The 56,095-nt window shown below is 62.5% G+C and carries 44 protein-coding genes; 23 read left to right on the forward strand and 21 right to left on the reverse strand.

Translation table 11 applies throughout. The features are described 5' to 3' along the window. Nucleotides 1–172: 172 nt before the first annotated feature. The 6 genes from GJ700_RS32805 to GJ700_RS32830 form a co-directional block, all read right to left on the reverse strand. Nucleotides 173–2,161: an ATP-binding cassette domain-containing protein gene (locus GJ700_RS32805; RefSeq protein WP_154382073.1), complete on the reverse strand. Its 1,989-nt coding sequence runs from the start codon at nucleotides 2,159–2,161 to the stop codon at nucleotides 173–175. 9 nt (nucleotides 2,162–2,170) lie between these two features. After that, nucleotides 2,171–3,058 (reverse strand): 50S ribosomal protein L3 N(5)-glutamine methyltransferase, encoded by an 888-nt coding sequence (gene prmB / locus GJ700_RS32810; protein WP_154382075.1) that lies wholly within the window; start codon nucleotides 3,056–3,058, stop codon nucleotides 2,171–2,173. Between the two features lie 24 nt (nucleotides 3,059–3,082). Continuing rightward, nucleotides 3,083–4,216 (reverse strand): succinyl-diaminopimelate desuccinylase, encoded by a 1,134-nt coding sequence (dapE, locus tag GJ700_RS32815; RefSeq protein WP_154382077.1) that lies wholly within the window; start codon nucleotides 4,214–4,216, stop codon nucleotides 3,083–3,085. A 16-nt stretch (nucleotides 4,217–4,232) separates the two neighbouring features. Beyond that, on the reverse strand, nucleotides 4,233–4,583 hold the full coding sequence (locus GJ700_RS32820) for an ArsC family reductase (RefSeq protein ID WP_154382078.1): 351 nt from the start codon (nucleotides 4,581–4,583) through the stop codon (nucleotides 4,233–4,235). Between the two features lie 121 nt (nucleotides 4,584–4,704). Continuing rightward, nucleotides 4,705–5,835 (reverse strand): MFS transporter, encoded by a 1,131-nt coding sequence (locus GJ700_RS32825; RefSeq protein WP_154382080.1) that lies wholly within the window; start codon nucleotides 5,833–5,835, stop codon nucleotides 4,705–4,707. A 127-nt stretch (nucleotides 5,836–5,962) separates the two neighbouring features. Beyond that, complete coding sequence (locus GJ700_RS32830; protein ID WP_154382082.1) at nucleotides 5,963–7,003, reverse strand: GGDEF domain-containing response regulator; 1,041 nt, start codon at nucleotides 7,001–7,003, stop codon at nucleotides 5,963–5,965. 164 nt (nucleotides 7,004–7,167) lie between these two features. Between GJ700_RS32830 and GJ700_RS36365 the strand changes: the two genes are divergently transcribed. After that, entirely contained in the window at nucleotides 7,168–8,520 is a 1,353-nt protein-coding gene (locus tag GJ700_RS36365; protein ID WP_154382084.1) for a hybrid sensor histidine kinase/response regulator, read from the forward strand. Here GJ700_RS36365 and GJ700_RS32840 read toward each other — a convergent pair. The 3 genes from GJ700_RS32840 to dapC all read right to left on the reverse strand — a co-directional run bounded on the left by GJ700_RS32840 (nucleotide 8,507) and on the right by dapC (nucleotide 11,838). Then, on the reverse strand, nucleotides 8,507–9,646 hold the full coding sequence (locus GJ700_RS32840) for a PilT/PilU family type 4a pilus ATPase (protein WP_154382086.1): 1,140 nt from the start codon (nucleotides 9,644–9,646) through the stop codon (nucleotides 8,507–8,509). The genes GJ700_RS36365 and GJ700_RS32840 overlap by 14 nt on opposite strands. 113 nt (nucleotides 9,647–9,759) lie before the next feature. Continuing rightward, entirely contained in the window at nucleotides 9,760–10,587 is an 828-nt protein-coding gene (gene dapD, locus GJ700_RS32845; RefSeq protein ID WP_154382088.1) for a 2,3,4,5-tetrahydropyridine-2,6-dicarboxylate N-succinyltransferase, read from the reverse strand. A gap of 27 nt (nucleotides 10,588–10,614) precedes the next feature. Further along, the gene (gene dapC, locus GJ700_RS32850) at nucleotides 10,615–11,838 is read right to left on the reverse strand and encodes a succinyldiaminopimelate transaminase (protein ID WP_371868236.1); all 1,224 of its coding nucleotides are present in this window, start codon (nucleotides 11,836–11,838) and stop codon (nucleotides 10,615–10,617) included. A gap of 297 nt (nucleotides 11,839–12,135) precedes the next feature. Here dapC and rdrA point away from each other — a divergent pair, with 297 nt between their 5' ends. Genes rdrA through GJ700_RS32865 form a run of 3 tightly spaced genes read left to right on the forward strand, consistent with a single transcriptional unit; the run spans nucleotide 12,136 to nucleotide 17,962 of the window. Next, complete coding sequence (rdrA, locus tag GJ700_RS32855; RefSeq protein ID WP_154382091.1) at nucleotides 12,136–14,754, forward strand: antiviral RADAR system adenosine triphosphatase RdrA; 2,619 nt, start codon at nucleotides 12,136–12,138, stop codon at nucleotides 14,752–14,754. A gap of 3 nt (nucleotides 14,755–14,757) precedes the next feature. Beyond that, nucleotides 14,758–17,322 (forward strand): antiviral RADAR system adenosine deaminase RdrB, encoded by a 2,565-nt coding sequence (gene rdrB / locus GJ700_RS32860; protein WP_154382094.1) that lies wholly within the window; start codon nucleotides 14,758–14,760, stop codon nucleotides 17,320–17,322. Next, a complete protein-coding gene (locus tag GJ700_RS32865) occupies nucleotides 17,312–17,962 on the forward strand; it encodes a hypothetical protein (RefSeq protein WP_154382096.1) in 651 nt (216 codons plus the stop codon). Before rdrB ends, GJ700_RS32865 begins: the two co-directional genes overlap by 11 nt. Here the strand turns inward: GJ700_RS32865 and GJ700_RS32870 are convergent. Next, nucleotides 17,948–18,340, reverse strand: a complete 393-nt coding sequence (locus GJ700_RS32870; RefSeq protein WP_154382098.1) for a MerR family transcriptional regulator — start codon at nucleotides 18,338–18,340, stop codon at nucleotides 17,948–17,950. The two genes, GJ700_RS32865 and GJ700_RS32870, sit on opposite strands and share 15 nt — an antisense overlap. An 82-nt stretch (nucleotides 18,341–18,422) precedes the next feature. On the opposite strand from GJ700_RS32870, the gene GJ700_RS32875 reads away from it, so the two are divergent. The 3 genes from GJ700_RS32875 to GJ700_RS32885 all read left to right on the forward strand — a co-directional run bounded on the left by GJ700_RS32875 (nucleotide 18,423) and on the right by GJ700_RS32885 (nucleotide 19,886). Further along, complete coding sequence (locus tag GJ700_RS32875) at nucleotides 18,423–18,854, forward strand: hypothetical protein (RefSeq protein ID WP_154382100.1); 432 nt, start codon at nucleotides 18,423–18,425, stop codon at nucleotides 18,852–18,854. A 102-nt stretch (nucleotides 18,855–18,956) separates the two neighbouring features. Then, the gene (locus GJ700_RS32880; protein ID WP_154382102.1) at nucleotides 18,957–19,454 is read left to right on the forward strand and encodes a VOC family protein; all 498 of its coding nucleotides are present in this window, start codon (nucleotides 18,957–18,959) and stop codon (nucleotides 19,452–19,454) included. Between the two features lie 42 nt (nucleotides 19,455–19,496). Next, nucleotides 19,497–19,886: a VOC family protein gene (locus GJ700_RS32885; RefSeq protein WP_154382104.1), complete on the forward strand. Its 390-nt coding sequence runs from the start codon at nucleotides 19,497–19,499 to the stop codon at nucleotides 19,884–19,886. A 135-nt stretch (nucleotides 19,887–20,021) separates the two neighbouring features. Here the strand turns inward: GJ700_RS32885 and GJ700_RS32890 are convergent, their stop codons facing one another. Further along, complete coding sequence (locus GJ700_RS32890) at nucleotides 20,022–20,987, reverse strand: dipeptidase (protein ID WP_154382106.1); 966 nt, start codon at nucleotides 20,985–20,987, stop codon at nucleotides 20,022–20,024. A gap of 110 nt (nucleotides 20,988–21,097) precedes the next feature. On the opposite strand from GJ700_RS32890, the gene GJ700_RS32895 reads away from it, so the two are divergent. Then, the gene (locus GJ700_RS32895; RefSeq protein WP_154382108.1) at nucleotides 21,098–22,363 is read left to right on the forward strand and encodes a DEAD/DEAH box helicase; all 1,266 of its coding nucleotides are present in this window, start codon (nucleotides 21,098–21,100) and stop codon (nucleotides 22,361–22,363) included. 54 nt (nucleotides 22,364–22,417) lie between these two features. Here the strand turns inward: GJ700_RS32895 and GJ700_RS32900 are convergent, their stop codons facing one another. From GJ700_RS32900 to GJ700_RS32915, 4 genes are read right to left on the reverse strand one after another with little or no spacing between them, the layout of a single operon-like run. Beyond that, on the reverse strand, nucleotides 22,418–23,128 hold the full coding sequence (locus GJ700_RS32900) for a hypothetical protein (RefSeq protein WP_154382110.1): 711 nt from the start codon (nucleotides 23,126–23,128) through the stop codon (nucleotides 22,418–22,420). Then, complete coding sequence (locus GJ700_RS32905) at nucleotides 23,125–24,069, reverse strand: MlaD family protein (protein WP_154382112.1); 945 nt, start codon at nucleotides 24,067–24,069, stop codon at nucleotides 23,125–23,127. The genes GJ700_RS32900 and GJ700_RS32905 overlap by 4 nt, the downstream gene beginning before the upstream one ends. Nucleotides 24,070–24,085: 16 nt before the next feature. Further along, nucleotides 24,086–25,063 (reverse strand): MlaE family ABC transporter permease, encoded by a 978-nt coding sequence (locus GJ700_RS32910; RefSeq protein ID WP_229507385.1) that lies wholly within the window; start codon nucleotides 25,061–25,063, stop codon nucleotides 24,086–24,088. Between the two features lie 23 nt (nucleotides 25,064–25,086). After that, complete coding sequence (locus GJ700_RS32915; RefSeq protein WP_154382114.1) at nucleotides 25,087–25,962, reverse strand: LysR family transcriptional regulator; 876 nt, start codon at nucleotides 25,960–25,962, stop codon at nucleotides 25,087–25,089. A gap of 124 nt (nucleotides 25,963–26,086) precedes the next feature. On the opposite strand from GJ700_RS32915, the gene GJ700_RS32920 reads away from it, so the two are divergent. From GJ700_RS32920 to GJ700_RS32930, 3 genes are all read left to right on the forward strand, one after another. Then, complete coding sequence (locus GJ700_RS32920; RefSeq protein WP_154382115.1) at nucleotides 26,087–27,475, forward strand: MFS transporter; 1,389 nt, start codon at nucleotides 26,087–26,089, stop codon at nucleotides 27,473–27,475. Between the two features lie 96 nt (nucleotides 27,476–27,571). Further along, nucleotides 27,572–30,418: a M16 family metallopeptidase gene (locus tag GJ700_RS32925; RefSeq protein ID WP_154382117.1), complete on the forward strand. Its 2,847-nt coding sequence runs from the start codon at nucleotides 27,572–27,574 to the stop codon at nucleotides 30,416–30,418. A gap of 82 nt (nucleotides 30,419–30,500) precedes the next feature. Further along, on the forward strand, nucleotides 30,501–33,329 hold the full coding sequence (locus GJ700_RS32930; protein WP_154382119.1) for a M16 family metallopeptidase: 2,829 nt from the start codon (nucleotides 30,501–30,503) through the stop codon (nucleotides 33,327–33,329). 141 nt (nucleotides 33,330–33,470) lie between these two features. Here GJ700_RS32930 and GJ700_RS32935 read toward each other — a convergent pair whose 3' ends face one another. Further along, nucleotides 33,471–33,863: a VOC family protein gene (locus tag GJ700_RS32935; RefSeq protein ID WP_154382121.1), complete on the reverse strand. Its 393-nt coding sequence runs from the start codon at nucleotides 33,861–33,863 to the stop codon at nucleotides 33,471–33,473. Between the two features lie 59 nt (nucleotides 33,864–33,922). Here GJ700_RS32935 and GJ700_RS32940 point away from each other — a divergent pair, with 59 nt between their 5' ends. The 3 genes from GJ700_RS32940 to GJ700_RS32950 all read left to right on the forward strand — a co-directional run bounded on the left by GJ700_RS32940 (nucleotide 33,923) and on the right by GJ700_RS32950 (nucleotide 36,562). Next, nucleotides 33,923–35,398, forward strand: coding sequence for a cytochrome P450 (locus GJ700_RS32940; protein ID WP_154382123.1), 1,476 nt, complete (start codon nucleotides 33,923–33,925; stop codon nucleotides 35,396–35,398). 119 nt (nucleotides 35,399–35,517) lie between these two features. Then, a complete protein-coding gene (locus GJ700_RS32945; protein ID WP_154382125.1) occupies nucleotides 35,518–36,045 on the forward strand; it encodes an SRPBCC family protein in 528 nt (175 codons plus the stop codon). Nucleotides 36,046–36,130: 85 nt separating this feature from the next. Then, nucleotides 36,131–36,562, forward strand: a complete 432-nt coding sequence (locus GJ700_RS32950) for a hypothetical protein (RefSeq protein ID WP_154382127.1) — start codon at nucleotides 36,131–36,133, stop codon at nucleotides 36,560–36,562. 1 nt (nucleotide 36,563) lies between these two features. Here GJ700_RS32950 and GJ700_RS32955 read toward each other — a convergent pair whose 3' ends face one another. Then, nucleotides 36,564–37,598 carry an AraC family transcriptional regulator gene (locus GJ700_RS32955; RefSeq protein WP_154382128.1) on the reverse strand — a complete coding sequence of 345 codons (1,035 nt, stop codon included), beginning with the start codon at nucleotides 37,596–37,598 and terminating at the stop codon, nucleotides 36,564–36,566. Nucleotides 37,599–37,691: 93 nt separating this feature from the next. Between GJ700_RS32955 and GJ700_RS32960 the strand changes: the two genes are divergently transcribed. Genes GJ700_RS32960 through GJ700_RS32970 form a run of 3 tightly spaced genes read left to right on the forward strand, consistent with a single transcriptional unit; the run spans nucleotide 37,692 to nucleotide 42,619 of the window. Then, nucleotides 37,692–39,335, forward strand: a complete 1,644-nt coding sequence (locus GJ700_RS32960; protein WP_154382130.1) for an FAD-binding oxidoreductase — start codon at nucleotides 37,692–37,694, stop codon at nucleotides 39,333–39,335. Further along, nucleotides 39,332–41,017 (forward strand): glycerol-3-phosphate dehydrogenase/oxidase, encoded by a 1,686-nt coding sequence (locus GJ700_RS32965; RefSeq protein WP_371868237.1) that lies wholly within the window; start codon nucleotides 39,332–39,334, stop codon nucleotides 41,015–41,017. The genes GJ700_RS32960 and GJ700_RS32965 overlap by 4 nt, the downstream gene beginning before the upstream one ends. Before the next feature lie 39 nt (nucleotides 41,018–41,056). Then, nucleotides 41,057–42,619, forward strand: a complete 1,563-nt coding sequence (locus GJ700_RS32970; protein WP_154382132.1) for an FGGY-family carbohydrate kinase — start codon at nucleotides 41,057–41,059, stop codon at nucleotides 42,617–42,619. 274 nt (nucleotides 42,620–42,893) lie between these two features. Here GJ700_RS32970 and GJ700_RS32975 read toward each other — a convergent pair whose 3' ends face one another. The 4 genes from GJ700_RS32975 to GJ700_RS32990 form a co-directional block, all read right to left on the reverse strand. Beyond that, nucleotides 42,894–44,252 carry a diguanylate cyclase gene (locus GJ700_RS32975; protein ID WP_154382134.1) on the reverse strand — a complete coding sequence of 453 codons (1,359 nt, stop codon included), beginning with the start codon at nucleotides 44,250–44,252 and terminating at the stop codon, nucleotides 42,894–42,896. A gap of 269 nt (nucleotides 44,253–44,521) precedes the next feature. Next, nucleotides 44,522–45,715: an aminotransferase-like domain-containing protein gene (locus tag GJ700_RS32980; RefSeq protein WP_154382136.1), complete on the reverse strand. Its 1,194-nt coding sequence runs from the start codon at nucleotides 45,713–45,715 to the stop codon at nucleotides 44,522–44,524. A 128-nt stretch (nucleotides 45,716–45,843) separates the two neighbouring features. After that, the gene (locus GJ700_RS32985; protein ID WP_154382138.1) at nucleotides 45,844–46,305 is read right to left on the reverse strand and encodes a RidA family protein; all 462 of its coding nucleotides are present in this window, start codon (nucleotides 46,303–46,305) and stop codon (nucleotides 45,844–45,846) included. Between the two features lie 50 nt (nucleotides 46,306–46,355). Next, nucleotides 46,356–47,276 carry a DMT family transporter gene (locus tag GJ700_RS32990; RefSeq protein ID WP_229507386.1) on the reverse strand — a complete coding sequence of 307 codons (921 nt, stop codon included), beginning with the start codon at nucleotides 47,274–47,276 and terminating at the stop codon, nucleotides 46,356–46,358. Nucleotides 47,277–47,398: 122 nt separating this feature from the next. On the opposite strand from GJ700_RS32990, the gene GJ700_RS32995 reads away from it, so the two are divergent. From GJ700_RS32995 to htpG, 6 genes are all read left to right on the forward strand, one after another. Further along, on the forward strand, nucleotides 47,399–48,880 hold the full coding sequence (locus tag GJ700_RS32995; RefSeq protein ID WP_154382140.1) for an aminotransferase-like domain-containing protein: 1,482 nt from the start codon (nucleotides 47,399–47,401) through the stop codon (nucleotides 48,878–48,880). Nucleotides 48,881–48,990: 110 nt separating this feature from the next. After that, the gene (locus GJ700_RS33000; protein ID WP_154382142.1) at nucleotides 48,991–50,688 is read left to right on the forward strand and encodes an SH3 domain-containing protein; all 1,698 of its coding nucleotides are present in this window, start codon (nucleotides 48,991–48,993) and stop codon (nucleotides 50,686–50,688) included. Continuing rightward, a complete protein-coding gene (locus tag GJ700_RS33005) occupies nucleotides 50,689–50,919 on the forward strand; it encodes a hypothetical protein (protein ID WP_154382144.1) in 231 nt (76 codons plus the stop codon). Between the two features lie 109 nt (nucleotides 50,920–51,028). Further along, complete coding sequence (locus GJ700_RS33010) at nucleotides 51,029–52,231, forward strand: GGDEF domain-containing protein (protein WP_154382146.1); 1,203 nt, start codon at nucleotides 51,029–51,031, stop codon at nucleotides 52,229–52,231. Between the two features lie 129 nt (nucleotides 52,232–52,360). Then, the gene (locus GJ700_RS33015; RefSeq protein WP_154382148.1) at nucleotides 52,361–53,458 is read left to right on the forward strand and encodes an HAF repeat-containing PEP-CTERM protein; all 1,098 of its coding nucleotides are present in this window, start codon (nucleotides 52,361–52,363) and stop codon (nucleotides 53,456–53,458) included. A gap of 111 nt (nucleotides 53,459–53,569) precedes the next feature. Further along, entirely contained in the window at nucleotides 53,570–55,483 is a 1,914-nt protein-coding gene (gene htpG / locus GJ700_RS33020) for a molecular chaperone HtpG (RefSeq protein WP_154382150.1), read from the forward strand. Nucleotides 55,484–56,095: the final 612 nt, after the last annotated feature.

Genomic DNA, 56,095 nt, shown 5'->3' on the forward strand with positions numbered 1-56,095 from the left:
TCAATTCAATCGACGTAAAATGAGTTTGAGCCGTTTGCATGATGATCCCCTTATTTGGATTGGTTAGCACCTCCAGTTTAGGAAATCGTTATGCCGACGGCTCTTTCTTTTACATCATAGGTTCTACACGGTCAGCAACGTGGCTTAAAACAGCGACGAAGGGCCGCATCCGTCAAGCGGCCAGCGCCTCCAGCTGTTCCTGCAACTCCAGCCATTCCCCTTCCAGCTGCTCCAGCTCTTTGGTGCAGTACGCCTGGTCGGTCAGCATGGTCTTCAGCTTGTCCTTGTTGGCCGCTTCATAAATGTCGCTGCCGCCCAGTTCCGCATCGATGCCGGATTTCCGGGTGTTGAGCTTGGCCATCTGTTCTTCCAGCCGCTTGATGCGGTTTTCAATCGGCTTGCGCTGGGCCGACAGACGCTGGCGCTGTTCCGCGTCCAGCCGCTTTTGCTCCTTGCGGTCCACGTCCGACACGGGCGCGGCGGCGGCCTGCTTGACGGGCTGCGATTGCGGGAAATCCGTCTTGTTGGCCTTGCCGGCGGCCGGCAGCATGTCCGTGCCTTTGCCCAGCTTGGTCTGGAACAGCCAGTCCTTGTAATCGTCCAGGTCGCCGTCGAACGGTTGCAAACGGCCGTCGGCCACGATGATGAACTGGTCGGTGGTGGCGCGCAGCAGGTGCCGGTCGTGGGATACCACCACCAGCGTGCCTTCGAATTGCGCCAGCGCTTCCGTCAGCGCTTCGCGGGTTTCCAGGTCGAGGTGATTGGTGGGTTCGTCCAGCAGCAGCAGGTTCGGGCGTTGCCACACGATCAGCGCCAGCGCCAGGCGCGCCTTTTCACCGCCGGAAAACGGTTTGATGGGGCTGGTCACCATATCGCCCGGGAAGTTGAAGCTGCCCAGGAAGTTGCGCAATTCCTGCTCGCGCACGGTCGGCGCGATCTTTTGCAAGTGCCACAGCGGCGATTCGTCGTGGCGCAGCATTTCCACCTGGTGCTGGGCGAAGTAGCCGACCACCAAGCCCTTGCCGGTGGTGGAGGTGCCGTCCAGCGGCTGCAGTTCGCCGGCAATGGTCTTGATCAGCGTGGATTTGCCGGCGCCATTCACGCCCAGCAAGCCGATGCGCTGTTCGCTTTGCAGCGAGAAATTGATGCCACGGACAATGACCTTGTCGCCATCTTCCAGGTGGTAGCCGGCGTTGACGTCTTCCATCACCAGCAGTGGATTCGGGGCGCTGACCGGTTCGCGGAATTCGAACGTGAATTCCGCCGCCGCCCGCAGCGGCGCCAGTTCTTCCATTTTCGCCAGTTGCTTCATGCGGCTTTGCGCCTGGCGCGCCTTGGTGGCCTTGGCCTTGAAGCGGTCGATGAACGATTGCAGGTGGGCGCGCTGGCGCTGCTGCTTTTCAATCGACGATGCCTGCAGCACCAGTTGCGCGGCGCGCTGGCGTTCGAACGCCGAGTAATTGCCGGAGTAGCGCTTGAGCCTGCGCTCGTCGATGTGCACGATCACGTTGACGATGGCGTCGAGGAAATCGCGGTCGTGGGAAATGATGATCAACGTGCCGGTGTAGCGTTTCAGCCAGTCTTCCAGCCAGATGATCGCGTCCAGGTCCAGGTGGTTGGTCGGTTCGTCCAGCAGCAGCAAGTCGGAAGGGCACATCAGCGCCTGCGCCAGGTTCAGGCGCATGCGCCAGCCGCCGGAAAAACTGGCGACCGGCTGTTTCATCTGGTCCAGCGTGAAACCCAGGCCGATCAGCAACTGTTCGGCGCGCGATTGCACCGTGTACGCATCGGCATCGGCCAGCGCGCTGTAGACCTCGCCCATGGCCAGGCCGTTATCGGCCGTTTCCGGCGCCGCCTGCAGGCGCTCCAGTTCCGCTTCCAGCTTGCGCAAATTGACGTCGCCATCGATGGCGTAATCGATCGCGGCACGCTCCAACGGCGGGGTTTCCTGCGCCACGTACGCCATGCGCCACTTGGCGGGGAAATCGATATCGCCCTGGTCCGGATGCAGCTCGCTGCGCAGCATGGCAAACAGGCTGGATTTACCGGCGCCGTTGGCGCCGATGAGACCGATTTTATCGCCCGGGTTCAGCGTCAGGTCGGCCTGTTCCAGCAGCGGCTTGACGCCGCGCATCAGGCTGACGTTGTTCAAACGGATCATAGTTATGCTTTACAGTTTCAGCTGGTCGGCGGTCAGCAGGAATACCATGTCGTCGCCGGCGCTGGTGGTCAGCCACGTCAGGCCCATGTCGCCAAAGGCTTTTTCCGCATATTCGCGCTCGTTGCCGATTTCCACGATCAGCAAGCCGTCGTCCGTCAACAGGTCGGCGGCGCCCTTGACGATGCGGCGCACCAGGTCCATGCCGTCGACGCCGCCGGCCAGCGCCAGCTGCGGTTCGGCCAGGTATTCCGGCGGCAGCTTGCCCATCGACGCGGAATTCACGTATGGCGGATTGGTGACGATGATGTCGTATTTTTTCTTCGGCACGTTCTGGTACAGGTCCGACTCGATCAGGGTCACGCGGTCCTGCAATTCGTAGGTGTCGACGTTGCGGCGCGCCACATCGAGCGCATCGCGCGAAATATCGACGGCGTCGACGTGGGCGTTCGGGAACGCGTCCGCCATCATGATGGCCAGGCAGCCGGAACCCGTGCACAGTTCCAGCACTTCGGTGACTTCGTCCGGGTCGGCGACCCACGGCGAGAAGTATTGCGGGATCAGTTCCGCGATGAACGAACGGGGCACCAGTGCGCGTTCGTCGACGTAGAAGTTATAAGTGCCCAGCCACGCTTCCTTCGTGATGTAGGCGGCGGGAACGCGTTGCACGGTGCGGCGCTCGATCACGTCCAGCACGGCTTGCACTTCGTCCGGCAACAGGCGCGCGTCGAGGAACGGGTCCAGCTTGTCCAGCGGCAGGCGCAACGTGTGCAGGATCAGGTAAGCCGCTTCATCGATGGCTTCCACGCTGCCGTGGCCGAAGAACAGCTTGGCGGTATTGAAGCGGGTAACGGCGTAGCGCAGCAAGTCGCGCGGAGTGGTAAACAGGGTATTGGGCATGGTATCTCCTGGCCTTTCAGATATTCAGGTCAACAGGTTTTCTAGTGTACGGCGGTAGATGTTTTTCAGCGGATCGATGAAACGCAGCTCGATGTGCTCGTCGATCTTGTGGATGCTGGCGTTGGGAGGGCCGAATTCTATCACCTGGGGGCAGATCTGCGCGATGAAGCGGCCGTCCGACGTGCCGCCCGTGGTCGACAGTTCCGTCTCGACACCGGTTTCCGCCTTGATGGCGTCGGCAACGGCGGTGCTCAGCGTGCCGCGCGGCGTCAGGAACGGCAGGCCGGACAAGGTCCACTGCAGATCGTATTCGAGGCTGTGCTTGTCGAGGATCGCGTGCACGCGGCGCTTCAATTCCTCGTGCGTGCTGGCGGTGGAAAAGCGGAAATTAAAATCGATCACGACGTCGCCTGGAATCACGTTGTTGGCGCCCGTGCCGCCCTTGATGTTCGACATTTGCCACGACGTCGGCAGGTAGTATTCGTTGCCGTGGTCCCAGACTTCGGCCACCAGGTCGGCCAGCGCCGGCGCGGCCTGGTGGATCGGGTTGCGCGCCAGTTGCGGGTAGGCGATGTGGCCCTGGATACCCTTGATGGTGAGCTTGCCGGACAGCGAACCGCGGCGGCCATTCTTGATCATGTCGCCCAGCGTCTTGTCGGACGTGGGTTCGCCCACGATGCAGTAATCGAGCTGTTCCCCGCGCGCTTTCAGCATGTTGCACACCACCACGGTGCCATCCGTGGCCGGGCCTTCTTCATCGCTGGTGATGAGGAAGGCAATCGACCCCTTGTGATCCGGGTGGGCCGCAATGAATTCCTCGCACGCCACCACCATGGCGGCAATCGACGTCTTCATGTCGGCGGCGCCACGGCCATACAGCTTGCCGTCGCGGTGGGTTGGATAAAACGGTTCGGACGACCATTGTTCGACGGGGCCGGTCGGCACCACGTCCGTGTGGCCGGCGAAGACCAGCACCGGGCCCTCGGCGCCACGGCGCGCCCACAGGTTGGTGACATCGCCGGAGACAATGGTTTCGCATTCGAAGCCCAGCGGTTCCAGCAAGTGGATCAACTGGTCCTGGCAACCTTTGTCTTCCGGCGTGACGGACGAACGGCCGATGAGTTTTTCCGTCAGCGCAAGGGTACGGGAAGCTGTCATGCTGATTGACTCGTTGTTAAGCGAAGATCTGGCTGTACTGGGCGGCCGAGAAGCCCACATGACAGGCGTCGCCCACGCCTTGCAGCACGGGACGCTTGATCACGGACGGGAATTCCAGCATCAGTTCACGCGCGCTGGCGGCATCGACGATGGCGGCCTTGCGCTCATCGGGCAAGCCGCGCCACGTGGTGCCTTTCTTGTTGACCAGCACTTCCCAATCCAGGCTGGCCAGCCAGCCGTTGACGGTGTCGGCGCTCAAGCCTTGTTTCTTGAAGTCGTGGAACGTGAAGTCGCGCTGCTGGTCCGCCAGCCACACGCGGGCTTTTTTCACGGTGTCGCAGTTAGGGATGCCGTAGAGAGTGATCATGGAATGGAGGTGAAATGCCTCGCCGCCGGGGTGGCGGCGTAAATGCGCATTATAGCGGTTGGCGGGGCTGCCATGGCCTCCGGCGGAGATCAACCGCGCCGCGCGCGGCGGCGCCCGCCGCTCAGGCCGGGCCAGCGACAGCCCGAATGCGCGCGCCGGCCGCCACCACCAGCATGGCGCAGCCCAGCCCGGCGAACGCCAGTTGCAGGCTGGCGGCATGGGCAATAAAACCGATCAGCGCCGGTCCGGTCAGGATGCCGGTATAGCCGATTGCGGTGATCGCGCCGACGGCCAGGCTGGCCGGCATGTCGGGTTGGCGCCCGGCCGCCGTGAACAGGATCGGCACGATATTCGATGCGCCCAGTCCGACCAGCGCAAATCCGGCCAGCACCACGGCGGCATGCGGCGCCAGCACCGCCGTGAAAAAGCCCGCCGCCGCGCAGATCCCGCCGCATAGCAGCACCCGCACGTTGCCCCAGCGGCGCACGATACGGTCGCCGCCAAAGCGCCCGGTGGTCATGGCAATGGCGAACGCCGCATAACCCAGTCCCGCTTCGCTGGTGGCGAAGCCCGGCATGCCGGCCAGCAGCAGGGCGCTCCAGTCCAGCACCGCGCCTTCCGCCATGAAGACGGCAAAGCACAGCAAACCAATCACGATGACGCGGCCACGGGGCATGACGAACAGCGCGTGTCCGTTGCCGCCCGTGGCAGCCAGCATGCCGCTGCGGGCGGCCAGCAGCAGCGATGCGGCCAGCATGGCCACCGCAATGCAGGCGGCGGCCGGCGTGACGCCATTGGCCAGCAGCAACGTGACGCCAGCGGCGCCGGCGAAGCCGCCCACGCTGTACATGCCGTGAAAACCCGACATCAGGGGTATGCCCCGGTGTTTCTCCACCTCCACCGCTTGCACATTCATCGCGACGTCCATGGTGCCGATACTGGCGCCAAACAGGAACAACGCCAGGGCCAACTGCAACGGCGAGCTTGCTAGCGCTAACATCGGCAAGATGGCGCACACCAGCGAACCGGATGCCGTCATCACCTTGCGGCAGCCAAACCGGGCCGTCAGCGCCCCGGTGGCGGGCATGGCCAGCATGGAGCCGATGCCCAGGCACAGCAGGATCATGCCGAGGTGGGCCGGCTCCAGCTGCAACCGGGTTTTCGCATAGGGGACCAGCGGCGCCCAGGCGGACATGGCGATACCGTTGGCAAAAAAGGCGAGGCGGGTGGAACGGCTGGAAGTAACGTGCATGTCTTGCAAAAAGAGAGGCCGCAGGTGCAGCAAACGGGCCAGACTATAAAGCAATGGTGTGAAATGCGCAGGAGTTACGGTGCAAAAAGGTGGCGCCGGCGTCATCGCGTTTCGCCATGCGGGACATTCAGGCGGCCGCCGTCACCACCTGGTTCCTGCCGCCATGCTTGGCCTGGTACAGCGCTTCATCGGCGCGCACCAGCGCCCCGTCCAGCGAGGTTTCCGATACCAGCGTGACGCCGAAGCTGGACGTGACGGGCACGGAAACCGCCTGCGCGCAGATGGGGCTGCAAGCGAGCGCGGCGCGGATGCGCTCCGCGATGTGCGCGGCGCCCGCCAGTCCATCCCCCGGCACCAGGATGACGAATTCCTCTCCGCCGATGCGGGCAAGAAAATCCGTGGCGCGCAATTGTGCGGACGCGGTCTGCACGACTTTTTGCAGCACGATATCGCCCACCGCGTGGCCCCACGTATCGTTGATGTGCTTGAAGTGGTCGATGTCGAACATGATGACGCCCAGCGCGCGGCTGGTGCGCTGGCAATCGGCGATTTCCGCCACGGCCCGTTCTTCCAGGTGGCGGCGGTTGCCGGCGCCTGTCAGCGGGTCCAGCATGGCCAGTTTTTGCAGTTCCGCCGTGCGCATGGCGACCCGCGCTTCCAGGTCCGCATTGAGCGCATGGATTTCGCGGATCAGTTCATAGGCGCGCAGGCAGGCAATCACGCTGGTGAACAGCTTTTGCGCGGTGAGTTCCGTCTTGGACTTGTAATCATCGATTTCATACGCCAGCACGACGTCCTGTTCGGGCGCATAGCCGGGCTGCCCCGTGCGCAGCACCAGGCGAATCGCCCGGTCCTGGCGGACTTCGCGGATATGGCGCACCAGTTCCAGGCCCGCATCCGCGGTTTCCATGACGACGTCGATCAGCGCAAACGCAACATCGGGTTCCTGTTCCAGCAGGCCACGGGCTTCGGCGGCGGAGGCGGCGTTGTAAATCCGCAGCGGGCGGTTACGGAAAGTAATGTGCCGCAAGATCAGTTCTGTCACCGCGTGGACGTGGGGATCGTCGTCGACAATCAGTATTTTCCATGGAGCCAGCTCGCCGCAAGGCTCGGCGTAGGTATCTTCCGCCAGGAAGGGGATAGTGTCGCAGGTGTCGGGCGCATTCATGTGGGGTGCTCCGGTGCATTGCTTTTCATCATTCTAGTCCGAAGTTCCTTGTTGGTTTCAATTTGATAAATACCATAAGGACAACCCTTAGATCTGTCGGCAACAGTTCGGCGTACAATGGCTGAGCCCCGTCTGACGTGCCAATCAGCAAAAAAGGACCTGCTGTGAACGACAACGAACAGCCAGTACCAGGGGGAGCCATCATCCTCGTCGTTGATGACTCGCCTTCCGGCGTACTGGTCATGAAAGAGTATCTGGAAGAGGCGGGATACCGGACTTGCCATGCGTATAACGGTGAAGCGGCGCTGGCGCTGGCCCGCGAAGCGCAGCCGGCGCTGATCCTGATGGATGTCATGATGCCGGGCATCGATGGCTTTGAAACCTGTGTGCGCCTGAAGGCGGACGACGGGCTCAAAGACATCCCCGTGATCTTCATGACGGCGCTGGCCGATGAAAGCTCGAAAATGCACGCGTTTAACGTGGGCGGCGTCGACTACGTGAGCAAGCCGCCGTTGCTGGGCGAATTGCTGGCGCGCGTGCGTACCCATATCGCGCTGCATACGTTGCAGCGGCGCCTGGCGGAACAAAACGCCGCCCTGCAGCGCGAAGTCGCCGTGCGCGAAGCAGCGCAGCAGGCGTTGCGCGAGCACCGCGACCAGCTGGAGCGCGACGTGGCCGAGCGCACGGCCGATGCCGTCAGCCACAGCCGCGCGCTGGAAGAAACGCTGGCGCGCCTGCGCACGGCGCAGGAACAGGTGATCAAATCGGAAACCATGGCGTCGCTGGGGCGGCTGGTGGCCGGCATTGCGCATGAAGTCAATACGCCGCTGGGGGTGGCGCTGTCCGCCGCCACCCACTTGAATGACCAGATCCGGCAAGTGGCCGCGAAAATGCGCGACAACCAGTTGCAGCGCAGCAAGCTGGAACAATTCTTTGAACTGGGGTCGGAATTATCACAGGCGCTGATCGTCAATTGCCAGCGCGCGGCGGACTTGATGGGCCGCTTGAAATCCGGCGCCACGGACCGCGCCAGCGGCCAGCGGCGCGAATTCGACCTGGGCGTTTACGTGCGGGAAGTGGTGGCCAGTTTGCAGCCGCAACTGAAGCAGGCCGGCATCGATGCCGTCATCGATGCGCAGGAAGGCATCACAATGGACAGTTTTCCGGGCCCGCTGGCGCAAATCCTGTCCAACCTGGTCAGCAATGCGCAAGACCATGCGTTTGACGGCAACGGCGGGCGCGTGGAAATTGCCGTCAGGGCGCTGGGCGACAACCATGTGGAACTGGTGTTTTCCGACAACGGCGCGGGCATTGCGCCGGAAAACCTGCCCCGCGTCCTCGACCCGTTTTTCACCACGCGCCGCGGCGCCGGCAACTCCGGCCTGGGCATGCATATCATCCAGAACCTGGCGACGGTGGTGCTGGGGGGCGGCATCACCGTGGACAGTGTGCGGGGGCAGGGCGCCACGGTGCGCCTGACTTTCCCCCGCGTGGCGCCGGCGCTCAGCCCAGGGTGAATTCCGTGAACGAGGTCTCGGAAGCGGTGGATGCGGCCGCCTGCTCCGGTTCTTCTTTCTTGGCGTCCGGCCCGTTATTGAGCAGCCACAGCAGGTTAGTGGCGGAATCCGCGTTGGCCAGTGCTTCTTCCTTGGTGATCTTGCCGGACTGGACCAGGGCGAACAGCGCCGCTTCAAACGATTGCGAACCGCCCGTCAGGCTTTTCTCCATCGCTTCCTTGATCTGGCTGATCTCGCCTTTTTCAATCAATTCCGAGATGTAGCGCGTATTGACCATGACTTCCACGGCGGCCGTGCGGGTGCCGCCGCTGGCGGACTTGATCAGGCGCTGCGACACGATGGCCTTGACGGTGGACGACATGTCCTGGAACAGCGCCGCGCGGTTTTCGATCGGATAAAAACTGATGATGCGGTTCAGCGCGTTGTAGCTGTTATTCGCGTGCAGGGTTGCCAGCACCAGGTGGCCCGATTGCGCATAGGCGAGGGCGGCGGCCATGGTTTCCTTGTCGCGGATTTCACCGATGAGGATGCAGTCCGGCGCCTGGCGCATCGAGTTGCGCAGCGCGGTATAGAAATCCTTGGCGTCGGAACCGATTTCCCGCTGGTTGACGATGGATTTCTTGTTCTTGAACAGGTATTCGATCGGGTCTTCCAAGGTCAGGATGTGACCCGGTTTCATTTCATTGCGGTGGTCCAGCATGGCCGCAATGGTGGTGGACTTGCCGGAACCGGTGGAACCGACCAGCAGCAGCAAGCCGCGCTTTTCCATGATCAGTTCGGACAGCACGGGCGGCAAACCGAGGTCGCCCAGCGCGGGGATGGTGGCGGGTACGAAGCGGAACACGGCGGAGATACTGCCGCGCTGGCGGAATGCCGACAGGCGGAAGCGGCCCAGGTTGGGCACGGAATAACCGGCATTGAGTTCGTTGGTGCGCTCCAGTTCTTCCATCTGTTCCGGCGAACAGATTTCCGACAGCAGGGCGTGGATATTTTCCGGCTCCAGCTTTTGCTGGTTGATGGGAATGAGGGTACCGTTGATCTTGATGTGGACGGGGGAATTCACCGCGAAAAACATGTCCGATGCGGCTTTTTCCTTCATCAGCTGGAACAGGCGGTCCATGGCCATGATGATGTCTCCTCAAGTAGGGCGGCTTTTACGAAGCCGCCGTGAGCCGTCGAAACGCATGCATGGCGGGTTTGTAAAACCCGCCCTACGTTAGCGCAAGCCGGTGGCTTGACTTAAACGCCGCGCAGCAGTTCGTTGATGCTGGTTTTGGAGCGGGTCTGCGCGTCCACGCGCTTGACGATCACCGCGCAGTACAGGCTGTACTTGCCGTCGGCCGAAGGCAGGTTGCCCGACACCACGACGGAACCGGCAGGCACGCGGCCGTAGGTCACTTCGCCGGTGGCGCGGTCGTAGATCTTGGTCGACTGGCCGATGTACACGCCCATCGAAATCACGGAGTTTTCTTCCACGATCACGCCTTCGACGATTTCCGAACGGGCGCCGATGAAGCAGTTGTCTTCGATGATGGTCGGATTCGCTTGCATTGGCTCCAGCACGCCGCCGATGCCGACACCGCCGGACAGGTGGACGTTCTTGCCGATCTGTGCGCACGAACCGACGGTGGCCCAGGTGTCGACCATCGCGCCTTCATCGACGTAGGCGCCGATGTTGACGTAGGAAGGCATCAACACCACGTTTTTCGCGATGAACGAACCACGGCGGGCAACGGCCGGCGGCACCACGCGGAAACCGCCTTTCTGGAAGTCGGCTTCGGTATAGTTGGCGAATTTGGTCGGTACCTTGTCGTAGAACTGCATCGTGCCGTCCGAAGGCAGCACGACGTTGTTTTCCAGGCGGAACGACAACAGCACGGCTTTCTTGATCCACTGGTTCACCACCCAGGTGCCGGTGTCTTTTTGCGCCACGCGCAGCGAACCGTTATCCAGGCCGGCCAGCACGTGCGAGACGGCGTCGCGCAGTTCGGCGGTACCGTTGGCTGGGTTGATCTCGGCGCGGTTGTCCCAGGCTTGTTCGATGATTTGTTGCAGTTGTTGGGTCATGATGATCTTCTTTAGTGACTTATTGACTTATTTAGACAGGGTTTGGCAGAACTGGACGATGCGCTTCGCAGCTTCCAGTCCTTCATCGGTTTCGGCGACCAGCGCCATGCGGATACGGTTGCGGCCCGGATTGATGCCGTGCGCGTCGCGCGCCAGGTAGCTTCCGGGCAATACAGTGACATTATATTCGGCGTACAGGCGCTGTGCGAACTCGGTGTCCGACAGGCCCGTGCGCGATACATCGGCCCACAGGTAAAAGCCGGCGTCGGGCAGCGCCACGTCCATCACTTCCTGCAGCAGCGGCGTGATGGCGGCAAATTTGGCGCGGTATTGGGCGCGGTTCGATTCGACGTGGGTTTCGTCGTTCCAGGCCGCGACAGACGCAGCTTGCACGGGTGGGCTCATGGCGCCGCCGTGGTAGGTGCGGTACAACAGGAATTTCTTCAGCACTTCGGCATCGCCGGCGACGAAGCCGGAACGCATGCCCGGCACGTTCGAGCGTTTCGACAGGCTGGAAAACACCACCAGGCGCGCATACGGGCGCTCGACCGTGGCCAGGCCCAGCATGTGCGCCGCCTGCATGGCGCCCAGCGGCGGCTCGTCGAAGTAAATCTCGGAGTAGCACTCGTCGGCGGCAATCACGAAGTCGTAGCGCTCGGACAGTGCAAACAAGTGTTCCCATTCCGTCAGCGACAGCACGGCGCCGGTCGGGTTGCCCGGCGAGCAGACAAACAGCAATTGCGTGCGCTGCCAGACGGATTCCGGAATGGTGTCGTAATCGCAGCCGAAGTTGCGGGCCGGGTCGGAATTGACAAAGTAGGGTTCGGCGCCGGCCAGGTAGGCCGCGCCTTCATAGATCTGGTAAAACGGGTTCGGCGACACCACGATCGCGCGGTTACCGTCGCCCCGGGTCGGATCGACCACGGTCTGCGCCAGCGCGAACAGCGCTTCGCGCGAACCATTGATCGGCAACACCTGCGTGGCAGGGTTCAGCGCCGGCAAGCCATAGCGGCGCTCGAGCCAGCCGCAAATCGCCTTGCGCAGCGGCTCCGAGCCGATGGTCAGCGGGTAATTGGCCAGGCCGTCCAGGTTGCCGGCCAGCGCTTGCTGGATGAATGGCGGCGTCGGATGCTTGGGCTCGCCCATGCCCAGGCTGATGTGGTTATACGCGGCATTGGGCGTCACTTGCGCAAACAATTGCCGGAGTTTTTCGAATGGATACGATTGCAGCTTGTCGAGATGTGGATTCACGGGCGGACCAGAGGCAGTTTTACAAATCGGAACCAGTGATTATAGCGCCAGCAAGCAATCGGCGCGCGGGATGGGGGTTATGAGGGGTATTTAATATGGCCGATGGGGTGGCTGGGCGATAAAAAATTGGCAAGCGATGGTGCGAGCCATGGCGGAGCAATGACACAGGTAGGGTTGATACATGGTATTTGACCATGCGCTAGGAATGGATTACGCTGTATTTCTTTATAACAACAATGCAGGAAATGTAACTAGTTTGTTGATAGTTAATGTCCTGCCTATTTTTCTGCCGCGTCCATGACCACCATCAACCAGTCGACCACACTGATTTTCCCCCTCAATCAAGCCGACGGGGCATGGCAGCCGGATGTCAAGAATTTGTTGGCGCGCGATGTGTACAAGAGCCTGGGTACTTTCATTACGCAGCGCGTGGCGGAGGTGCCGCTGGTCAGCGACTCCTATGTCGACCGGCGGCAGCACAATGCGATCCTGGTGGACGGAGCCAGGGGGACGGGCAAAAGCTCGGTATTGGTGAATCTGCCCAAGTATCTCAAGGATAGGCACGAGGGATTGATGGGTGATGTGCACATTCTCAATCCAGTGGACCCCACTTTGCTGGAAGCGCACGACGACCTGTTCTTGAATGTGGTCATTGCCGCCGTGATGTCGGATAAGGCCGTCAAGGGGGCGATGACGAATTCCGACGACCGTGTCCGACTGCACAAGCAATTGCAAACCTTGGGCCATGCACTGGAAAGCCGCCACACGCAGGGAGAAAAGAAAGGGCTGGACAAGATCCGTGCCTTTATTGGGAACCAGGAAATTATCGAAGAGGTCCACAAATTCTTTGCCGAAGTACTCCGGGTGCTGAAGCGTAAACTGCTGATCTTGCCGATCGACGACGTCGATACGTCGATTAACCGGGCTTTTGAGAATCTGGAAGTGGTGCGGCGTTACCTGACTTCGCCTTTTGTACTGCCGATTATCAGTGGCGATATTCATCTTTACCAAGAGGTGAGCTGGCGCGATTTTCATGGCCGCATGCTGAAAGACAGTAAATGGCGGGCTGCGCAAGCACAACAGGATGCCGACGGCTTGGCGGACGAGTACCTGCGCAAAATTTTGCCGTTGCAGTACCGGTTACGTATGCCGGAGGTGAGTCATTACCTGGAGATGAACGAGGTGGTGCTGGGAGAGGGGGCGGAAGGCGACGCAATGACGCTGCCTGTATTCCACCAGTGGCTGGAGACGTTACTCAATGACCGTACTAATGGATTGGAAAATAGCCGCTTGTCGGTGCCAATTCCGACTGTGCGCGCATTGTCACAGGTGGTTAATAGAACGCAGTCGCTGATCCCTATATTGCGAAGCCTTGTGAATGCATACCGGCTGGCGCCGGCCGCTTTGCGGCACTACATGTTGATGCCCAAGGTATCCTATGAAGCTATCGGGCGCTTTGCACGGGGGTATGACATTTCTGACAGTCCCGGGGCGGGTTCCGTGCCACAGCGGCGGGAAAATGATTACAGCCGGTTCAAAGATTGGCAGGGAGACCCCGGCCTTGCCGAAGCTTTTGAGCGCTACGATTGGAGAAGTTGGGGCAGTGCCCTGTGCGAGCACTTCCGCCACGATCCCCAAGCCGGAATCGCATTCCTGGTGTTGGAAGCGGAGCGTCAGTGGCGCTCGCCACAGCAAGGGGGGAAAAATATATTCGATACGCCGCTGTTCCAGCCATTGCGGCATGCGGAAAGGGCATTTGCGCACTTTTCGAAGGGGCATTCTATACAAGACTGGGCTGTACGGCTTGGCGACGTGGCGCAAAAAAGTTGGCTGGCGGAGTTGCCTGACGCAACGATATTGCCTTATCCACTGGCAGAAGTAGGCGCAAGTCTGTCCGAAAGGGATATTCAGACTGCCTTAGAAATTGAATCGAGAGGATTTAACGGGAATTGGCGTTTGCTTTTCGACCTTGCCGTGCATCGGAATTTTTACAGTACTAATAAGCTGTCGGCGCTGATTTGCATCGGCAGGGTTTTTGAGCTGGTCATCACGAGTCTGCAGCGTGACGTCACCGGGCGGGACATTGAGGACATGCTGGGGCGGGCGCCGTTTTATTCACTTGGTCAATTGGCCAGTACCAAGCCGATTACATTGGTCGATACGGGAACTGGCGAGGAACCGGGAGAAAATGAAGATGAAGATAGTTCGCGTGACGCAGTGCCTGCGTACGCAGACATGCTGGCATTGGAGATTGCCCAGTGGCGCAGTCAATACAAAGTCCGCGATCTGAGACTGTCGCCGTGGTTGGTCTATAACGTCATGAATAAGGTGTTTAATCAGGCCGAGTATTTTAATCCTTATGGGTTTGTGAAGGATCGGAATCCATTCTATGAAGCGGCTTGGGTTGTCCGAAAAGCATTCAATTGTATTTGGGCTGCATTTGGTAGTTTCGAAAAAGGTCCTGTGTACGGATTGCCTGCCATTGTCGCCAATGTCAATATCGGTGATGGCAAGGACTTCACCCGTAGCGAATTATTCCGCCAAAACATCACACCGTTTTACGGCGAAACAACTGGGGCATCGGAATTTGGCAGAGCAGTCGGGGCCATTACGTACTTGATGGCGTTTCATCCGCTCAAGCGCTGGACTGATGACTTGCCAAGTCCGCACGATATCGAATGGGCTCCGGCCGATAAGGGAGATGAGAGCGCCATGACTCAGGCTGGCCGTGGCGCCTGGCTGAAAAGTAAACTGGGTTCATCCCGCGTCACGTCTGCCACGCACAAGCGCTTGCGCAGGATGGGACGGGCGGCGGCGGAGAACTTATTGCAGGAGTATGAAGCTTCGTATGGCAGGAGGGATTTGCGTGAGCAATTCAATCTGGCTTTCACCGATAAGCCAGCGGATAGCCGGTAATCCATGTTGCAGCGTTCCCTGACTGAGCTTGCCGTTGAGACCAGTTTCCGTAGCAGGAAGCTTGCATCCGTATTGGCAGGCTATTTACGCGATCCCTGGCATGGGCCGGGTAGAGAGTTGGTCGCTGCATGCCGCAAGGCGCTCGCGGTAGAGTTGGACGAAGACCACCGCTACCGCTTCCGTTTGAATGATCTCGACTACGCCTTCACCGTTCTGTGGCCAGATGCGCAATTCACCAGTGGATTGCTGCCGATGATGGATGAACTGTTCGGCCAGGTCATGGAACGGAACGGCGATTTTCTGCAATACCGTTACGAGCGGGTACAAGCCTATGCCCGTCTCATGGCTGGCATCGACCCCACGTTGCTGGCGGCTTGGCATCTGGCACGCCGTTTGCACGCAGATGACAGCTTGTCGCCACATGATGTGGAGCGCATGGTTGGCTGCCAGTTGCCATTCTTTACGCCGCCACCTGCTGGCAACAAGCATTACGCGGAGGGGCATGTGCATCTCGGCGGCGTTTATTTCGATGGCCTAGTTTTGATGGGCAAACTGACCGAGCAGTTGCTGGAACCCGATGAGCTGGCGGTGTTCAATCCGTTACGCAAACTAGCCGCGACCTTGCTCGACGCGGTGCCTTCGACGCGGGATTTGCAGCAGCGTTGCTACGCAATTTTATCGGCGTCCGAGATGGAATATGCGGACCATCCGGGGGACTGGGCAACGCTAGTCGCAATGTCCTGCGATTCCGATGCGATTAGCCGGGACTGGTTGCGTTTCCGCCTTGCCCATGCGATGGAGCTGGGTGATGTGGGCAAAGGATGGTTGTGGTTCGTCTTGTGGCTCTGGTATGTTTTCCAGGATAAAAAGACGGATGAATATGAACGGGTCCTGATCTTTTATCTATTGGCCTCTCTGATGCAGGTGCGGAGCAGGGTCATCATGACTGGACAGGGCCTGAGCCGCTTCACCGAACGTTATTACAAACAGCCATTGCGCACACATATACCGGGCTTGCCGTGGATGACCGATACCGTGCGTAGGCTGTTTGTTGGATCGCATGACTTGGCGGAAATCAAGCTCGCACCGGAAAAGTTCACGCCGCAACTGCTGGCGCAATTTGCGCAGGCCGTGGCGCAGCATGCTGGAGTGACACCTGCCGCGTACGGCAAAGTATTGCCGGACGTCGCTGTGTGCGCCTATATCGCGCAATTGGAGCGCTGGCATTTTTGCGCGCATTTTCTGCGCCGACCCGCGTTGATCCGGGACCGCGCCAGTTTGTGGCGGCAGGCGGACCAGCTGATTGCCGCGCTGTGCAGTCAGACGGGCTGGAATTTAAGCGAATTCCTTGATGGCCACTTGAATATTGATTACACCTTCCAGCCAGGACGCTGGCTGCGTGCCTTGGATGTGGCGGGCGATGAAAACGCAGTTCGTACCGAAGTGTATGCGCCCGTGCTGCGCTGGTTACGGAGAGGATTGCTGACCCGGCCATTTGATGAGCGCGGCGCGTCCGGCTTTCATATCAGTATTCATGCCGGTGAAGACTATGCGCATCCTTTGTCCGGCATGCGGCATATGGATGAAACTGCGCGCTTTTGCGAACTGCGGGCGGGCGACCGGTTGGGCCATGGCCTGGCGTTGGGAATAGACCCGCAGGTGTGGGTAACGCGCCAAGGCGATATGCTCCTGCCGGTGGAAGAGCATTTGGATAACCTGGTGTGGGCTTGGCACTACGCGACGGAGTTGAGCAATGTTTTGCCACTGGCGGCACAGGCGGTGCCGCGCCTCGAGCGGCGCATCGCCCGTTTTGCTGCCGATGTCGCGTCTCCGGAAATGCGTCATCGTGCTTGGGAACTGCGTCGCAATTGCTATTGGCAATTCAAGGAAAACCGTTTAGTTCCATTGCATGATTCCAAGCTGGCTAGTGCCGTACCGGATTATGCCTATCTCATATCGAAACAGGACGCCGGCGGTGCCGCTAGTCTGTATTTGCGACGCCACGAAGACTTGCAAGCAGGCAACGCTGAGGGCATGCAGCGCGTCAAGTATGTTCTGGTTGGTCAGCCTGGAGTTGGGCGTGGCGATGTCGGTGGCCGTATCGATGAAGCGGGGAACTCGTACTTGCAAGACCACGAAACCACCCAGGACCTGGAATTCATGTCCGCCCTGCAAGACTACCTGCTCGACAAATACGACCGCATGGGCCTGATCATCGAAGCCAACCCCAGCTCCAACGTCTACATCGGCCGACTCGACAAGCACAGCGAACACCCGATCTTCCGCTGGTATCCGCCGGAAGAGCATTGCCTCAAACCGGGGGAGCGCTGGAACCGTTTCGGCCTGCGCCGAGGACCGATCAAGGTGCTGGTTAATACCGACGATCCAGGGATTATCCCGACCACGCTGCGGACTGAATACGCGCTACTGGGTGAGGCGGCCATTGACCTGGGTTACTCGCGCACCTGCGTTGATGCATGGCTGGAGCGTCTGCGCCAGTTTGGACTGGACGAATTTTATCGAAACCATTTACCGGTATTTGAAAGGAACAATCGTCATGACGCTTGATGCGCGTATCGACACGATGGAACAGGAACTGAACAGGAAGCACAGTGCTTATCGCTGGCTGTCGTACGTTGCGCGGCGCGTCACCATACTCGGCGCGCTGTATGTCGTCCTGTATTTACCGATGCTGCTGATCCAGCAGTATTGGAAAGTCGATTCGGTTGCGCTGGAGAGTGGTACGCTGAACCCGCATATCGGCATGAACCTGTCCACGCTGGTACTGTCGCCATGGACCCAATCGCTTATCGCGGCTGTCGTGCTTGGGTTTTGCGCGGGCTGGACGAAGCAAACCTGGAAAATGAAGCTGCTGGTGAATACGGTGTTGTTGCTGGTTACCGTGTCGCCTGTGCTTTGTCTGCTGTCGGCAAGCACCTCGACAATACTCGTGCGTGCGTATCACGGCATGCTGTTGCTGGCCGCTGGTTTGCTGACCAACCGGACGTTCGGCTATACCCGTGCCTGGGCCCGCAAGAATTTTTATCTGGAACGACTGGCAGCCTTGAAGTACCTGCCAGCAGGGGCGGACAAGGCCAAGGCTTTTGATAAGCTGCACGAAGCGTATTGTGTGGATGTGCACCGCGACCTGGTCGGCGACACATTTTTCGTACTCGACCAGGCCAGTGCCAAATTACAGGGCGGCTGACTTTGCCGTCCATGCGTCAGCGCCCCGCAGCGGGCAAGCCGCCATGTCCTCGCCCAGTCGCCGGACCAATTCCACCCGCAGCGCCGCCAGCCCCGCCATGCGGCGGTCGACTTCCTCCACTTTCGCCCGCAGCGCTTCGCGCAGCCGTTCCGCCGACGTGTCCGGCGCCGCCAGCAGCGGCAAATCCGCTTCGATTTCCTTCAGCGTGAAACCCAGTTGCTGCGCCGTGCGGATGTAGCGCAGCCAGTCCACGGCTTCGGGCGGGTAGTCGCGGTAACCGTTGCCGCTGCGGCGGGCCGTCAACAGTCCCCGTTTTTCGTAAAAGCGCAACGTGTCGCGGCTGAGGCCGGTGGCGGCGGCGATGGCTCCGATTTGCATGGCGTGTCCTTCCAAATAATGCTTGACCATGGAGTTTACTCCAAGGTTTAGCATGGGTCACTGATGAAACAAGGAGCCTCCCATGCCCGACCACCTGACATTCCGCCGTATCGTCCGTGCCAGCGCCATTTACGATCTGGTTGTAACCATGCCGTTTGCCACGCCGTGGACCTTTGCCGCCGCTCATGCACTATTGTCCGAGATTAACGCCAGGCTGGGCGGCGCGCCGCTGCCCGCGTTTGAACCGTTCCACATATTGATGGCGTGCCTGATGGGCAGCGTCGTCATGGTGTGGTCGGTGTTAAGGATACGCGACCCGCAACCGCTGTATGGTCGCTACGACGCGGTGGCGCGCCTGCTGTTTGCCACGTGGATGGGCTGGACCTGGTTGCAGACGGGGGCGCCGCTGCTGTGGCTGTTCCTGGTGCCGGAAGCCGCGTGGTGTGTCGTGCAGGCGCTGCCCGTGCGCGCCGCCGGAACGGCCGGGGGTAAGATGGACCGCGTTGCCGCCTGATTGCCCGCACGATCACCTGTTTGTCGATTCCTGGCCGCGTCATCCGTCGTGGAGGTAAGGATGCGGGCGGCGGCGCCCGACCTCAACCAGAAAGGACATGCCATGGCCAACGTTCAACACATCGTTCCCTGCCTGTGGTTCGACACGCAGGCGGAAGAAGCGGCAAAGTATTACACCGGTATTTTTGACGGTGGACGCATCAACCAGGTCAGTTATTACACGGAAGCGGGCAAGGAACAGCACGGCAAGGAACCCGGTTCCGTGCTGACGGTGGAGTTTGAAATCAATGGCCAGACGTTCACGGCGCTGAATGGCGGCCCCCATTTCAAGTTCAATGAAGCCGTGTCGTTCCAGGTCATGTGCGAGAGCCAGCAGGAAGTCGACCGTTACTGGACCAAATTGGGCGAGGGCGGCGATCCGGCGGCGCAGCAATGCGGCTGGTTGAAGGATAAGTTCGGCGTGTCGTGGCAAATCGTGCCGCGCGTGATGATCGAAATGCTGAAGGATTCCCAGTCGGCCCGGTCCCAGCGCGCCATGGCGGCCATGATGGGAATGAAAAAGCTCGATATCGCGGCGTTGCAGCGAGCCTACGCCGGGTGATCGGCGTATCATTATTCTTCCCATCCTGCCAGGAGATCCGCCATGCAAGCGCAACCCCTCATTGCAGTGTCAGACGTGCCCGCCAGCAGCCGCTGGTACCAAACCTTGCTCGCTGCCCGCAGCGGCCACGGTGGCCGGGAGTATGAACAAATCATGCACGGCGAGCGCATGATCCTGCAATTGCACCGCTGGGATGCGCATGGCCACGTCAACCTGGGCGACCCGGAATCGCGTCCCTATGGCAATGGCGTGCTGCTGTGGTTCTGGACCGATGATTTCGACGATGCCGTGGAGCGCATCACGGCATTGTCGGCCAAGGTGCTGGAGGGGCCGAAGGAAAACACCAATGCGTCGCACCGGGAAATCTGGGTTCGCGATCCGGACGGGTATGTGGTGGTGCTGGCCGGGCCTTACGGCGACGTCGGCATGTAGGCCGCACGCCGAACGTCACCTGCGGCGCCGTTCCGTAGGGCGGTTTCCGCACAGCGGAAGCCGCCACGCATGCGGCACGTTGACGCATGCAGGCGGCTTTGTAAAAGCCGCCCTACGGCTGGTAAGGGCACGGGATTATCTGTGCCAGGCCTGCGTGGCCACCCGCAGCATATTGCCGCCCATGACTTGCGCAGCCTCGTCCGCCGACATGCCCACCTTGCGCAGTTCGGCGGCCAGTTCGCGCCACATGTCCGGTGCGACGAACGTGGGCGGATGCTCGCGGCTGTAGCCCGCCGACGCGGGCCACCAGTACGACGGATCGAATTCGCCCGGCGGGGTATCGTCCAGCTCCGCTTGTGAAAAGCAGATATCGGTGCCGATGCCCACGTGCGCCACACCCGCCACATCGGCCACATAGGCGGCGTGGCGCGCCACGTCGGCCGCCGATGGCGCCGCGCTGCCAAGGAACCACGACAGCCCCGATATGCAGACGACGCCGCCCGTGGCGGAACAGGCGCGGATTTGTTCATCGGTGATATTGCGGCCGTGCTGCGTCAGCGCATACGGATTGGCATGGCTGAATACGACCGGCTTGCTGGAGATGTCCATGATTTCCAGCGACGACATGCGTCCCGTGTGCGAACAATCCATGATGATGCCCGCGTCGTTCACGGCCTGCACCATGCGCCTGCCCAGCGGCGTCAGGCCGCGCGGTTCGTCATGGCAGCCGCCCGCCACGCTGTTGTTGCGGTTATAGACGAAGTGCATTTGCCGCACGCCCAGTTGCGCATACAGCGCCACCATGTCCGGCCGGTCCAGCAGCGGCATCGAACCCTCCAGGTCGAACGTCAGCGCCATCTTGCCCTCGCGCGCCGCGCGCTGCACGTCGTCGACCGTGGACGCCAGCACATAGCGTTCCGGCTGCGCGGCAATGGTGGCGCGGTAGCCGGCAATCACGGACATCACTTGCGGCAGCGGATTCATGTCGGCGCCCACATTGAGCGACGTGTAGTGCACACCGGCCGCGTGCAGCCGCGCCACCGGCTCGAACGATGCATCGGGGTGCTGCGGCAGGCAGACGTGGGCGTCCCAGTGGATCATGTTATCAATTCCTTAATGGAAGGACGGCCATATTCCCACAGATCCCGGCGGAAGGGCAAGCGCCTGCCGACTTCCTTTATACTGGCGGGTTCTTCAAGCAGGATTACTCCATGACCTTTTCCACGCTGGGCCTCGCGCCCCCGTTACTGAATGCCTTGGCCGAAGTTGGCTACACCGAGCCGACCGCCATCCAGGCCGCAGCCATTCCCGCTGCGTTGCGGGGCGACGACGTGCTGGGCGCCGCGCAAACGGGCTCCGGCAAGACCGCCGCATTCGTGCTGCCCATGCTGCAGGCATTGCTGGCGCGCCGCGCGTCCGGCACACGCGCCGTGCACGGCCTGGTGCTGGCCCCTACGCGCGAACTGGCGGCGCAGGTGGGCGAGACCATCCGCACGCTGGCGCAGCATTTGCCGGTGGCGGTGAAAGTCGTGACGGCGTTCGGCGGCGTCTCGATCAACCCGCAAATGATGGCGCTGCGGGGCGGCGCGGACATCGTGGTGGCCACGCCGGGCCGCTTGCTGGACCTGGTCGAACACAATGCGCTGAAACTGGACAAGGTCGCCACCTTGGTGCTGGATGAGGCGGACCGCTTGCTGGACATGGGCTTCACGGCGGAAGTCAACCGCATCCTGGCGTTGTTGCCGGCAGCGCGCCAGAGCCTGTTCTTTTCCGCCACGTTCCCGCCCGCCGTGCAGGCGCTGGCGCAAGGCATGTTGCGCAACCCGGTGCGCGCGGAAGTGGCGTCCACGCCGGAAACCCGGCCGGATATCGTGCAGCGCGCCATCCTGGTCGATGAGGCGCGCCGCCTGCAACTGCTGCGCCACCTGATCCGCGAAGAAGGGTGGGAGCGGGTGATGGTGTTCGTCGCCACCAAGTACGCCGCCGACCATGTGGCCGACAAGCTGCGCCGCAACGGCATCCACGCGGAAGCGTTTCACGCCGACCAGAGCCAGGGCGCCCGCACGGCCATGCTGGCGGACTTCAAGGTGTCGCACATCCGCGTGCTGGTGGCGACCGACGTGGCGGCGCGCGGCATCGATATCGCGCAATTGCCGGCCGTGGTGAATTTCGACTTGCCCCGCTCGCCGGCCGATTACACGCACCGCATCGGCCGCACCGGCCGCGCCGGCGCCAGCGGGCTGGCGGTCAGCTTCGTCAGCGCTGCAACGGAAGCGCATTTCAGCCTGATCGAGAGCCGGCAGAAAGTGCGCGTGCCGCGCGAGCAGGTGGCGGGATTCGAACCGGTGCAGACGGCGGCGCCCGCGGTGCATGCGGCGACCGATACCGTCAACGGCGGCATCAAGGGCAAGCGCAAGAGCAAGAAGGACAAGTTGCGGGAAGCGGCGGCAGCGGCTGCTGCTGAAACGGGACGTTAAATCCATCGCATGCATTACCACAACGCCTGGTGGCTTCCGCAAGCGGAATCCACCCTACGGGTTTGGCGTATTGGCTGGACTACCGGTATGGCCTGCGCCACTCTCCGTTACCAGCGCCATGCGCCGCCGAACCTGTTCCGCAGCCAGCCTATCTCCCGCTTTCTCCGCCCGTAGCGCCTGCGTTTGCAACCACGCCAGCAAAGCCCGGCGCCAGCCCTGGTCGGACGCGGTCTCCACCGCGACCGTCAGCACGGAAGGCGCCGCGTGCCCCGCGCGCAGCACGGCGCCCGCGGCGACCAGCCGTGACAGCGGATCGGCGATGGCCGTCACCGCCGCCGACGCGGCCGCGTCGTTGCCGGTAGCCAGCGCGCCCGCCACGGCGCGGTGCTGTTCCGGCAGCAGCGCCGCATCCGCCCGCTGGCCGGCCAGGTAATGCAGGTAAGCCAGGTCCGCCGGCGACGCATCGATGCGCCACCGTTCAAACCCGGCGCAATCGTCCAGCACCAGCGCGGCCACCTGCGCCGCGCACTGCGCCAGTTCGATGCGGATCGCCAGCGATACCTTGCCCGTGCCGCCCACTTCCTGCCGCGCCCGCGCCAGTTCCGATTGCGCCATGCGGTCCTTGCCGGACAGGTAAGCGCTGGTGGCGCGCTCCTGCGCGCTGTGCGCATTCAATTTCCAGTCCGGCACCGGCGGCCCGCTGCTGCAGGCGGACAGGGTAAGCGCCACGGCGGGAGCAATCAGGCTACGGGGCAGGGTCGTCATGGCAGCTTGATCTCCGCATCGCGTTTGAACGGCCACTTGCGGTTGATCTCATTGATCAACTGCTCGATGCGCCGCAAGTTGCTGTCGACGTCGGCGCGCAGCGCGCCCAGGTCTTGCGTGGCGACGCGGGCGTTGGCGCCCACGGCCTGCGCTTCGGCCAGCACGGCATCCATTTTTTTCAAGCTGGCGCGCGCATCGACCAGCAAGCCTTTGAGTTCCACCACGGCCGCCTGCGTATCGGTCATGACGCCCCGCTTGCCGAACACTTGCTTGTCCGCGTTGCCGACCAGGCTGTCCGCCTTGAGGATCAGCGCATTGGCGTTGCGCAGCAATTGCTGCGCCTTCTCATCTTCGCCCGCGATCAGCCCCATGGCGCCGCCGGGTCCATTCAACCGGCCCGTCACGCCCTGTACGTTACGCAACGTCATGTCCAGCGCGGAATCCGTGGCCGTCAGGTTGTTCAAATTCGCCAGCAAGTCGCGCGCCGCCGTCAGCAATTGCGGCACCTGGCCCGCCATGTCGCCGACCAGCAAATCGCGCGTGGCGCCGTCAGGCAGCGGCGGGTCGGCCGGGATGCCGGAATAAGCGCGCAGCTTGGCGCCGCCCACCAGTCCCCGTTCCAGGGTGAAAACGCTCGACGTGCGCAGCCAGTGCGCATCCTTTTGCGTCACGTCGACCAGGACGCGGGCCTTGCCATCCTGTCCCAGCTCGATGCGCTGCACACGGCCGATGGGAAAGCCGGCAAACGTCATGTCCATGCCGATGCCGACGCCGTCCGAATCGTCGGCCGTCAGCACCAGACGCTGCGTGGCGTCGAACGCGCCGCGCGCGTACAGCAGGTACACGGCCAGCCCGGCCACCAGCACCAGCATCAAGCCGAGCAGCAGCGCCGCTTTCAATTCGGCATTGCGCAGCGACGGGGGGACTGCGGGTTCTTCCATGAGGTCCTCGATCAATTCAGTAGTAATTGCCCATCAGCGAAGCCGCTTCGATCAGCAGCAGCACGGAAAACATGCGCACCATGTCGGACAGGCCGTGCACGTGGCGCAGGCGCGCGCTGGCGCCGAAGTACGCGGACGCCAGCGGTATCATGCCGACCGCGAAGCTGAAAAACACGATTTTCAGCACCAGGATCATCGACATGGCGGGATTGAAAATCTGCCCCACCACGCGCGTGTAGCCCTGCAGCGCGTACGGCGTGAACCCATAGATCGACAGGTAAGCCAGTACCAAGGTCAGCACGCAGCTGACGGCGCCCAGCAGCCACACGGCAAACATGCCGGCCATTGCGCGGGGAAAGAATTCGCGCTGCAGGCCGCTGATGCCGCGCAGTTCGGCGTCACGGCCCGCCGCTTGCGCGAGCCTGGCCGGCGCCGCGGCTGCCGCTTCTTCGGCGGCTTCGCCCAGCGTGGGGGCATCGCCTGCCGCCGGCTGCCCGTCCGGTACCGGGGCGGATTGCCGCACATCCGCCGGCAGGCGTGCACTGTGCGCGACCTGGAAGCCGCCGCTCTTGTTGCGGGTCTCCGCCAGTTGCTGTGCGAACGCCACGCCGGCCGGCAGCGTATTGCGCAAGGCGACGAACAGGGCCACCGTCAGCGGGATCAGTTCCAGCACCAGCACCCGCACCACCATTTCCAGCGCATAGCGCGACAAGCCGTAACTGGCGGACGTCACCACCACGATGCGGATGATGACCAGGCTGATAAACGTCGTCATCAGCGAAAACCACAGCAAGTGGGGCGCGGTGCCCAGCACGATTTCGCGCGCCAGCACGGGGCGGGCGCGGCGGTTGTAGCTCGATGGGGCAAAGGCCAATGTCGCCACCAGCACCGTGAAATGCAGCAACTGCCACCAGCTGACCAGCCAGTCCAGCGCCCACCGCTGCATTTCGCGCAGCGGCGCGGCAAAGGGGAGGGGGGAGGTCGGCGTAGTCATACGGGCAATGTTAGCACCGGGCTTCACCGGCCGGAGAACGATACGAACGATTCAAGGATGGCGTCCGCCGCCGCCCGCACCCTCGCCGTGCGGTTCAAGTCCGTGTGCATGACAAGGTAGACGTCATAATGCTGTTCCCGTTCCGGCCAGATGCGCACCAGTTCCGGCATCTGGTCCGCCATGTGCGTGGCCAGTTCGCCGATGCCCAGTCCCGCCTTGACGGCTTCGTGCAGCATCAGCCCCGTGTTGACTTCCATCGCCACCCGCGCGTTGGCGACCGGCTCGCCGCACAGCTTGTCGCCATGGCGGGGCGCCACGCTGGACTGGTAAATCACGATGTCGTGGCCTTGCAGCGCATTGCCCGGCGTTGGCATGCCATGGCGTTCGAGATAGCCGCGCGTCGCGTACAGCCCCAGGGTGCGGCGCACCAGGTGGCGCGACACCAGGTCCGGGTCGGTGGGGCGCACGGTGCGGATGGCGAGATCGGCTTCGCGCCGCGTCAGGCTCGATAGCTGCGTCGACGCGCTCAGCACGATGCGGATCTCCGGATGCTGCTCGTGCAGCCGCTGCATGGCGTCGATGACGAAGTGGGCCGCCATGGTGTCGGACGTGGCGACCCGTATCGTGCCGGACAGGCGGTTGTCGATGCCCTGCATTTCCCGCTGCAGGCGGTTGGCGGCCGCTTCCATCTGTTCCGCCGCGCCTACGGCCAGATCCCCGGCCGGCGTGGCCACGTAGCCGCCCGGCGTGCGCAGGAACAGGCGCGCATTCAGCGCTTTTTCCATCGCGGCCAGGCGCCGGCCCACGGTGGCCTGGTCGATGTCCAGCGTGGCGGCGGCCCCGCGCAGTGTCCCGGCGCGGTAAATGGCAAGAAAGATGCGGGCGTTATCCCAATCCATGGATGGTGTGTATGTGTTTGCTGGCGATGCAAATTTGCATCAGAGTGCTGATCATATGCGTCTTTACTGCATCATTCAAGCGGCCTAGCATGCGGGCATGGCGATTGAACGGAAAGGATGAATCATGCTGAACGACCGGCAAGAACTACAGGCCATCAGCGCGGTGGCGCCCCAGCGGGCCGGGGCGCTGACCCTGCTGACCCTGGCTGCGGGCTTTGTCATGGCCATGATCGACGTCACCGCCGTCAACACGGCGCTGTCCGACATCGCGACGGATTTGCGCGTCCCGCTGTCCGGCCTGGTGTGGGTGGTCGATGGCTACACGTTGACCTTTGCCGCGCTGCTGCTGGCCGGCGGCGCGTTGGGCGACCGCTTTGGCGCCCGCAATGCCTACCTGGCCGGGCTGGGTATCTTCCTGCTGGGTTCCGTGCTGTGCGCGCTGGCGCCCGATGGCGTCAGCCTGACGGCGGCCCGGTTGCTGCAAGGGGCGGGCGCCGCCGTGTTCCTGCCCAGTTCGCTGAGCTTGCTGACGCACACGTTTGACGACGACAAGGTGCGCGCCCGCATGGTGGGAACCTGGTCCGCCATGGTGGCCACGGCGTCGGCCGCCGGGCCGCTGGCGGGAGGCATCCTGGTGCATGCGTTTGGCTGGCGCAGCGTGTTCTGGGTCAATGTGCCGATCGGCTTGCTGGGTATCGTGCTGGCGCTGCGCCTGATCCGCCCCGTGCCGCCGCAGCCGCGGCCGTTGCCGCTGGCCAGCCATCTGCTGGGCATGCTGGCGTTGGCGGGCTTGAGTTTTGTGCTGATCGAAGGCCCCGTGCTGGGCTGGCTGTCGGCGCCGGTGCTGGGCGCGCTGGCCGCCACCCTGGCCGTGGCGGGCACGCTGGCGTGGCGCGAACGGCGCGCCGCCCACCCCCTGTTGCCGCGCGCCCTGTTTGCCACACCGGCATTCGCCGCTGTCAATGGCACGGGTTTTTTCATCAACCTGGGCGTGTTTGGGCAGCTATTTCTGCTCAGCCTGTATTTGCAGCAGCGGGGCGCCGGTGCGCTGGGGACGGGCTTGTCGCTGTTGCCCATGATGGCCGCTTTTATTGCCGGTAATTTTTCGTCCGGCCGCATCACCTCACGGGTCGGCATGCGCAAACCGTTGCTGGGCGGCTTGTCGGTGGGCGCGGCCATGGGGCTGGTCTTGCTGGCGCTGGCGTGGACCGTGCCGGATGTACCGTTCGGCGTGCTGCTGGCGGTGATTGTGGTGATGAACCTCGGCGTCGGCGTTGCGATCCCCGCCATGACGGCAAGCGCGCTGCAGGTGGCCGGTAAAGCCCATGCGAACAGTGCGGCGGCCGCGTTGAATGCAAACCGGCAAATCGGTGCGCTGGTCGGCGTGGCGCTGATGGGTTCGCTGCTGCATGCGCTGCCGGCCTGGGATGCGCGGTTGCCGGCGGGGTTCCTGGCCGTGGCGCTGGCGTTCGCGCTGGCGTGGCGGCTGGTGTACCGGCACGTGCATGTGTAGTTGCTAAAAATCGTAACGGCAATTGGTGAAGTTGGTACTGGCACGGCCAGCGCTGGTAATGTAAATTGGAAACATTACTATTTTGCAACTTGCAAAATGACATCGATTCCACTGCGCCTGATTGCCGCCGCCGCCATGTTCGCTTGCGCCCTGGCTGGCCAGGCTGCCACCAACCCGAATGACACGGTACCGTCCGCGCCCGATGTCAAAACCGGCAAACTGGCCAACGGCCTGACGTATTACATCAAGCAAAATGGCAAGCCGGAAAAGCGGCTGGAATTGCGCCTGGTGGTGCGCGCCGGTTCCGTGCTGGAAGATGAAGACCAGCGGGGCCTGGCGCACTTTGTCGAACACATGGCGTTCAACGGCACCACGCATTTCAAGCGCAACGACCTGGTTTCCTACCTGCAGTCGATCGGGGTGAAATTCGGCAATGACTTGAATGCCTACACGAGCTTCGATGAAACCGTGTACATGTTGCCGATCCCCACCGATAAAAAGGAAAACGTGGAAACCGGGTTCCAGGTGCTGGAAGACTGGGCCCATGGCATCAAGTTTGACGACGAGGCCATCGATGGCGAACGCAATATCGTACTGGAGGAAATGCGTGCCCGGGGCGGCGTCAATGAGCGCATGCTGAAGGCGATCTTGCCGAAAATGCTGAATGGCTCGGTGTATGCGGACCGCCTGCCGATCGGCAAGGAAGAAGTGCTGAAGCATTTCAAGTATGACGCCGCCAAACGGTTTTACCGCGACTGGTACCGTCCCGACCTGATGGCCGTGGTGGCCGTGGGTGACATCGATCCGGCCGAAGCGGAAAAGCTGATCCAGCGGCACTTTGCCCACCTGAAAAATCCGGCCCAGCCGCGCCCGCGCCTGTATCCGGACATTCCGGCCCGCGCCGGGTCGGAATCGCTGGTGGTGACGGACAAGGAAGCGGCAGCAAACGCCGTCTCGATCCGCTATGCCATCGACAAGGAACGTCGCCCTGCCACCTATGCCGACTATCGGGCCGAGTTGCACGAAAGCCTGGTCGGTTTCATGCTGGCGCAGCGCGTGCAGGAATTGACACAGCAGGCCGAGCCGCCGTTCGTCAACGGCTTTGCCGGCATGTTGCCGGCAGTGACGGGCTATCGCGCCTTCTCGTCGTTCGCCGTGCTGGGCAAAGGCGGCGCCAAGCCCGCCATCGACGCGCTGGTGCAGGAAGTCGAGCGGGCGCGCCGCTTTGGCTTCAGTGCGCAGGAACTCGACCGCGCCAAGAAGACCATCCTGCGCTCGTACGAACTGGCCTACCAGGAACGCGACAAGACAGAATCCGCCGCCAGCATCAACGAGCTGGTTGGCGCCTTCCTGACCCGGCGCCCGGTCGGCCCGGGCATTGCCGCCAACTATGCCCAGGCGCAGGAATGGATTCCCGCCGCCACATTGGAAGAGATCAATGCGCTGGCCGCGCGAATGCTGCCGTCGCACGGGCAAAAACTGGTGGTTTACCAGGGCAATGACAAGGCGGAACCGCCCGCGCCGAAAGAGCCTGAATTGCTGGCGCTGGCTGACGCGGCGGAAAAACGCACCGTGACGCGGCATGAAGAAAAAGTGCTGGCCGCGCAATTGATGGAGCCGCCGTCCAGGCCGGGCGCCATCGTGGCGGAAACCGTGAACCAGGCGCTGGGCACGACGACATTGCAGCTGTCGAACGGCGTCAAGGTCGTGCTGAAGCCGACCGACTTCAAGAACGACCAGGTGATGATGTCGGGGCAGCGGCCGGGCGGGCAGTCGCTGTATGGCGCGGACGATGTGTATAACGCGCGCTGGGCCAGCACCCTGGTGGCAAACATGGGTGTGAAATTTTCACCGCTGGAGTTGCAGAAAATGATGGCCGGCAAGTTTGCCGTCGCCGTACCGTTCATGGGCGAGCTGCAGGAAGGCATGTTCGGCTATGCCGGCGCCAGCGACCTGGAAGCCATGCTGCAACAGGCCCACCTGCTGTTCACCCGGCCGCGGCGCGATGAAGACCTGTTCCGCTCGTTCATTGGCAAGCAGCGCGACCTGGCCCGCACGTCGCTATCGAATCCGGACGTGGTGTTCAACGACGTTTCCATCGCCACCCTGTACAACAATGACCCGCGCGTGGAGCGCCCGGCCCGGGTGGAAGACTTCGACCATGTCCAGCTGGACCGCGCGCTGGCGATTTTCCACGAGCGTTTCGGCAGCGCGCGCGATTTCACGTTCTTTATCGTCGGCAGTTTCGACGTGGAGGCCACCAAAAAGCTGGCGGCCACCTATCTTGGCAGCTTGCCGGTGACGGATGTGACCGTCGCATACAAGGATCTCGGTATCCGTCCGGTGAAAGGCGTGGTGAAGAAGGACGTGTACAAGGGCAGCGAAAGCAAGAGCGTCGTGACCTTCACGTTCACCGGCGAAGCGCCGTATTCGGAAGACGCGTGGCTGCGCCAGAACGCGATGGTTGAGATCCTGAACATCAAGATCAATGAAGTGCTGCGCGAAAAACTGGGCTTGATCTACAGCGGTCAGATGAGCGCGGAACTGCACAAGAAGCCTTATGGCCGTTACCACGTGGCAGTGAACCTGCCGTGCGCGCCGGAAAACACGGGCAAGGTGGCCGACGCCATGCTGGACTTGATTCGCACCATCCAGCAGCGCGGACCGGAGGCGGGGGACCTGGCCAAGGTACGGGAAAACTGGCTGGTCAAACACCGCAGCGACATGCGTGAAAACGGCCACTGGCTCAATGCACTGGGCATCTCGCACTTGAACGGCCAGGACCCGGCCAGCATCCTGACGTTCGAACAGCGCGCGGCAGCCGTCACGCCGGCCGACGTGCAGGCGGCGGCAAAGCGCTACTTCGACTTTGGCAATTACGTGCAGATGACGCTGTACCCGGAAGCGAAGCAGGTGGCAAACCAGGCACAGGCCGCACACTAAGCGCTGCGTTCCATCGCTGTGTCTGGCGTTCTCGCGGCAAATGGTGTACTGTGGAAACTTTCCTATTTTGCAAGTTCGTGAAATGAAAAACGTTCCACTGCGCATCATTGCCGCCGCCGCCATGCTGGCCTGCACCCTGACCGGGCAAGCCGCCATCAACATGAACGAGACGGTGCCCTCCGCGCCTGACGTCAAGACCGGCAAACTGGCCAACGGCCTGACGTATTACATCAAGCAAAACGGCAAGCCGGAAAAACGGCTGGAATTGCGCCTGGTGGTGCGTGCCGGTTCCGTGCTGGAAGATGAAGACCAGCTGGGCCTGGCGCACTTCGTCGAGCACATGGCGTTCAACGGCACCACGCACTTCAAGCGCAATGAACTGATTTCGTACTTGCAATCGATCGGGGTGAAATTCGGCAACGACCTCAATGCCTACACGGCGTTCGATGAAACCGTGTACATGCTGCCGATCCCCACCGATAAAAAGGAAAACGTGGAAACCGGTTTCCAGGTGCTGGAAGACTGGGCCCATGGCATCAAGTTTGAAGACGAGGCCATCGACAGCGAACGCAATATCGTGCTGGAAGAATTGCGCGCGCGGGGCGGTGTCGAAAAACGCATGCTGCAGGCGACCTTGCCGAAATTGCTCAATGGTTCGCGCTATGCGGACCGTCTGCCGATCGGCAAGGAAGACATCCTGAAGAATTTCAAATACGACGCCGCCAAACGCTTTTACCGCGACTGGTACCGTCCCGACCTGATGGCCGTGGTGGCGGTGGGCGACATCGATCCGGCCGAAGCGGAAAAGCTGATCCAGCGCCACTTTGGCCACCTGAAAAATCCCGCCCAGCCACGCGCCCGGCTGGTAACGGAAATTCCGCCGCGCGCGCAATCGGAATCGCTGGTGGTGACGGACAAGGAAGCGTCGGCCAATGCCGTCGCGATCCGCTACACGATCCGCAAGGACCGCACGCGCAAGACGTTCGCCGACTACCGCGAAGACCTGTATGAATCCATGATCGGCTTCATGCTGGCGCAGCGGGTGCAGGAATTGACGCAGCAGGCGGAGCCGCCGTTCATCGGCGGCCAGGCCGGCATGTCGCCCGTGTTGACGGGCTACCGCACGTTCTCGGCGCTGGCCGTGCTGGGCAAGGGCGGCGCCAAACCCGCCATCGACGCGCTGGTGCAGGAAGTCGAACGGGCGCGCCGCTTCGGCTTCAGCGCGCAAGAACTGGACCGCACCAAGAAGACCATCATGCGTTTCGTGGAACGCGCGTACCAGGAACGCGACAAGACCGATTCCGGCCAGCACGTCAACGGGCTGGTTGGCAGCTTCCTGACGGGACGCGCGATCGACCCCGGCATCGTCAATGGCTATGCCTACGCGCAGGAACTGGTGCCCGCCGCCACGCTGGAGGAGATCAATGCCCTGGCCGCGAAAATGCTGCCGTCGCATGAGCAAAAACTGGTGATTTACCAGGGCAACGACAAGGCCGAACCGCCGGCGCCGAAAGAAACCGAATTGCTGGCGCTGGCCGACGCGGCGGAAGAGCGCGCCGTCGTCAAGCGCGAAGAAAAAGTATTGGCGACCAAACTGATGGAACCGCCGGCCAAGCCGGGCACGATCGTGACGGAAATCGTCGACAAGCCGCTGGGCACGACGGAGCTGCGCCTGTCGAACGGCGTGCGGGTCGTGCTGAAACCCACCGACTTCAAGAACGACCAGGTGCTGATGGCGGGCTTCCGTCCGGGCGGCCAGTCGCTGTATGGCGCCGGCGACATGTTCAATGCCCGCTACGCGAGCAATATCGTGTCCAGCATGGGTGTGAAATTTGCTCCGACGGATTTGCAGAAAATGCTGGCCGGGAAGACCGTGTCGTCCTCGTCGTGGGTCGGCGCGCTGGGCGAAGGCTTGCGCGGCGGTTCCGGCAGCGCGGACGTGGAAACCATGCTGCAACTGGCGCACCTGTCGTTCACGCAGCCGCGCCGCGATGAAGCGCTGTACCAGTCGTTCATCGGCAAGCAGCGCGACCTGGCGCGCACGTCGATGTCCAATCCCGACGTGGTGTTTTCCGATGTGACCATTGCAACCCTGTACAACAACGATCCCCGCGTGGCCCGCCCCGCGCGCGTGGAAGATTTCGACCACATCCAGCTGGACCGCGCGATGGCGATTTACCGCGAGCGCTTCGCCAGCGCGCGCGATTTCACGTTCGTCCTGGTCGGCAGCTTCGACCTGGCCACCGTCAAGCCACTGGTGGCGACCTACCTGGGCAGCCTGCCCGTGACGGACGCGCCGGTGGCGTACAAGGATATCGGCGTACGTCCCGTCAAGGGCGTGGTGAAGAAAGACGTCTACAAGGGTGCGGAAAACAAGAGCGTCGTGACGCTGACCTTCACCGGCGAAGCGCCGTATTCGGAAGAAGCGTCGCTGAGCCAGAGCGCGCTGGCGGAAATCCTCAACATCAAGGTCAATGAAGTGCTGCGTGAAAAGCTGGGGCTGATCTACAGCGGCCACGTGGGCGCATCGCTGAACAAGATGCCTTACGGTCACTACTCGATGTCGGTGAACTTGCCGTGCGCGCCGGAAAACACGGGCAAGGTGGCGGACGCCATGCTGGGCCTGATCCGCACCATCCAGCAACAGGGACCGGAAGCGGCGGACCTGGCCAAGGTCAAGGAAAACTGGTCCGTCAACAACCGCCGCGCGCTGCGTGAAAACGGTTACTGGCTGAACCACCTGGATGGCGCCTATGCGAACGGCCTGGACCCGGCCAAGATCCTGACGTTCGAACAGCGCGCGGCGGCCGTCACGCCGGCCGACGTGCAGGCGGCGGCCAAGCGCTACTTCGACTTCGACAACTACGTGCAGATGGTGCTGTACCCGGAAGCGAAGCAGGCGGCGAATTAAGCCTCATCGCGGCTTGAAATGGCGGCTTGGCTGCGCCAAACCGCCCTACGGATTATGCGACGCGGTAGCACTTGTCGCTGCGTCAAACCCGTAGGGCGGTTTCCGCGCAGCGGAAGCCGCCATGCGTGCGCCACGGCGACTTTACGGCTCCGCCGCGTGGCACACCACGCACAATTTGTTCCCGTCCGGATCCCGGAAATACGCGCCGTAATAATGCGGATGGTACTCCGGCCGCAATCCCGGCGCGCCCTCGCTGCGGCCCCCATGCGCCAGCGCCACGGCATACGCCGCATCCACCACCGCGCGCGACGGCGCCTGCAGCGCCACCATTTGCCCATTGCCGCACGACGCGTCGCCCGCATACGGCTTGCCGACAATGAACAGCGGACGGGGCGCGTCGGCCGGCATCCACGCGGCCCATGGGCGGCCGTCATCCCTGAACTTTTGCGGCAAACCCAGGCTGTCCATCAGCGGCGCATAGAAGGCATAGGCCCGGTCGAAATCGCTGACTCCCAGGTAAATATGCGACAACATGGGTGTCTTCCTCTCAAAAATGTGGCGTAAAATATAACAAATTATAGACGGAGACTAATATGCCCGAGGATATTGCGGCCGAGCAAACCGTGCTGCCCGGCGGTGTGGTACGGACGATTGCGGAATTGCCGGGGCCGAAGGGCATTCCAATTCTCGGCAATGCCCGGCAAATCCAGCCGAAGCAATTCCACCGCACGCTGGAAAAATGGGCGCGCCAGTACAACGGCACGTATAAATTCCGGGTGGCCAAGCGCACGTTTGTCGTCGTGTCCGACCGCGATGCGATCGCCAATATCCTGCGCGACCGGCCCGTCACGTTCCGCCGCTCGTCGCGCACGGCGCGCATGCTGGAAGAGGCGGGGACGCGGGGCTTGTTTACCGCCGAGGGCGAAGAATGGCGCCGCCAGCGCAAGCTGGGCATGCGGGCGCTGACGCCGGAAGTGGTGCACCGTTACTTCCCCAACCTGGTCATGATGACGGAACGCTTGCTGGCCCGCTGGAACGCGGCGCTGGCGGCGGGACGCCCCGTCGATGTGCTGCGCGACCTGAAGGCGTACACGCTGGATGTGACGATCGGCCTGGCCATGGGGCAGGACATCAACACGCTGGAACACGAAGACAACCCGCTGCAGCGCGATATCGAATTCCTGTTCAACATGGTGGCGCGCCGCCTGACGTCGCCGTTTGCCTACTGGCGCCTGTTCAAGATGAAGGTCGACCGCGATGCGGATGCCGCGCACCAGCGCATCCAGGGCGCCATCACGGGTTTCATCGCCCAGACCCGCGCGCGGCTGGAGCAGGACCCGTCACTGCGCACCCGTCCGTCGAACATGCTGGAAGCGCTGGTGGCCGCGCGCGATGAAGCCGACTCGGGCTTCTCGGATGCGGAAGTGATCGGCAACGCCATCACGATGGTGTTTGCCGGCGAAGATACGACGTCCAACACGATTGCCTGGCTGCTGCACCTGTTGTCGCACAACCCGCAGGCGGCCGCTAGCGCCGGGGACGAAGCGGCGGCCCTGATGGGCATGGACACGGTGGTGCGCGACCTGCGCCTGCTGGACCAGTTCCTGTATACGGATGCCGCCACGCGGGAAGCCATGCGCCTGAAACCGGTCGCGCCCTTCATGGCGGCGGAACCGAATGTGGATACCGTGGTCGATGGCGTGGCCACGCCGGCTGGCACGATTATTTTCCTGATGCTGCGCCATGCGGCGGAGCGCAGCAACGATTTCGAGCGGCCAGAACAATTCGATCCCGCGCGCTGGCTGAACGACAGCGGCGCGGAAGCGGCCAGCGATCCGGGCCGCAAATTGTTCCCGTTTGGCGGCGGCCCCCGTTTCTGCCCCGGACGCTACCTGGCGATGGCGGAAATCAAGATGGTGATGGCGATGATCATGCGCAACTTCACGCTGTCGGTGAAACCCGGCGCGCCGGAAGTGGAAGAGCGCTTCACGTTCACGATGACGCCCAGCGCCTTGCCGCTGCTGCTGCACCCGCGCAAGGATGTCGCACGTGTGGCTTCCGCTGCGTAAGTTTTATGCAACACCGGCGGCGTTTTGCCCTTGGTAAATGATTGCGATTCGATAAAAAACTGCTAGCCTTGCGGTTTCGGCAAGTGCCGAGCCACATAAAAAAATTCGCAGGGGACAGTATGTTGAAGAAAATCGCCATCGGCATTCTTGCCGTCGTCGTCATTATCCTGGGGCTGGCCATGGCGCAGCCGAATTCGTTTGCCGTGTCGCGCAGCATCGTCATCAAGGCGCCGGCCGACAAAATCTATCCGCTGATCAGCGACTTCCACCAGTGGAGCGCCTGGTCGCCCTGGGAACACCTGGATCCCAACATGAAACGCACATTCACGGGCGCCGCCAGTGGCGCCGGTGCGATTTACAGCTGGGAAGGCAATGACGCCGTGGGCGCCGGCCGGATGGAAATCACTGGCGCGCAGCCGCCGGCAAAAATCGACATCAAGCTGGATTTCCTGAAACCCATCGCATCGCAAAACAGCACTGTGTTTGCCCTGCAGCCGGAAGGTGACGGTACCAAAGTCGTGTGGACCATGTCCGGTCCCAGTTCGTTCATGACCAAGCTGATGGGGGTGTTCCTTTCGATGGACAAGATGATCGGCCCCGACTTTGAAAAAGGCCTGGCCAGCATGAAAGCGGCGGCGGAAAAGTAACCCAGCGCACAGACTTTCGTCAAACCGCATGTGATATTGCAGTCAGGTTTATACTGGGTGTAAGTGCATGATGGGGAGGTGTGCTATGAACGTCGTTACCCGCATCGCGCTGGCCTGCGCCATTGCCGGCGCTGCCGCCAGCTCGGTGGCCGCCCCCGTGCGGTCAGACCACCCCATCGTCGGTACCTGGCGCTTCGTGCTGCCCGACGGTTCCTGCCACGAAGTCTACCGCATGCGCGCCGACGGCACGGCGCTGATCACCAGCGCGGCCGAAGTGGTGGAAACCGAATTCGATATCGACGACCAGCCGGACGAAAACGGCTTTTACAAGGCGCTCGATAAAATCATCAAGGACAACGGCAAGCACGATTGCACGGGCCAGATTTCCGAAGTCGGCCATGCGGTCTCCAGCTTCATCCTGTTCCATCCGTCCGGCAACATGTTCCTGATGTGCTTGCAGCGCAGCATGGAAGCATGCCTGGGACCGTTCATCCGGGAAAAAGGCAGCGAAACCTGACCTAGGTATTGGCTTCGCGCCAGGCGCCCGGGTTCATCCCCGCCCAATCCCGAAATGCGTGGTTGAACGCGCTCTGCTCCTGGTACCCCAGCAAAAACGCGATATCCACCAGCGACAGTCCCGGCTGCCGCAAATAATCCTGCGCCAGCGCATAGCGGGTCTGGTCCAGCACGTGCTGGAAACTGATGCCTGCGTCGGCCAGCTTGCGCTGCAACGTGCGCGGCGACAGTCCCAGTTCTTCCGCCACCGGCGCCAGCCGTACCTGGCCCTGCGCCAGGCCCCGGACGATGGCGTCGCGCACTTGCGCGGCAATGCCCGCATCGGCTTGCGTGCGCTGCTTTAACAGGCTTTCCGCATGTTGCTGCAGGACGGGATACAGCAGCGGGTCCGCATTCGGCACCGGCCACGACAGTAGTTGCGCATCGAACGCCGCCACGTTGGCGGGCGCATTGAAATGGGGCAGGACGCCGAACACCCGCACATACTCGCCGTGCAGGGCGGGATCGCCGCCGTCGTGCGTCAGCGCCAGGTCGGCGGCGGGTAATGGCATGCCGGCCAGCCAGTTGCCGAACACGCGGATACCGGCAAACACGCTGTCGGCCAGGTGGCGCGCCGTGGCGGGATAGCGGCTGTGCCAGGTGTAGCGGGCGATCGCGCCATCGACTTCCAGTGCGGAGCGGCCCAGGTCATGCGCCAGCTGTTCATAGCGCTGTGTCTGTTCCAGCGCGTGGCCGAAATCGCGGCAGCTGAGCAGCACCAGGCCATACACGCTGTACGTCCCCAGCTTGACCCGTTCGCCCACGTGCAGGCCGAAATGGTGGTCGTCGGCCAGGGTGGCGGCAATATCGAGCAGGCGCACGTAATCGTTGGCGGGCAGGATTTCCGGCAGCGGATCCAGGCTGCCCGATGGCAGGCCGGCGGCCAGTTCGAGGTCGCGCGCCGCCACGCCGTGCGCGGCGGCCGCTTCCAGCAGCGGCAGCAGGTAGGCGCCGGCCACGCGGCCCGCGCTGGCATAATCGAACAAGGCGGTTGTCATGAATGCGCAATACCTTCGAAGCAAATGAATCTAAGCTGGCGCCTGTCTTCTGGCAAAGAGCGCCAGTATAGCAAGTCATGTGGAGAATAAACGATGCGACGTTGGAATGGCTGGGGTGACGATACGATCAGTTTTGCGCTGGCGCCGGATGCGCTGGCGTTCCTGGCAGAGCGCGTGGGCGACGGCCACGGCGTGACCGACGCCAGCTTCGAGCAGGCGTGCGCGCAAGTGGCGCCATCGCGGCTGCCGCCGCACCGGCTGATCGAGACCGCCGCGCCGGTGCGCGTGCGCCACGCGCTGGGCCAAAGCTTGCCGGACTGGCTGAAACTGCGCTATGGCCGCATCGGCGCCACGCCGGACGGCGTGGCCTTCCCGGAAAGCGCGGACGACGTGCGCGAATTGCTGCACTACGCGCAGCGCTACCATGTGGCGCTGATTCCACACGGCGGCGGCACCAGCGTGGCCGGCCACCTGACGGCCGAAGCGGGCGCGCTGCCCGTGCTGTCGGTCAGCACCACCCGCATGTGCCGCCTGCAGCACCTGGACCACGAATCGCAACTGGCCACGTTTGGCGCCGGGGTGTTCGGTCCCGACCTGGAAGCGCAATTGCGCGCCCACGGTTTCACCCTGGGCCATTTCCCGCAATCGTTCGAATACTCGACGCTGGGCGGCTGGATCGTCACCCGTTCGTCCGGCCAGCAATCGCTGCGCTATGGCCGCATCGAGCAACTGTTTGCCGGCGGCGTGATGGAAACCCCGGCCGGGCGGCTGGACATCCAGACCTTCCCCGCGTCGGCGGCCGGCACGGACTTGCGTGAAATCGTGCTGGGTTCCGAAGGCCGCATGGGCATCCTGACGGAAGCCACCGTGCGGGTGACGCCGGCGCCTGAATATGAAGCGTTCCACGCCGTGTTTTATCCGGACTGGCACAGCGCGGAACGGGCCGTGCGCGAACTGGCGCAGGCCAAACTGGGCCTGTCGATGTTGCGCCTGTCGAACGGCGTGGAAACACAAACCATGCTGGCGCTGGCGGGCCACAAGAAACTGATCGGCGTGCTGGAAGCGTATTTGTCGCTGCGCGGTTGCGGCGAAGGTAAATGCATGCTGATGATCGGCGCCAGCGGCGACAGGGCGCAAGCCCGCGCCGCCATGGCGCAGGCCTTGACGCTGGCCCGCAAGCGGGGTGGCGTGCACATCGGCCGCAAGTTGGGCGACAAGTGGAAGCAAAACCGCTTCCGCAACGTCTACCTGCGCAACGCCGCATGGGAACATGGCTACGTGATCGACACGGTGGAAACCGCGGTGGACTGGCCGCGCGTGGAAAGCACCATGCTGGCGGTGGAAGCGGCGGCCAGGCAGGCGCTGGCCGTGCACGGCGAGCATGTGCATACCTACACGCACCTGTCGCATTTGTATGCGCAGGGCGCCAGCGTCTACACGACATTCGTGTACCGGCTGGCCGGCAATTTCGACGAAGACATGGCGCGCTGGCGCACGTTGAAGGGCGCCGTCAGCCAGGCCATCGTCGACTGCGGCGGCACCATCAGCCACCAGCACGGCGTGGGCAGCGACCACGCGCCTTACCTGGCGGCGGAAAAAGGAGAGATAGGCATGGCCGCGATGGCCGCCATCTTCCGCCATTTCGACCCGCAGGGCGTGATGAACCCGGGCAAACTGCTGCCGAATGTGCAGCCATCGCAGCCATCGCGGGCGCCATCGCAAGGGATCGCGGCGTGAACTGGCATACGACGTTTGGCGCCGCCGCGCAGGCGGGATCGTCGTCGCTGTGGCAACCGGGCGGCCGCTCCGCGCTGGCCGACGTGCTGGGGCGCGAGTGGGATGTGCTGGTGATCGGCGGCGGCATCACGGGCGCCGGCATCCTGCTGGAAGCGGCGCGCCGCGGCCTGTCGGTGCTGCTGGTGGAACAGCGCGACTTTGCGTGGGGCACGTCGAGCCGCTCGTCGAAACTGGTGCACGGCGGCCTGCGCTACCTGAAGGAAGGCAAATTCGGCCTGACGCGCGAATCCGTGCATGAACGGGAAGCGCTGCTGCGCGATGCGGCCGGGCTGGTGGTGCCGCAAAGCTTTGCCTTCGGCGATTATCCGGGCCGCAAGCCGGGGCGCACGGCGTTTTTGATCGGGCTGGCGCTGTATGACCTGATGGCGGGCAAACGCGCGCGCCAGCGCCACTACGTGGGGCGCGACGAATTCCTCGGACTGGCGCCGAATATCGATGGCGAAGGGCTGCGCGGCGGCATGTGCTACGCGGACGCCAAGACCGACGATGCGCGCCTGGTCATGCGCGTGTTGCAGGAAGCGCAGGCGCTGGGCGGCGTGGCCGTTAATTACGTGTCGGTGCAAGGCTTGCTGCGCGACGGCGTGACGGTGAAGGGCGCCACGGTGCGCGATGAATTGAGCGGGGCGCACTATACAGTGCCGGCCAAGGTGGTGATCAGCGCCACCGGCGCCTGGGCAGACCGGCTGCGCCCCCTGGAACACGGCAATCCGCCGCGTGATGGCGTCGCCGCGCCGGGCCACAAGCCCGGTGCGGCGGACGGCCACCGCTTGCGGCCATTGCGCGGCAGCCACCTGGTGCTGCCACACTGGCGCCTGCCGCTGGCGCAGGCGGTCAGCCTGATGCACCCGGCCGACGGGCGTCCCGTGTTTGCCTTCCCGTGGGAAGGCGTCACCCTGGTGGGCACGACCGATGTCGACCACCGCGATGACATGTCGTTCGAGGCGTCGATCACGCGCGCCGAACTCGATTACCTGCTGGCCGCGCTGCGCAGCCAGTTCCCGCAACTGGACCTGGGCGAAGCGGACATCGTCGCCACCTATGCCGGCGTGCGTCCCGTCATCGACAGCGGCCAGGCCGACCCGTCGAAGGAAACCCGCGAACATGCGCTGTGGCTGGAGCACGGCTTGTTGACGGTCACCGGCGGCAAGCTGACCACGTTCCGCGTGATCGCGCTCGATGCGCTGCGCAAGGCGGCGCCGCTGTTGCCGCAATGGCGCGCCAGCCTGGACTTGCGCCCGGTGTTTTCCGCGCCGGCGCGGCTGCCGCATGTGAAGGGCTTGCCGGCGGGGCAGGGCGAACGCTTGCCGGGCCGCTATGGCGCGCTGGCCGCCGACGTGATTGCGTGCGCGCACGATGGCGAACTGGCGGAAATCCCCGGCACGGCCAGCATCTGGGCGCAATTGCGCTGGGCCGCGCGCCACGAATCCGTGCAGCGGCTGGACGATTTGCTGCTGCGCCGCCTGCGCATCGGCATCCAGCTGCGCGGCGGCGGGGCCGCGATCCTGCCGCAAGTGCGGGCCATTTGCCAGCCGGAGCTGGGCTGGAGCGATGCGCGCTGGGAAGCCGAGCAGGCCGCCTACCTGGCGCTGTGGCGCAAGCATTACAGCATTCCGCAGCCGTGATTCGCCGTATCATCACTGAAACATACAACGAGACTCAGCATGTCCGGTCCCTATCTCCTTTCCATCGACAATGGCACGCAGAGCGTGCGCGCGCTGCTGTTCGACCTGGCGGGTAACCTGGTCGCCAAGACCCAGGTGCATTTGCAGGCGTATTACTCCGACCATCCCGGCTGGGCCGAGCACGACGCGGACGGCTACTGGCGCGCCGTGGGCGTGGCTTGCCAGCGCCTGTGGGCCGAGCATCCGGACACGCGGGCGCACGTCAAGGGCGTGGCGGTCACCACGCAGCGCGGCACCGTCATCAATGTCGACAGAGACGGCAAGCCGCTGCGTCCCGCCATCACGTGGCTGGACCAGCGCCGCACGGACGACGTGCCGCCGATCGGCCCGCTGTGGAAGGCGGCCTTCAAGATGGCCGGCGTCGACGGCACGATCAATTACTTCCGGCGCGAAGCGGAAATGAACTGGATCAAGGCGCACCAGCCGGCCATCTGGGACGCCACGCACAAGGTGCTGCTGCTGTCGGGCTACCTGAATTACAAGCTCAGTGGCCGCATGGCCGATTCCACCGGTTCGCAGGTGGCGTACATGCCGTTCGATTACAAGCGCCACCAGTGGGCGGGTGGCCGCGACTGGAAATGGCAGGCGCTGGCCGTGCGTCCCGACATGTTGCCGGAACTGGTGAAGCCGGGCACGGTGATCGGCGCGGTGACGGCCGACGCGGCGCAAGCCACCGGTATCCCGCTGGGGACGCCGCTGGTGGCGGCCGCCGCCGACAAGGCGTGCGAAGTGATCGGCGCCGGTTGCCTGGAGCCGCACATCGGCTGCCTCAGTTATGGCACCACGGCCACCATCAACACCACCAACACCAGGTACATCGAAGTCACGCCGTTCATCCCGCCCTATCCGGCCGCGATTCCCGGCGCGTACAGCACTGAAGTACAGATTTTCCGCGGCTTCTGGATGGTCAACTGGTTCAAGGAACAGTTCGGCGACCGCGAGCAGGCCGTGTCGATGGAAACGGGCGAATTGCCGGAAGCGCTGTTCGACCGCCTGGTCAACGCGGTGCCGCCCGGTTCGATGGGCCTGATGCTGCAGCCGTACTGGAGTCCCGGCATCAAGGTGCCGGGCCCGGAAGCGAAGGGCGCCATGATCGGCTTTGGCGACGTGCACACGCGCGCGCACATGTACCGCGCGATCCTCGAAGGGCTGGCCTATGCACTGCGCGAAGGGAAAGAGCGGATTGAAAAGCGCGGCGGCGTGCCGATCACGGAATTGCGCATCGCCGGCGGCGGTTCGCAAAGCGATGCGGCCATGCAGCTGTCGGCCGATATCTTCGGCTTGCCGGCCGCACGCGCCCACGTCTATGAAACGTCCGGCCTGGGCGCGGCGATCGCCGTCGCGGCGGGCCTGGGCCTGCATGCGGATTTCGCCACCGCGATCCGCGCCATGACGCGCAAGGGACGCGTGTTCCACCCGGACCCGGAGGCGACCCGCATCTATGAACAGTTGTACCAGCGCGTGTATGTGAAGATGTACAAGCGCTTGCAGCCGATGTATGCGGAGATTGCCGATATCACCGGTTATCCGGAACGGTGCTGAACGCAGCCTGTGTATAAGTTTCCCCTGCGCAAAAAATAAGCAGAAAAACTTTGTTGTTTAAAATCAGGTACTTAGATTGCGGTTTGCGGGCTTCTTAACAACTTTGTCCACAGAAACTGTTAACAATTCTTAAGGTTGGCAGACAGTTACGGGCCTGAAGTCCGTGTGTATAAGTGCTTCTGATTAAAAATTAATCAGGATAAGTTTTTCTTTTGAAAACAGGGGCTTAGGTGCGGCGAGGGCAGCTTGATAACAAGCTTGTCCACAGAATTTGTTAACAAGCCGAGGAAATCGCCATGGTCCCCAGGGCGGCAGGGCTGGCGCGGCTGGTGCGCACCTGGTTGCGGCCGTTTTCCTTCGCCACGTACATGGCGCGGTCGGCGGCAATGAACAGCGCTTCGACGTTTTCCATCTGGTGCGGATGGATGGTGGCGACGCCCACGCTGACCGTGATCCACGCCGACGTGATCGAGCGGGGGTGGGGCAGTTGCAGCGCTTCCACGTGGTTGCGGATGGATTCGGCCAGCGCGAAGGCCGCGTCGCTGTCGGTTTCCGCAAACAGCAGTACGAATTCTTCGCCGCCGTAGCGTGCCGCCAGGTCGGTGGCGCGCAGCGCGTGGGCATTGATGGCTTGCGCCACCTGTTGCAGGCAGATGTCACCGGCCGCATGGCCCAGGCTGTCGTTGTACAGCTTGAAGTGGTCGACATCGATCACCACCAGCGACAGCGGCGCGCCGCTGCGGATGGCGCGCTGCCATTCCTTTTCCAGGAACGTGTCGAAGTGGCGGCGGTTCGCGATCTTGGTCAGCGGATCGATCATGGCGGCGCGGTGCAGCGCGTCTTCCGACATCTTGTGGTGCGTAATGTCGTGCAGCAGGCCGATGAACAGCGGCTGGCGCGAATACATCGGCGTCAGGGTCAGGTCCATGCAGACGGACGCCCCCTGTTTATGGCGGATGATGACTTCGCGCGTGCCGTGGCTGTGCGCGGTTTCCGGATTGGCCGCGTAGCGGGCAAAATAATCGAGGTATTCCTGCGCCACCAGCGGATTGAGCAAGTCGTCCAGCGTCTTGCCGGCCAGTTCGCCTTCGTCGTAGCCGAGGTAGTGATCGCAGGCGGGATTGGTGAATTGCACGCGGCCGCTGGGTTCGATGATCAGCAAGCCCTCGGCCATGCTGTTGACGATGGTACGCAGCCGGTCCGCCTGTTCCTGCTGGGTTTCCGTGCGGTTGCGGATTTGCAGTTGCGTGCGCACGCGGGCGCACACTTCGGCCATGCGCAGCGGCTTGCCGATGTAATCGACGCCGCCTGTTTCAAAGCCCGCGACCACGTCTTCCGTTTCGTTGCGGGCGCTCATGAAGATAATGGGGATGTGCTGCGTCAGCGCGTGCGCTTTCAGCTGGCGGCACGTTTCCAGCCCGTCGATGCCGGGCATCACCACATCCAGCAGGATGAGGTCGGGATGCACCCGCTTGGCAATTTGTACGGCACGTTCACCCGACGTGGCGACATAGGTCTGGTAACCCTGTTCCACCATCAGCTTGCGCAGGACGCTCAGATTGGCCGGCGCATCGTCGACAATCAGGATTGCGGCTTCACGCCGCGGCACGTAGCTGGCACCGCCTGTAATCATTGAGTCTCGCTATAGGTCGAAGTGACTGTCTGTCTAAATCATACCAACTAGCTAACCCACTGTAAAAGAAACATTCCCGCTTGGCATCGCCAGAAAACGCGAATTTCACAGATGTTCGGAACAATGGCGATGTTACTGTCAAAACCCCTGTAATCGCCGGCAATTTGCCGAATGGCAAAGAGGAACTCGTTGCAAATTGGCAACGAGATTGTATGCAACTGTTGTTCAGGACAGACGGGCTTTGCTCGCCCGCCTGTCCCGGTGGCAAATTACAGTTTCGACGCGATCAGCTTGCCCAGGATTTCAATGCCGGCGCGGATACGTTCCGGCGGCACCGTCACGAACGACAGGCGCAAGGTGTGGGTCTCCGGTGCGTTCGCGTAGAACGGCGAACCCGGCACGAAGGCAACCTTGTGCTGAATGGCTTCATCCAGCAGTTTCATGGCGTCGATGTGCTTCGGCAAGGTGACCCAGATGAACATGCCGCCTTCAGGGCGGGTCCACGTCACCTGTTCAGGGAAGTGCTGGTCCATGGCGTCCAGCATGACCTGGCACTGGTCGCCGTACAGTTGGCGGATGGTCGGGATGTGCTGGTCCAGGAAGCCTTCCTTGACCACGTGGTGCACGACCATCTGCGTCAGCTGCGACGTGTGCAGGTCGGCGGCCTGCTTGGCCAGTTCCAGGCGGCGGATCAGGCCCAGCGGGGCGACCACGTAGCCCAGGCGGATGCCCGGCGTCAGCACTTTCGAGAACGAGCCCATGTAGATGACGCCGTCCGGATTCATGGCCACCATCTTCGGCAATGGCGCGCCCTTGTAGCTGAGGGCGCCGTACGGATCGTCTTCGATCAGTGGCAAGCCCAGGCGGGCGCAGGTTTCCACCAGTTGCTGGCGGCGCTCCACCGACAGGGTGCGGCCGGTCGGGTTCTGGAAGTTCGGCAGCGCGTACAGCAGGCGGGCGCCTTGCGCGACCTGGTCCAGCGATTCCGGCACCAGGCCGTGATCGTCGGTCTGCACCGACACGAATTCAGGACGGTACACCGAGAACGCCTGCAGCGCGCCCAGGTACGACGGGGTTTCCACCAGCACTTTGCTGCCTTCATCGATCAGCACCTTGCCCAGCAAGTCCAGCGCCTGCTGCGAACCCGACACCATCAGCACCTGTTCCGGCACGATCTTCGCGCCGCCCACGGACAGGCTGTCGGCGATCCACTGGCGCAGCGGCAGGTAGCCGTCGGTCGGGCCGTATTGCAGCGCGACTTTGCCGGAATCGGTCAGCACCTTGTCGAACGCTTCCTTCATGATGTCGACCGGGAAGGTGGCAGGCGATGGCAGGCCGCCGGCAAACGAAATGATTTCCGGCTGCTGGGTGATCTTCAGGATCTCGCGGATAAACGAGCTTTGCAGCTGGCTGGCGCGTTCGGAAAAGCGCCACTGGATCGGGTTCGGGTTTTCGATTTTCATGTTGGTCTCTTTTTATGGATGAGGCGCGCTTGTGGCGGCCGGTCGAAGCGGCGCTGGATAAGCGCCGCTGTATCAATTGTAGGGCGGTTTGGGCGCAGCCCAAGCCGCCATGCCGGGCGGCGGATTCTTTAAGCGATCTCTGCAATCATTTCGATTTCCACGCACGCGCCCAGCGGCACTTGCGCCACGCCGAACGCGGCACGCGCATGCTTGCCCGCGTCGCCGAACACTTCGCCGATCAGCTCGGACGCGCCATTGGTCACCAGGTGGTGGTCCGTGTAGTCGGCGGTCGAGTTCACCAGGCTGGTCAGCTTGACGATGCGTTTCACGCGGGTCAGGTCGCCGTTGCATGCTGCCTGCAAGGTGCCGATCATGGCAATGGCGACGCCGCGCGCCGCTTGCGCGCCTTCTTCCGTGCTGATGTTCTTGCCCAGCTGGCCGGCCCACACCGAACCGTCAGGTTTCTTGGCGATATGGCCGGACAGATACACCAGGTTGCCGGTTTGCACGTACATGACGTAGGCGGCGACAGGGGCAGCCGGTGCAGTCAGGGTGATATCGAGCGCTTTGAGTTTTTCGTAGACGGACATGGTGGTTCCTGTGAAGTGTTAAATCTGGGAAGCCGATATTGTACGTCTTTCTATGCCTGTATCCGCGTCCGGCGGCCCGTAGCAACCACGGAAATTACTGCCAAAGAAAACAGAATATTGCTCAAACTGATGGTTTCACTTAAGACTAATGCCGCGCCGGCCATGGTAAGAAAGGGTTGCAGCAGCTGTACCTGGCCCACCCGCGCCACGCCGCCCAGCGCCATGCCGCGGTACCAGAAAAAGAAGCCGATATACATGGAAAACACCGACACATAGGCAAACCCGGCCCACGGTTGCCAGCCCGCGCCGGCAATCGCGGCGCCGTCGCGCCACACCAGCCAGGCCACGATCGGCAACAGCACGGGGGCGGCCAGCACCAGCGCCCAGCTGATCACCTGTTCGCCGCCCATGGTTTTCGCCAGCTTGCCGCCTTCCGCGTATCCCATGGCGGCCAGCAGCACGGCTGCAAACACGGCCAGGTCCGCCAGGTGGAACGTACCGCCCGCCTGCAGCAGGGCAAAGCCGGCCACCAGCACTGTGCCCGTGGCTGCCATCAGCCAGAACGCGGGCGACGGTTTTTCATGGCCCCGCAGCGCCGCATAGGCGGCGGTGGCCAGCGGCAGCACGCCGACCAGCACGGCGCCGTGCGACGCCGGCAGCGAGCGCATCGCCATCGATGTCAGCCACGGAAACCCAATCACGCAGCCCAGCGCCACCAGCGCCAGTGGTCGGAGCGCCGCGCGCGGCGGCCAGGCCGCTTGCTTCCACGCCAGCCAGATGGCCGCCAGCGCGGCCGCCACCAGCGCGCGGCCCAGCGCGACAAACGCGGGATCGAACGCGGCGACCGCCATGCGGGTGAACGGTAACGTCAGGCTGAAAATCGCCACGCCGGCCAGGCCCAACAGCATGCCGGCGGTTTCATCGCTGACGCGGGGGAGGCGGCGGGACGTGGTGGCGATCGTGGTGTGCATAAGGTACTTTCAGGGTGCTTTAACGTGCTTTGAATGCTGCGGGAATGGACCTATACTAGAAGAAATAACCAATACAGTGCCAATACACTTGTGCACTTAACTCATAGAACTGTATAGGGAATATGGCCAATACACGCGATGCACTTGGGACTGCACAGCCCCAGGCCTTCAAGCCCGGCATGCCGCTGATTGCGCTGCTGTCGCGCGAATCCGGCGAATCGCTGGCCGACCAGATCGTACGCTCCGTCGTGGCGCGCATCGATGACAAGGTGCTGCGCAGCGGCGCCCGCATGCCGTCGATCCGCGCCTTTGCACAGTCGCATGGCGTGTCGCCGTTCACCGTGGTGGCCAGTTATGACCGGCTGGTGGCGCGCGGTTACCTGGAATCGCGCCGGGGGGCGGGGTTTTATGTGCGGGAGCGGGCGGCGCCCATCTTGCGCAGCACGCGCGACCCGGCCGCGGCGCACGGCATCGAAGGCGGAGCGATGGATGTGACCTGGCTGGTCCGCAACATGTTCCGCCAGGCGCCTTACCAGCAAATGCCGGGCACCGGGGTATTGCCGTCGGACTGGCTCGATGGGGCCGGCATCGCCAATGCGCTGCGCGCCATCAGCCGCCAGCATCCGGGCACCTTGGTCAACTATGGCGTACCGCAAGGCTTCCTGCCGTTGCGCCAGCAATTGCAGCAAAAGCTGGGCGAACTGGAAGTGCAGGCCACGCCGGAGCAGATCGTGACGACGGCCGGCGTCACGCAAGCGCTGGATATGGTGGCGCGCGAATTTACCCAGCCGGGCGACACGATTTTTGTCGACGATCCCGCCTGGTTCCTGATGTTCGGCTCATTTGCGGCACTGGGCGCGCGGGTGGTTGGCATTCCCCGCCTGGCCGACGGTCCGGACCTGGCCGCGCTGGCGCAACTGGCGGCCCTGCACAAACCCAAGCTGTACGTGATCAATTCCGTGCTGCACAACCCCAGTTCCACTTCGCTGTCGGCGGCCAAGGCTTTTCAGATATTGCGCCTGGCGGAAGAGCATGACTTCCTGGTGGTGGAAGACGATATTTATTGCGATTTGCATCCGGGACCCGCCGTCCAGCCCGTGACGCGGCTGGCCGCGCTCGACCAGTTGCAGCGGGTGATTTACCTGGGGGGCTTTTCCAAGACCATGGCCGCCAATTTGCGGGTCGGCTATATCGCCACGTCACGAGAGCGGGCCCAGCGGCTGGCCGACCGCAAGATGCTGCAAACGCTGACCACCAGTGAAATCGGCGAAAGGGTGGTTTATAAAGTGTTATCGGAAGGGACGTTCCGCAAACACACCGACCGCATCCGCACCCGGCTCGATGAATTGCGCAGCCGCACGGTACGGCAAATGGAGCGCGTCGGCTTGAAAATCGCCGTGGCGCCGATGGCCGGGATGTTCGTATGGGCCGACGCCGGGCGCGATACCAATGTGCTGGCCGCGCAGGCCATGGGGCAGGATCTGTTATTGGCGCCGGGCAGCCTGTTTTCACCGAGCCAGCTGCCTTCCCAGTACATGCGGCTGAATATCGCGGCGATGCAAGAGCCGGCCGTGTGGCGTTTCCTGGAGAAGGAGCTGGCTTAGTGACTGCTGCTTGGTGTGGTAAATTCTGAAATTAATTTCCGCTTGGCAATTTTGTACTTGCCGGTTTACCATCGCCTGCACTGATCTAACGCCACGGAGGCCAGGTTCGTATGTTCCCATCCTTCTCATCGTTGCCATCGCGTGGTTTTGCGGCCCTGCTGTTGCTGGCGCCGCTGGCCGCGTCCGCCTCCCAGCGCTGGGTCGCGGCAGACAATTTGCGCATGCGGGCCGGGCCTGGCCTGGAATATCCGGTCACAGGCACCTTGGGGCGCGGCGCCGAGCTGGCGCTGTTGCAAGCCGGCGAACCTGATGGCTTTTGCCTGGTGGATGGCGATGGCCGGCATGGCTACGTGGCATGTAAATACCTGAGCCCGACACCTATCGAACGGCCCAGGGCGGGCGAAAACGGCGTCAGTGCGGCGCAGCGCTGGATCAGCGGCAATGGCGTGACCTTGCGTGCTGAACCCAGCCCCAATGCGGCCGTGGCAGGCCGCTTGTCACTGAATGCGGCGGTGAAGCTGCTGCGGGCCGACGCCGGTAGCGGCTATTGCGAAATCCAGCCGGAACAGGGCCCCAGCGGCTATACGGCTTGCCGCTACCTGGCTGCCACACCGGCCGAGCTGGCGCTTATCCGGGGTGAGCGGGGCGCCTCGGATGGGCCATCGGGTGATTACGATCCGGAACGGGCCTTTGCACTGGAACCGGGCTGGCCGGCACTGGAGCGCTATGTTGAATACTTGAAGGCGCGTTCGCCCGGCATTCCGCAGAATGGCCCCTGGCCGCGCGACGACGTGCTGGAGAAAATGAAAGCCCACCTGGCGCTGGGGCTGCATGGCCGCAAGCCGCCGCCCTATGCGGATTGGGCGGCATTGCAGCGCAAGGCGGCGCAAGACCTGGACTTGAGTGGCGCATTGGGGCGCTTGCGGTCAGAGGGCAAAGCGGCGCCTGCCGATGTCGCGCAGCGCGGCGCGCGGGCGGAGTCGGTTGCGGAGGAGTTGCAGTCACCGATCGGCCTCTGGGGTGGCTTGCATGACGCGTCTGGCAACGATGGCGGGGCGGGACGCGTGATCCGGCTGGTGCGGGCGCTGGCGCTGCCTGCGCCGCAGCCGTCGCTGTTCCGCAGCGAGGCCGACCTGGCGCCGCCCGAAACATCCACCGAAGACGCCAGCGGCCGCTTTGGCATCGTGTTCCGGCAACTGGTGTCGCCGCGCCCGGTGATCAAACCGGCTGCCGGAAGCAGCGGTGAGGAGATCGGCAATACGCCCGGCCTGTATGACATGCTGGCGCGCACGTCCGTACTGGTGCGCCCGGTGCAGCGCGTGCAACTGTTTCGCGACGGCCGCCTGCGTACCGAGGCCAGTGTGTTGCAAAAGAAGGAAACCCTGTGGCGCGATGCCGATGAATCCGAATGCGAGGGGTGGAAGCCGGGATTCGCGTATGGCGATGCGGATGCCGCCACGTGGCGCAATGCCGATCCCGTGGTGAAGACGGGCCACAACCCGCGTGGCAGCCTGTATGCGTTTTACACGGCCCGGGCGTTGCCGCGCGAACGCGCCAGCGTGATTGAAACACCGGTCAAACTGGACCGTGGCGCCACCGGGTTTGTCCGGGGGACTTATTTGCACTTCGACCTCGATGGCGATGGCGTCACCGACGTCGCCGTGTTCGAAGGGCAGGGCCATGGCCCGGGGCACCTGAGTGGGCCGACGCTCACCGATGACCGCTGGTACCGGCTGGCGCTGGTCAACATCAATGGCGCCTGGAAAGTGCTGGGCCGCGATGGATTTGGCTATGGATGCGGGTGCTGAATGACGACAAGATTCCTGTGTTGTTCGCTGCTGTCATTGACGCTGGTTGCCGGCAACACCATGGCGGCCAATCCGCGCGCCACCGATGCGGCGTTCGCCGCCCTGTTGTCGATGCCGTCCGCCAAGCCGGCCCAGGGGGCGTGGAATTTTCCCGAGCCGGATGGATTTGAGGCCACGTCGGAAACCGCGCTGATCGCCTACCTGGCCCGCCAGCATTCGACTGAGCGTTGAGGGCGGTGACGGCCTGCGCAGTGACTAATTGAATTTAATCAACATTTTCCCGTACGGTAAAATAGGAGGATTTCCTGGCTTGATGCCAATCTGACTTCATCCTTTCTGAATGGAACCTGCCACCGTTTACCTGCTGGGCGCGCTGATGATGATGGCCAATGGCGGCGTCCTTGGCCTGATGCACCGCGACTTCCCGCCCAGCCTGCGCCCCAGCGCCGTCACCTGGCGCATTGGCACGCTATTGCACGCGTGCGGCTGCACCATGTTCATGGTCCAGGACTCCTTACCGCACAGTTTCGTGCTGCCGCTGGCAAACGGCCTGGTGATGGGCGGTTTCACCTGCTACTGGGGCGCGCTGCGCCAGTTTTACGGCACGCCGCGCACGCTGTTGCAACTGGCGCCCGTGACGGCCGGAGTCATCGGGGTGTACTGGTACGCCGGCGTGGCGCCCAACCCGATGGGGCGGATGGTGGTGGTGTCGCTGGTCTGGATGGCGCTGCTGGCGCTGTGCATCCACAACCTGCTGCTGCAAAGCCGGCGCGACCGCGCCTGGAGCCGCCAGGTGATGGCGGGCATTTTCATTGTGTTGCTGATGACGGTGGCGTTCCGCCTGGGTTGGTTCTTAACGGTCGGCATGGCGCCCGATTATTCCGGCCTCGACGGCAGCCTGTGGATGAACATGGCGTCGCCGGTGGTGGTGTCCATCATGCCGGTGATCGGCACCACGGCGTTTTTGCTGATGTGTTCGGAGCGTATCCGCCGCCAGTGGGAACGGGCCGCTTCCACTGATTACCTGACTGGCCTGGCCAACCGCCGCACGCTGGCTGATGCCGGCGCCACCCGTTTCGAACAGGCGCGGGTGCGGGGCAGGGGTTTTGGCCTGGGCGTGATCGATATCGACCACTTCAAATCCATCAACGACCGTTACGGCCACGACGTGGGCGACGCGGCGTTGAAACACGTGGCGGCCAGGCTGGAACTGGCGTGCCGCGAAGGGGAATTGCCGGCGCGGCAGGGTGGTGAGGAATTCGTCGTGCTGTTTGACGACGTGGCCCATGATTCGGTCTTGGCGGCGGGCGAACGCTTGCGCCATGCGGTGGCCGGGTCGCCCTTCATTGCCGGTGAAGTGATGGTGCCGGTGACGGTGTCGATTGGTGTGGCTGTGTGTATGCCAGAAGACATGGAATTTGACAGCGTGCTGCGGCGCGCCGATGCGGCGCTTTACGCGGCCAAGCAGGGCGGGCGTAACCGGGTGGAATGCGCGGCGCTGGTAACGCGCATGCCGGAGCTGGTGCCGGGCACCGTAGTTTAACGGACGATCGTGCGCGCACAATTCACACAATGTCACGAAATTACAAAGACAAAAATATAGTCTAAAAGTTAATATTTTTGCGGGATTTGTCCTAGACTGTCCGGGTCGTACCAGTCCCGGAGAGTTACCATGTTTATTTCCCAAAAGTTAGAGCGCACCCTTGCCGCGGTGGGCTTGCTGACCTGCGGCGCGTTGGCGCAAGCCGCGCCGGCGTACCAAATCAACCTGATCAAGAATTACTATTTCGATTCCTACGACGTCCAGGCGCTCAACAACCATGGCGACGCCATCGGTGCATATGACGCCGGCTGGTCGAGCCGCAATTATTACTATGTGGGGGCCACCGCGACGTATCGGCCCATGCGCCAGACCGACGGTTTCTGGCGTGACTTGATCGGCGGGATGAATAATCACGGCCAAGCCGCCATCACTTATGAAGACAGTACCTTATGGGATGACTTCAAGTACCAGGCCCAGGTTTTTGACAGCAAAACCGGCGTTTATACGCCGCTGAAGACCGTCTCTCCCCAAGACTCCTCGTTCGCCAACGGTATCAATGATGCCGGTGTGGTTGTTGGCTTATCCAGTTTCAACAGCATTAAGCCAGCCTTCCATGCGACCGCCTGGATTAACGGCAATCCAACGGATTTGGGCACCCTTGGCGGCGGATACAGTTCTGCGGAAGACATCAATACCCATGGTGCTATCGTTGGCCGGTCGCAGTTGGCGGACGGGACATTTAGGGCCTATCTGTACCAGGGTGGCCAGATGGTGGCGCTGGACACGCTGGGCGGCAAGGAAAACTGGGCGTCCGCCATCAACGACAGCCAGGCGGTGGTGGGCGCCAGCCAGACTGCCGGCAATACCTATTCGGCCTTTATTTATCAGAATGGCGTGATGACCGACCTGGGCGCCGGCACCAACAGCTTTGCCACCGACATCAACGCGGCGGGTGTTGTCGTGGGATGGGCCGATGGCCGTGGTTTTATTTATCAAAACGGCCAGGTCACGCTGCTGGACCAGTTGCTCGACCCAGCCAGCGGCTGGCAAGTGAAACAGGTGAACGCCATCAATGACGCGGGCCAGATCGGCACGCAGGTTTGCAAGGTCAGCGGCTTTTGCGTGGGCGCCATTCTGACGCCCGTTCCGGAACCGGCCACCTACGGCATGTTGCTGGCCGGACTGGGGGTATTGTGTGTCGCAGGGCGCCGCCGTGGCCATTCTTAAGCCAGGCTGAAAATAAATTGCTTGTAAGCTCTTGAATTCACTGGCGCCAGCCTTATCTGCCGGAGGTTCTCGCAACACTCCGGCATATTCGATAAGACTATTGAGGTAAAAATGGCTGACACCGCTAAGCAAACCATGGGTTTCCAGGCAGAAGTTAAACAACTGCTGCAACTGATGATCCACTCCTTGTACTCGAACAAGGAAATCTTCCTGCGCGAACTGATTTCGAACGCCTCCGACGCGTCCGACAAGCTGCGTTTCGAAGCCATCAACAATGACGCATTGTATGGCAACGATTCCGAACTGAAGATCAAGGTCAGCTTCGACAAGGCGGCCCGCACGATCACCATCTCCGACAACGGCATCGGCATGAGCCGCGATGAAGCCATCGCGCACCTGGGCACGATCGCCAAATCCGGCACCAAGGAATTCTTTGGCAAGCTGTCCGGCGACCAGCAGGCGGACGCCGCCCTGATCGGCCAGTTCGGCGTGGGCTTCTATTCCGGCTTCATCGTGGCCGACAAGATCACCGTGGAAACCCGCCGCGCCGGCGCGGACGCCGCTGACGGCGTGCGCTGGGAATCGGCCGGCGAGGGCGATTTCTCGGTCGAACAGATCGACAAGCCGAACCGCGGCACCGACATCATCCTGCACCTGCGCGAAGGCGAAGATGAGCTGCTGTCGTCGTGGAAACTGAAATCCATCATCCGCAAATACTCCGACCACATCTCGCTGCCGATCGTCATGGCAAAAGAAGAGTGGGACGCGGAAAAGAAAGAAACCGTCGTCAAGGACGAACTGGAAACCGTCAACCAGGCCAGCGCGCTTTGGGCGCGCAGCAAGTCCGACATCACGCCGGAACAGTACGAGGAATTCTACAAGCACGTCTCGCACGACTTCGCCGCGCCGCTGACCTACACGCACAACCGCGTGGAAGGCCGCAGCGAATACACGCAACTGCTGTACATTCCGGCCAAGGCCCCGTTCGACCTGTGGGACCGCAACAAGCGCGGCGGCATCAAGCTGTACGTCAAGCGCGTGTTCATCATGGACGACGCCGAGCAACTGATGCCAACGTACTTGCGCTTCGTCAAAGGCGTGATCGATTCGGCCGACCTGCCGCTGAACGTGTCGCGTGAAATCCTGCAAGAGTCGCGCGACGTGAAAGCCATCCGCGAAGGCTCGACCAAGCGCGTGCTGGGCATGCTGGAAGACCTGGCGAACGCGGAAGAGCAGGACAAGAAGGATAAATACGCGACCTTCTGGACCGAATTCGGCCAGGTGCTGAAAGAAGGCGTGGGCGAAGACGCGGCCAACAAGGACCGCCTGGCCAAGTTGCTGCGCTTCGCGTCGACCCAGGGCGACACGGAAGAACAGAACGTGGCGCTGGCCGACTACGTGGCGCGCATGAAGGAAGGCCAGGACAAGATTTACTACGTCACCGCCGACTCCTTCAAGGCCGCGAAAAATAGCCCGCACCTGGAAATCTTCCGCAAGAAGGGCGTGGAAGTGCTGTTGCTGACGGACCGCGTCGACGAATGGATGCTGTCGTTCCTGACCGAATTCGATGGCAAGGAGCTGGTCTCCGTCGCCAAGGGCGGCCTGGACCTGGGCAAGCTGGAAGACGAAGCCGAGAAAAAGGAACACGAGGAAACGGAATCCTCGTACAAGGAACTGGTTGAAAAAATGAAGGGCGCGCTGGCCGACAAAGCCAAGGACGTGCGCGTGACGTTCCGCCTGACCGATTCGCCAGCCTGCCTGGTGGCGGACGAGCACGAACTGTCGGGCAACCTGCTGCGCATGCTGAAAGCAGCGGGCCAGGCGGCGCCGGAATCGAAACCTATCCTGGAAATCAACCCGAACCACCCGCTGGTGACGCGCCTGAAGTATGAAAATGCGGAAAGCGCGCAGTTTGCGGATTGGTCGCACATTCTGTTCGACCAGGCGCTGCTGGCGGAAGGCGGGGCGCTGAGCGATCCGGCTGCGTTTGTTAAGCGGATTAATGAGATGTTGCTGGGTAAGTAATGCTGTATTGCTGATTGGCTGGCCGTTGTAAGGCTGGCTTGGAAGGCCGGGGCTCTGATGAGGGGTTCCGGCTTTTTGTTTATCGGGTCCCTTGTATCGGCTGGTGGTGGGGTTGGGGTTTAGGTTTCGGGTGTGATACAGTGGGGTAACTATTTGATAATAAAGAAGAGGCGCTGGGCTTCGGTGGGGAATCTCTGGACTTTGGTCGGGAGAGGGGGCACCGGATTGGGCGCCTACGTCACGTTGGGCGTAATGGGGATATTTCGAATGTCAGATCAGAAAAAATCAAAGCGAAGCGGTTACTGGTTCATTGCAGCTGGAGCCACGTTTTTTGTTGCGGCTTTCGTAGGGAAACAGACGGTATTCTATGGTGTCGGTGCAGTTTACTTCGCCCTGGGTGCAATGAAATTAAGGAACGAAACGTGATCTGCGTTTGCAGCCCAAACTTTCATTCCGGCGGATCTCCTGCGGCGCCCGCTGAATTCTCACTATAAGGGCTTCCCAATTTTTCAAGGCAAATGCGTTCCTCGATCAAGTCGATTAGCGTCTGGAGTTGGTCGGCCTGCGAAACTATAAACGGTCTTGTTGGGCAACTTTGTCATTTGCCCGGAC

Origin of the sequence: Pseudoduganella rivuli, assembly GCF_009674485.1 — a bacterium.
Taxonomy (GTDB): Bacteria; Pseudomonadota; Gammaproteobacteria; order Burkholderiales; family Burkholderiaceae_D; genus Rugamonas; species Rugamonas rivuli_B.

What these genes read in the sequence shown, in the direction of transcription:
- GJ700_RS32805 (WP_154382073.1), bottom strand. Translation starts at nt 2,161, where the DNA reads ATGATCCGTTTGAACAACGTCAGCCTGATGCGCGGCGTCAAGCCGCTG.
- GJ700_RS32950 (WP_154382127.1), top strand. Translation starts at nt 36,131, where the DNA reads ATGAACGTCGTTACCCGCATCGCGCTGGCCTGCGCCATTGCCGGCGCT.
- GJ700_RS32895 (WP_154382108.1), top strand. Translation starts at nt 21,098, where the DNA reads ATGACCTTTTCCACGCTGGGCCTCGCGCCCCCGTTACTGAATGCCTTG.
- GJ700_RS32825 (WP_154382080.1), bottom strand. Translation starts at nt 5,835, where the DNA reads ATGCACGTTACTTCCAGCCGTTCCACCCGCCTCGCCTTTTTTGCCAAC.
- GJ700_RS32985 (WP_154382138.1), bottom strand. Translation starts at nt 46,305, where the DNA reads ATGTCCGTCTACGAAAAACTCAAAGCGCTCGATATCACCCTGACTGCA.
- GJ700_RS32995 (WP_154382140.1), top strand. Translation starts at nt 47,399, where the DNA reads ATGGCCAATACACGCGATGCACTTGGGACTGCACAGCCCCAGGCCTTC.
- GJ700_RS33005 (WP_154382144.1), top strand. Translation starts at nt 50,689, where the DNA reads ATGACGACAAGATTCCTGTGTTGTTCGCTGCTGTCATTGACGCTGGTT.
- GJ700_RS32865 (WP_154382096.1), top strand. Translation starts at nt 17,312, where the DNA reads ATGACGCTTGATGCGCGTATCGACACGATGGAACAGGAACTGAACAGG.
- GJ700_RS32920 (WP_154382115.1), top strand. Translation starts at nt 26,087, where the DNA reads ATGCTGAACGACCGGCAAGAACTACAGGCCATCAGCGCGGTGGCGCCC.
- GJ700_RS32940 (WP_154382123.1), top strand. Translation starts at nt 33,923, where the DNA reads ATGCCCGAGGATATTGCGGCCGAGCAAACCGTGCTGCCCGGCGGTGTG.
- GJ700_RS32955 (WP_154382128.1), bottom strand. Translation starts at nt 37,598, where the DNA reads ATGACAACCGCCTTGTTCGATTATGCCAGCGCGGGCCGCGTGGCCGGC.
- GJ700_RS32880 (WP_154382102.1), top strand. Translation starts at nt 18,957, where the DNA reads ATGGCCAACGTTCAACACATCGTTCCCTGCCTGTGGTTCGACACGCAG.
- GJ700_RS32905 (WP_154382112.1), bottom strand. Translation starts at nt 24,069, where the DNA reads ATGGAAGAACCCGCAGTCCCCCCGTCGCTGCGCAATGCCGAATTGAAA.
- GJ700_RS32840 (WP_154382086.1), bottom strand. Translation starts at nt 9,646, where the DNA reads ATGGCCATGGACCGCCTGTTCCAGCTGATGAAGGAAAAAGCCGCATCG.
- htpG (WP_154382150.1), top strand. Translation starts at nt 53,570, where the DNA reads ATGGCTGACACCGCTAAGCAAACCATGGGTTTCCAGGCAGAAGTTAAA.
- GJ700_RS32975 (WP_154382134.1), bottom strand. Translation starts at nt 44,252, where the DNA reads ATGATTACAGGCGGTGCCAGCTACGTGCCGCGGCGTGAAGCCGCAATC.
- GJ700_RS32990 (WP_229507386.1), bottom strand. Translation starts at nt 47,276, where the DNA reads ATGCACACCACGATCGCCACCACGTCCCGCCGCCTCCCCCGCGTCAGC.
- GJ700_RS33010 (WP_154382146.1), top strand. Translation starts at nt 51,029, where the DNA reads ATGGAACCTGCCACCGTTTACCTGCTGGGCGCGCTGATGATGATGGCC.
- GJ700_RS32900 (WP_154382110.1), bottom strand. Translation starts at nt 23,128, where the DNA reads ATGACGACCCTGCCCCGTAGCCTGATTGCTCCCGCCGTGGCGCTTACC.
- GJ700_RS33015 (WP_154382148.1), top strand. Translation starts at nt 52,361, where the DNA reads ATGTTTATTTCCCAAAAGTTAGAGCGCACCCTTGCCGCGGTGGGCTTG.
- GJ700_RS32930 (WP_154382119.1), top strand. Translation starts at nt 30,501, where the DNA reads ATGAAAAACGTTCCACTGCGCATCATTGCCGCCGCCGCCATGCTGGCC.
- GJ700_RS32915 (WP_154382114.1), bottom strand. Translation starts at nt 25,962, where the DNA reads ATGGATTGGGATAACGCCCGCATCTTTCTTGCCATTTACCGCGCCGGG.
- GJ700_RS32885 (WP_154382104.1), top strand. Translation starts at nt 19,497, where the DNA reads ATGCAAGCGCAACCCCTCATTGCAGTGTCAGACGTGCCCGCCAGCAGC.
- GJ700_RS32820 (WP_154382078.1), bottom strand. Translation starts at nt 4,583, where the DNA reads ATGATCACTCTCTACGGCATCCCTAACTGCGACACCGTGAAAAAAGCC.
- GJ700_RS32925 (WP_154382117.1), top strand. Translation starts at nt 27,572, where the DNA reads ATGACATCGATTCCACTGCGCCTGATTGCCGCCGCCGCCATGTTCGCT.
- GJ700_RS32830 (WP_154382082.1), bottom strand. Translation starts at nt 7,003, where the DNA reads ATGAATGCGCCCGACACCTGCGACACTATCCCCTTCCTGGCGGAAGAT.
- GJ700_RS33000 (WP_154382142.1), top strand. Translation starts at nt 48,991, where the DNA reads ATGTTCCCATCCTTCTCATCGTTGCCATCGCGTGGTTTTGCGGCCCTG.
- GJ700_RS32970 (WP_154382132.1), top strand. Translation starts at nt 41,057, where the DNA reads ATGTCCGGTCCCTATCTCCTTTCCATCGACAATGGCACGCAGAGCGTG.
- rdrB (WP_154382094.1), top strand. Translation starts at nt 14,758, where the DNA reads ATGTTGCAGCGTTCCCTGACTGAGCTTGCCGTTGAGACCAGTTTCCGT.
- GJ700_RS32875 (WP_154382100.1), top strand. Translation starts at nt 18,423, where the DNA reads ATGCCCGACCACCTGACATTCCGCCGTATCGTCCGTGCCAGCGCCATT.
- GJ700_RS32935 (WP_154382121.1), bottom strand. Translation starts at nt 33,863, where the DNA reads ATGTTGTCGCATATTTACCTGGGAGTCAGCGATTTCGACCGGGCCTAT.
- GJ700_RS32980 (WP_154382136.1), bottom strand. Translation starts at nt 45,715, where the DNA reads ATGAAAATCGAAAACCCGAACCCGATCCAGTGGCGCTTTTCCGAACGC.
- GJ700_RS32960 (WP_154382130.1), top strand. Translation starts at nt 37,692, where the DNA reads ATGCGACGTTGGAATGGCTGGGGTGACGATACGATCAGTTTTGCGCTG.
- dapE (WP_154382077.1), bottom strand. Translation starts at nt 4,216, where the DNA reads ATGACAGCTTCCCGTACCCTTGCGCTGACGGAAAAACTCATCGGCCGT.
- GJ700_RS32870 (WP_154382098.1), bottom strand. Translation starts at nt 18,340, where the DNA reads ATGCAAATCGGAGCCATCGCCGCCGCCACCGGCCTCAGCCGCGACACG.
- rdrA (WP_154382091.1), top strand. Translation starts at nt 12,136, where the DNA reads ATGACCACCATCAACCAGTCGACCACACTGATTTTCCCCCTCAATCAA.
- prmB (WP_154382075.1), bottom strand. Translation starts at nt 3,058, where the DNA reads ATGCCCAATACCCTGTTTACCACTCCGCGCGACTTGCTGCGCTACGCC.
- GJ700_RS32890 (WP_154382106.1), bottom strand. Translation starts at nt 20,987, where the DNA reads ATGATCCACTGGGACGCCCACGTCTGCCTGCCGCAGCACCCCGATGCA.
- dapD (WP_154382088.1), bottom strand. Translation starts at nt 10,587, where the DNA reads ATGACCCAACAACTGCAACAAATCATCGAACAAGCCTGGGACAACCGC.
- GJ700_RS32910 (WP_229507385.1), bottom strand. Translation starts at nt 25,063, where the DNA reads ATGACTACGCCGACCTCCCCCCTCCCCTTTGCCGCGCCGCTGCGCGAA.
- GJ700_RS32945 (WP_154382125.1), top strand. Translation starts at nt 35,518, where the DNA reads ATGTTGAAGAAAATCGCCATCGGCATTCTTGCCGTCGTCGTCATTATC.